This window comes from Bacillus methanolicus, assembly GCF_028888695.1.
Classification (GTDB): domain Bacteria; phylum Bacillota; class Bacilli; order Bacillales; family Cytobacillaceae; genus Bacillus_Z; species Bacillus_Z methanolicus_B.
On the sequence record NZ_PNFF01000001.1, the window covers coordinates 1,007,229 to 1,064,899 of the forward strand.

At 36.3% G+C, this 57,671-nt stretch carries 50 protein-coding genes, 1 pseudogene and 1 riboswitch (2 of these 52 cut by a window edge); of the genes and pseudogenes, 15 read left to right on the top strand and 36 right to left on the bottom strand.

Annotated features, from left to right (window positions below; genetic code table 11):
* The 18 genes from C0966_RS05100 to C0966_RS05185 all read right to left on the bottom strand — a co-directional run.
* Positions 1-201, bottom strand: the 5' portion of a protein-coding gene (locus C0966_RS05100) for a zinc-binding dehydrogenase (protein ID WP_274854102.1). It extends 831 nt beyond the left edge of the window; 201 of the gene's 1,032 nt are visible here — the first part of the coding sequence; its start codon is at positions 199-201; its stop codon lies beyond the left edge, outside the window.
* 42 nt (positions 202-243) lie between these two features.
* Positions 244-1,506, bottom strand: coding sequence for a PTS galactitol transporter subunit IIC (locus C0966_RS05105; protein WP_274854103.1), 1,263 nt, complete (start codon positions 1,504-1,506; stop codon positions 244-246).
* An 84-nt stretch (positions 1,507-1,590) separates the two neighbouring features.
* A complete protein-coding gene (locus tag C0966_RS05110; protein ID WP_274855717.1) occupies positions 1,591-1,875 on the bottom strand; it encodes a PTS sugar transporter subunit IIB in 285 nt (94 codons plus the stop codon).
* A 16-nt stretch (positions 1,876-1,891) separates the two neighbouring features.
* On the bottom strand, positions 1,892-2,359 hold the full coding sequence (locus C0966_RS05115) for a PTS sugar transporter subunit IIA (RefSeq protein WP_274854104.1): 468 nt from the start codon (positions 2,357-2,359) through the stop codon (positions 1,892-1,894).
* A 21-nt stretch (positions 2,360-2,380) separates the two neighbouring features.
* Positions 2,381-4,447, bottom strand: coding sequence for a BglG family transcription antiterminator (locus C0966_RS05120; RefSeq protein ID WP_274854105.1), 2,067 nt, complete (start codon positions 4,445-4,447; stop codon positions 2,381-2,383).
* A 371-nt stretch (positions 4,448-4,818) separates the two neighbouring features.
* Positions 4,819-5,978, bottom strand: a protein-coding gene (locus tag C0966_RS05125) for an IS3 family transposase (RefSeq protein ID WP_274854106.1) whose coding sequence is annotated in 2 segments (ribosomal slippage) — positions 4,819-5,720 and positions 5,720-5,978 — 1,161 coding nt in all. Because the reading frame shifts where the segments join, the coding sequence is not laid out codon by codon here.
* A 27-nt stretch (positions 5,979-6,005) separates the two neighbouring features.
* Positions 6,006-6,599 carry a 4'-phosphopantetheinyl transferase family protein gene (locus tag C0966_RS05130; protein ID WP_274854107.1) on the bottom strand — a complete coding sequence of 198 codons (594 nt, stop codon included), beginning with the start codon at positions 6,597-6,599 and terminating at the stop codon, positions 6,006-6,008.
* Positions 6,600-6,632: 33 nt separating this feature from the next.
* Complete coding sequence (locus C0966_RS05135) at positions 6,633-9,584, bottom strand: amino acid adenylation domain-containing protein (RefSeq protein WP_274854108.1); 2,952 nt, start codon at positions 9,582-9,584, stop codon at positions 6,633-6,635.
* A gap of 42 nt (positions 9,585-9,626) precedes the next feature.
* Positions 9,627-11,372, bottom strand: a complete 1,746-nt coding sequence (locus C0966_RS05140) for a methyl-accepting chemotaxis protein (protein ID WP_274854109.1) — start codon at positions 11,370-11,372, stop codon at positions 9,627-9,629.
* Positions 11,373-11,647: 275 nt separating this feature from the next.
* A riboswitch (cyclic di-GMP riboswitch) is annotated at positions 11,648-11,737 on the bottom strand.
* Positions 11,738-12,381: 644 nt separating this feature from the next.
* On the bottom strand, positions 12,382-13,233 hold the full coding sequence (locus C0966_RS05145; RefSeq protein ID WP_274854110.1) for a CPBP family intramembrane glutamic endopeptidase: 852 nt from the start codon (positions 13,231-13,233) through the stop codon (positions 12,382-12,384).
* A gap of 326 nt (positions 13,234-13,559) precedes the next feature.
* Entirely contained in the window at positions 13,560-14,753 is a 1,194-nt protein-coding gene (locus tag C0966_RS05150) for an ISL3 family transposase (protein ID WP_274854111.1), read from the bottom strand.
* A 249-nt stretch (positions 14,754-15,002) separates the two neighbouring features.
* Positions 15,003-15,971 (bottom strand): CBASS cGAMP-activated phospholipase, encoded by a 969-nt coding sequence (locus C0966_RS05155; RefSeq protein ID WP_274854112.1) that lies wholly within the window; start codon positions 15,969-15,971, stop codon positions 15,003-15,005.
* A 3-nt stretch (positions 15,972-15,974) separates the two neighbouring features.
* The gene (locus tag C0966_RS05160; protein ID WP_274854113.1) at positions 15,975-16,388 is read right to left on the bottom strand and encodes a hypothetical protein; all 414 of its coding nucleotides are present in this window, start codon (positions 16,386-16,388) and stop codon (positions 15,975-15,977) included.
* The gene (locus C0966_RS05165) at positions 16,375-17,394 is read right to left on the bottom strand and encodes an SMODS domain-containing nucleotidyltransferase (RefSeq protein WP_274854114.1); all 1,020 of its coding nucleotides are present in this window, start codon (positions 17,392-17,394) and stop codon (positions 16,375-16,377) included. Before C0966_RS05165 ends, C0966_RS05160 begins: the two co-directional genes overlap by 14 nt.
* Positions 17,395-17,677: 283 nt before the next feature.
* A protein-coding gene (locus C0966_RS05170) for an IS3 family transposase (protein ID WP_274853335.1) occupies positions 17,678-18,798 on the bottom strand; the annotation gives its coding sequence in 2 pieces (ribosomal slippage) (positions 17,678-18,552 and positions 18,552-18,798; 1,122 coding nt in all).
* 854 nt (positions 18,799-19,652) lie between these two features.
* Positions 19,653-20,294 (bottom strand): LlaJI family restriction endonuclease, encoded by a 642-nt coding sequence (locus tag C0966_RS05175; protein WP_274854115.1) that lies wholly within the window; start codon positions 20,292-20,294, stop codon positions 19,653-19,655.
* A gap of 13 nt (positions 20,295-20,307) precedes the next feature.
* A complete protein-coding gene (locus C0966_RS05180; RefSeq protein ID WP_274854116.1) occupies positions 20,308-20,922 on the bottom strand; it encodes an LlaJI family restriction endonuclease in 615 nt (204 codons plus the stop codon).
* Complete coding sequence (locus C0966_RS05185; RefSeq protein WP_274854117.1) at positions 20,915-22,456, bottom strand: AAA family ATPase; 1,542 nt, start codon at positions 22,454-22,456, stop codon at positions 20,915-20,917. Before C0966_RS05185 ends, C0966_RS05180 begins: the two co-directional genes overlap by 8 nt.
* A 253-nt stretch (positions 22,457-22,709) precedes the next feature.
* On the opposite strand from C0966_RS05185, the gene C0966_RS05190 reads away from it, so the two are divergent.
* Both C0966_RS05190 and C0966_RS05195 read left to right on the top strand, forming a co-directional pair.
* Positions 22,710-23,804, top strand: coding sequence for a DNA cytosine methyltransferase (locus tag C0966_RS05190; RefSeq protein ID WP_274854118.1), 1,095 nt, complete (start codon positions 22,710-22,712; stop codon positions 23,802-23,804).
* A gap of 40 nt (positions 23,805-23,844) precedes the next feature.
* Positions 23,845-24,948 carry a DNA cytosine methyltransferase gene (locus C0966_RS05195; RefSeq protein WP_274854119.1) on the top strand — a complete coding sequence of 368 codons (1,104 nt, stop codon included), beginning with the start codon at positions 23,845-23,847 and terminating at the stop codon, positions 24,946-24,948.
* A gap of 181 nt (positions 24,949-25,129) precedes the next feature.
* Here the strand turns inward: C0966_RS05195 and C0966_RS05200 are convergent.
* The 8 genes and pseudogenes from C0966_RS05200 to acnA all read right to left on the bottom strand — a co-directional run bounded on the left by C0966_RS05200 (position 25,130) and on the right by acnA (position 35,205).
* A pseudogene (locus C0966_RS05200) lies at positions 25,130-26,323 on the bottom strand (IS256 family transposase).
* A 196-nt stretch (positions 26,324-26,519) separates the two neighbouring features.
* Complete coding sequence (locus C0966_RS05205) at positions 26,520-28,466, bottom strand: DUF2075 domain-containing protein (protein ID WP_274854120.1); 1,947 nt, start codon at positions 28,464-28,466, stop codon at positions 26,520-26,522.
* A 70-nt stretch (positions 28,467-28,536) separates the two neighbouring features.
* A complete protein-coding gene (locus tag C0966_RS05210) occupies positions 28,537-28,869 on the bottom strand; it encodes a nucleotide pyrophosphohydrolase (protein WP_274854121.1) in 333 nt (110 codons plus the stop codon).
* A gap of 557 nt (positions 28,870-29,426) precedes the next feature.
* A complete protein-coding gene (locus C0966_RS05215; protein WP_274853404.1) occupies positions 29,427-30,710 on the bottom strand; it encodes an IS110 family transposase in 1,284 nt (427 codons plus the stop codon).
* A gap of 127 nt (positions 30,711-30,837) precedes the next feature.
* The gene (locus C0966_RS18645; protein ID WP_425535917.1) at positions 30,838-31,005 is read right to left on the bottom strand and encodes a hypothetical protein; all 168 of its coding nucleotides are present in this window, start codon (positions 31,003-31,005) and stop codon (positions 30,838-30,840) included.
* Between the two features lie 212 nt (positions 31,006-31,217).
* Entirely contained in the window at positions 31,218-32,099 is an 882-nt protein-coding gene (locus C0966_RS05220; RefSeq protein ID WP_274854122.1) for an IS3 family transposase, read from the bottom strand.
* An 8-nt stretch (positions 32,100-32,107) separates the two neighbouring features.
* On the bottom strand, positions 32,108-32,404 hold the full coding sequence (locus C0966_RS05225) for a transposase (RefSeq protein ID WP_274854123.1): 297 nt from the start codon (positions 32,402-32,404) through the stop codon (positions 32,108-32,110).
* Between the two features lie 92 nt (positions 32,405-32,496).
* Positions 32,497-35,205: an aconitate hydratase AcnA gene (gene acnA / locus C0966_RS05230; RefSeq protein WP_274854124.1), complete on the bottom strand. Its 2,709-nt coding sequence runs from the start codon at positions 35,203-35,205 to the stop codon at positions 32,497-32,499.
* Between the two features lie 333 nt (positions 35,206-35,538).
* Here acnA and sspO point away from each other — a divergent pair, with 333 nt between their 5' ends.
* Complete coding sequence (gene sspO / locus C0966_RS05235; RefSeq protein ID WP_274854125.1) at positions 35,539-35,688, top strand: small acid-soluble spore protein O; 150 nt, start codon at positions 35,539-35,541, stop codon at positions 35,686-35,688.
* Positions 35,689-35,846: 158 nt separating this feature from the next.
* Here the strand turns inward: sspO and C0966_RS05240 are convergent, their stop codons facing one another.
* The gene (locus tag C0966_RS05240) at positions 35,847-36,110 is read right to left on the bottom strand and encodes a hypothetical protein (RefSeq protein WP_274854126.1); all 264 of its coding nucleotides are present in this window, start codon (positions 36,108-36,110) and stop codon (positions 35,847-35,849) included.
* Positions 36,111-36,222: 112 nt separating this feature from the next.
* Here C0966_RS05240 and C0966_RS05245 point away from each other — a divergent pair, with 112 nt between their 5' ends.
* Complete coding sequence (locus tag C0966_RS05245) at positions 36,223-36,366, top strand: small acid-soluble spore protein P (RefSeq protein ID WP_274854127.1); 144 nt, start codon at positions 36,223-36,225, stop codon at positions 36,364-36,366.
* 231 nt (positions 36,367-36,597) lie between these two features.
* On the opposite strand, the gene selA is transcribed toward C0966_RS05245, so the two are convergent.
* Positions 36,598-38,004, bottom strand: a complete 1,407-nt coding sequence (gene selA / locus C0966_RS05250) for an L-seryl-tRNA(Sec) selenium transferase (protein ID WP_274854128.1) — start codon at positions 38,002-38,004, stop codon at positions 36,598-36,600.
* A 109-nt stretch (positions 38,005-38,113) separates the two neighbouring features.
* Here selA and C0966_RS05255 point away from each other — a divergent pair, with 109 nt between their 5' ends.
* Positions 38,114-38,500: an Hsp20/alpha crystallin family protein gene (locus C0966_RS05255; protein ID WP_274854129.1), complete on the top strand. Its 387-nt coding sequence runs from the start codon at positions 38,114-38,116 to the stop codon at positions 38,498-38,500.
* A 171-nt stretch (positions 38,501-38,671) separates the two neighbouring features.
* On the opposite strand, the gene C0966_RS18550 is transcribed toward C0966_RS05255, so the two are convergent.
* Positions 38,672-38,908, bottom strand: a complete 237-nt coding sequence (locus tag C0966_RS18550) for an Rdx family protein (protein ID WP_342456717.1) — start codon at positions 38,906-38,908, stop codon at positions 38,672-38,674.
* A gap of 162 nt (positions 38,909-39,070) precedes the next feature.
* Here C0966_RS18550 and selD point away from each other — a divergent pair, with 162 nt between their 5' ends.
* Complete coding sequence (gene selD, locus C0966_RS05260) at positions 39,071-40,123, top strand: selenide, water dikinase SelD (RefSeq protein ID WP_274854130.1); 1,053 nt, start codon at positions 39,071-39,073, stop codon at positions 40,121-40,123.
* A 164-nt stretch (positions 40,124-40,287) separates the two neighbouring features.
* Here the strand turns inward: selD and C0966_RS05265 are convergent, their stop codons facing one another.
* The 4 genes from C0966_RS05265 to C0966_RS05280 form a co-directional block, all read right to left on the bottom strand.
* Positions 40,288-41,253, bottom strand: coding sequence for an L-threonine 3-dehydrogenase (locus tag C0966_RS05265; RefSeq protein WP_274854131.1), 966 nt, complete (start codon positions 41,251-41,253; stop codon positions 40,288-40,290).
* 87 nt (positions 41,254-41,340) lie between these two features.
* Positions 41,341-42,528, bottom strand: a complete 1,188-nt coding sequence (locus C0966_RS05270; protein WP_425535918.1) for a glycine C-acetyltransferase — start codon at positions 42,526-42,528, stop codon at positions 41,341-41,343.
* A gap of 316 nt (positions 42,529-42,844) precedes the next feature.
* Positions 42,845-43,216, bottom strand: a complete 372-nt coding sequence (locus C0966_RS05275; RefSeq protein ID WP_274854133.1) for a hypothetical protein — start codon at positions 43,214-43,216, stop codon at positions 42,845-42,847.
* 5 nt (positions 43,217-43,221) lie between these two features.
* Positions 43,222-44,412: a ParM/StbA family protein gene (locus C0966_RS05280; protein WP_274854134.1), complete on the bottom strand. Its 1,191-nt coding sequence runs from the start codon at positions 44,410-44,412 to the stop codon at positions 43,222-43,224.
* Between the two features lie 217 nt (positions 44,413-44,629).
* Between C0966_RS05280 and C0966_RS05285 the strand changes: the two genes are divergently transcribed.
* The 3 genes from C0966_RS05285 (at position 44,630) to istB (ending at position 47,136) form a co-directional block, all read left to right on the top strand.
* Complete coding sequence (locus C0966_RS05285) at positions 44,630-44,812, top strand: hypothetical protein (protein WP_274854135.1); 183 nt, start codon at positions 44,630-44,632, stop codon at positions 44,810-44,812.
* A gap of 96 nt (positions 44,813-44,908) precedes the next feature.
* Positions 44,909-46,417 (top strand): IS21 family transposase, encoded by a 1,509-nt coding sequence (istA, locus tag C0966_RS05290; RefSeq protein ID WP_274854136.1) that lies wholly within the window; start codon positions 44,909-44,911, stop codon positions 46,415-46,417.
* Positions 46,414-47,136, top strand: coding sequence for an IS21-like element helper ATPase IstB (gene istB, locus C0966_RS05295; RefSeq protein WP_274854137.1), 723 nt, complete (start codon positions 46,414-46,416; stop codon positions 47,134-47,136). Before istA ends, istB begins: the two co-directional genes overlap by 4 nt.
* A gap of 471 nt (positions 47,137-47,607) precedes the next feature.
* On the opposite strand, the gene C0966_RS05300 is transcribed toward istB, so the two are convergent.
* Complete coding sequence (locus C0966_RS05300) at positions 47,608-47,772, bottom strand: hypothetical protein (RefSeq protein ID WP_274854138.1); 165 nt, start codon at positions 47,770-47,772, stop codon at positions 47,608-47,610.
* Between the two features lie 526 nt (positions 47,773-48,298).
* Between C0966_RS05300 and C0966_RS05305 the strand changes: the two genes are divergently transcribed.
* Together C0966_RS05305 and C0966_RS05310 are read left to right on the top strand one after the other, a co-directional pair.
* Positions 48,299-48,961, top strand: coding sequence for a hypothetical protein (locus C0966_RS05305; protein ID WP_274854139.1), 663 nt, complete (start codon positions 48,299-48,301; stop codon positions 48,959-48,961).
* A gap of 398 nt (positions 48,962-49,359) precedes the next feature.
* Positions 49,360-49,749 carry a M67 family metallopeptidase gene (locus C0966_RS05310; protein WP_274854140.1) on the top strand — a complete coding sequence of 130 codons (390 nt, stop codon included), beginning with the start codon at positions 49,360-49,362 and terminating at the stop codon, positions 49,747-49,749.
* A 177-nt stretch (positions 49,750-49,926) separates the two neighbouring features.
* Here C0966_RS05310 and C0966_RS05315 read toward each other — a convergent pair whose 3' ends face one another.
* Positions 49,927-50,946: a hypothetical protein gene (locus tag C0966_RS05315; protein ID WP_274854141.1), complete on the bottom strand. Its 1,020-nt coding sequence runs from the start codon at positions 50,944-50,946 to the stop codon at positions 49,927-49,929.
* 395 nt (positions 50,947-51,341) lie between these two features.
* On the opposite strand from C0966_RS05315, the gene C0966_RS05320 reads away from it, so the two are divergent.
* From C0966_RS05320 to C0966_RS05335, 4 genes are all read left to right on the top strand, one after another.
* Entirely contained in the window at positions 51,342-51,509 is a 168-nt protein-coding gene (locus C0966_RS05320) for a hypothetical protein (protein WP_274854142.1), read from the top strand.
* A gap of 295 nt (positions 51,510-51,804) precedes the next feature.
* On the top strand, positions 51,805-54,708 hold the full coding sequence (locus C0966_RS05325) for a hypothetical protein (protein ID WP_274854143.1): 2,904 nt from the start codon (positions 51,805-51,807) through the stop codon (positions 54,706-54,708).
* Positions 54,709-54,870: 162 nt separating this feature from the next.
* Entirely contained in the window at positions 54,871-55,749 is an 879-nt protein-coding gene (locus C0966_RS05330) for a glycosyltransferase family 2 protein (protein WP_274854144.1), read from the top strand.
* A gap of 54 nt (positions 55,750-55,803) precedes the next feature.
* On the top strand, positions 55,804-56,634 hold the full coding sequence (locus C0966_RS05335) for a glycosyltransferase family 2 protein (protein ID WP_274854145.1): 831 nt from the start codon (positions 55,804-55,806) through the stop codon (positions 56,632-56,634).
* Between the two features lie 170 nt (positions 56,635-56,804).
* On the opposite strand, the gene C0966_RS05340 is transcribed toward C0966_RS05335, so the two are convergent.
* A protein-coding gene (locus C0966_RS05340) for an IS1182 family transposase (RefSeq protein ID WP_274853653.1) crosses the window boundary here: on the bottom strand, positions 56,805-57,671 show its 3' portion. It continues 489 nt past the right edge of the window; 867 of the gene's 1,356 nt are visible here — the last part of the coding sequence; the start codon falls outside the window, past its right edge; its stop codon occupies positions 56,805-56,807.

Here is a 57,671-nt window from a genome sequence, read left to right on the forward strand (position 1 = left end):
TACTATTTCCCCAGAAAATTCATGCCCTAAAATAACAGGTGCCTTCACTTTATAATGTCCTTCATACGTATGGAGATCGGTACCACATATCCCACTATATTTCACTAGTATTTTTACTTGGTCTTTGCCTGGTTTCGGTTCTTCTACATCTACAATTTCCAGATTGCCAAATCCCAGCTCTTTTTTGACTAACGCTTTCATCTCTCAATCTACCTTCCATTTTTCGGATTTCAAATAGTAAGCTTAGTTAAATAAAGCAAAAATTCTATAGATTACATAGTTAATTAAGTTGCCGCCTTGGTCGATACTAGATATTTTGCTTGCCCCTTCAGGCATTTTAAATTTAGCATCGATCGCCATTTGTGTATGAAGATCTGCAAGATCTGTCGCCATGTAAAGTGATAAAGCGATCAAAACGGTACCAACAATCACAGAATGAATAATATTTCCTCGTGAAGCACCGACGATAAATGCGACAATAAAAGGAATCGTTGCTAAGTCACCAAATGGAAGAACATTATTACCCGGTAAGATGACAGCTAAAACGACTGTGATCGGAACAAGGATTAAAGCTGTTGAAATAACTGCCGGATGACCGATGGCTACAGCCGCATCAAGCCCGATATAAATGTTTTGAGCACCAAATTTCTTTTGAAGTAATTCACGTGCTGATTCCGAAATCGGCATAAGCCCTTCCATTAAAATTTTTACCATTCTAGGCATAAGAACCATAACTGCTGCCATTGACATCCCAATTTGAATTGTTTTGCCAGCAGGATAACCGGCAAGCAACCCTAATATAGAACCAAGAATCAGACCCATAAAAATCGGTTCTCCGAATATTCCAAATCTTTTTTGTATAGTTTCAGGATCTGCATTTAAGTTTTTAATAAAAGGAATTTTTTGCACCAATTTCACCAGTGGAATCCCAAGAACTGCATAAGAAACAGTACTTCCCGTAGCTACAGATATTCCCGGCAATCCAAAGTACTTTTCCAGCATTGGAGCTGTCCAATCGGCAATTTTTAAACATACGATTTGGAATAAAAGCGCTGCAATTAACCCTTGAATGATGCTGCCTGATAAAGCGTAAACAATTGCACCCATGAACGTAAAATGCCAGAAGTTCCAAATATCCACGTTCATCGTTTTAGTCGTTTTAGTGATAAGCATTAACACATTTAATAATAATCCGAGCGGTATCATAAATGCTGCGATTGGGGAAGCCCACGAAATCGAAGCTGCTGCCGGCCAACCAACATCAATGACATGCAAGTGAATTCCGAATCTCTCGACCATGCCCTGTGCCGCCGGACCAAGGTTGCTAACGAGTAAATCTACCACTAAGAAAATTCCAACGAATGCCACACCAATCGTTAATCCCGCTCTAAAAGCTTTTCCAGGTTTTTGGCCAAATAGTAAACCAAGCAAGAAAATCGCAATTGGCAGAATAACCGTTGCACCTAAATTTAAAAATGATTGCAATGCATCAACAAATTCCTTCATCGTTTTCAACCTCCCGTTTTTTTTCTAATGGATTCCACGAGGAAATCATGGAATCCAAATTTTTCTACAACAAAAGGCTATGGATTATTTTTTTAGCTGCTCCAATATTTCCTTTTTCACTTCATCTAATCCTAATCCCGTTAAAAATGCTCTTGCATTGATTACAGGGAATGGATATTCATTTTGAACAATGGTTGTAGTAACTAACAGATCAGCTGTATCAATATATGAACCTACTTCGGTAATCTTAATTTGAACAATGTCACATTCAATATTATTTTCTTTGCAAAGATCTTCTATCGCTTTATTCACAATTGTAGATGTCGCAATTCCTGTTCCGCAGGCTACTAATACTTGTTTTTTCTTCATGTTCATATCTCCCCTTTTATATGATTTGTAAATGTTTCATTAACCGTTTTTTTATGTTAGTCTTGTTTTCTTCTACTATTAGAAACTGCAATTCCTCATCGTTTTGAAAGATTTCCATTAGTTTTTGAAGAACAACGAGATGAGAATCTTTTTTATCTATGGCAAGCATAAATACGATTTGAACAGGTGTTTCTGCGCCCATCTCTCCCATAACACCAAATTTCACGGGTTCTTTTAATATCGCTACACTTATGGCTTTTTTATTTACATGCTCTGAATCAGTATGAGGGATGGCAACAGAAATGCCATTTGTAGGCAGACCAGTAGCAAACGTTTTTTCTCTCTCAATAACAGCGTCGATAAAGCTTTCTTTTACTAATCCTTTTCTAAACAGATTTGTGGCCATTGTTCTTAATAGTTCTTCTCTGCTATTTACATCGATATCTTTCAAAATTAGTGATTCATCAAAGTATATTTCACACACCTATTTTTCACCTCCATATTTTCAGACAAACAATGGTTCCTCTGCATATTTTTTTATGATTTCGTGAATCTCATAAACCGATTTTGCATTTATGATTTGCTGACGATCTTGATCATTTCTTACTAACCTCATTAACTGCGTAAGTGCACGAAGGTGACGATCTTTGTCAAGCGTAGCGATAATAAACACTAACTGTATCGAATAATCCTTCGCAAAGGTAACTCCTTTCCTTAACCGAAGCAAACTCATTGAAATCTCGTTTACTCCTTCTTCTGGTGCAGCATGAGGAATCGCTGTATTCGGACCAATGACAATATATGGATCATATTGACAGCGCTTAATCATAGAATCTATATAATATTCCGAAATTTTATTACACTTTAGTAACGGCTGTGATGCAAGTTCAATCGCTTCCTCCCATGAGTGAACCGAGTGGCGCAAAGTAATCATAGAAGGCGTTATTAATTCATATAAATTTGGATTATTATTGCTAAATCCGTAGCTAAAATCCGCTGTCCTGTCTTGGCCAATGTACTCCAATAACTGTTTTGACAAGTTTTTTCTATCCTTTATTACACAATGCTTTTCGACGATTTCCAAAATATCCTCTACGTTTAACTCTTTTGGCACATATCCATATAATTCGAGCATGACTTGTTTACGTAATCTTTTTTTCTCTTCATATCCGAGAAAAGAATTGACAAGAAAAAATTTTTTCTTTGTTTCTACAAACACCGGTGAAAAAACAATGTCGTAATCCATTGAATATTCTTGAAATTCCCTAATTGATAATGAGTCTAGAAAAATAAACTCTGGAAACAATTCTCTTAATGTACTGAACATCAATCTAGAAACGGAAACACCTTTTGGACAAACAACTACCGCTTTCAATCTTTTACTTATATTTTCCCCTTGTTGTGTTAGCCACCCCCCGATTAGCATCGTTAAGTAGGCGACTTCACTTTCTGGGATGTGACACCCAATTAAGTCGATCAACGGTTGAATAGACTTTTTCACTAAATAATGAAGCTCTTTAATGTCTCGGTTAACCATTTCATAGATTTCATTAGTTTCTGTTAAGTTATACTTAATCCGGTAATATGCTGGTTTCATATGAAGAAGCAGCTTATGCAGCAGCTGATCTCTATCTTTCAGAAAAATGCATGTATTTTTTTCAAAAAGGACAAGCATTTCATCCAAGGCTTGCACTAAATTTGGAATCGTTTCTTCGGTTAATCCTTCTGACCAATGTACATTCGCAGTAAGTAAATGCAGCGTGATAAAGAGACGCTCTTCTTCTGGAACATCATTCATATCATGAAGAATTTCTTCCGTAGCTAAATATTCTTTCGTATCAGAAATTTCTTTATAATTAATATAAAATGGGCCTATTTGCATCCCTTGTTTCACTCTTCTTAAAATAAGAATGAATATATAAGGCATTATTTCAATCTTTTCGTCAGTAAATTTCAAATTTAATGACTTTTCTACTTGTTCTATCTTTCTTCTAAATTCCACTATTTCTTCATTTGATAACTGAGCAATTCGCCTTACTATTTCGGTTCCTCGATCCATTTTCAAAATCTTGTCTAATGTGGATATCAAGAGCTTGCGAATGTTAAATTCCTTTCCTTCTATTAAATAACCATGTTTTCGCGAATACCGAAACTGAAGTCCATAATCATTCGCAATTTTCTTTACTTGCTGCAAGTCATCTAAGACGGTATTCTTGCTCACTTTTAATTCACTCGTAAAATGAGCTAATGAAAGTTCTTCCTTTTTACTTATTAACATGAGGAATATGATGTTAATTCGCTGCGTTTTAGATAATTCGCTTACACTCTCGTATCTAAATTCTTCATCGAGAGCAAGCTTAGATTTTAAACTTTTATCAATAAGGAAGTAACCATTATTTGTCCGTTCAATCGTCGGTATATTTTTACTTTCTAACCACATATTTATCTTTTTGAAGCTGTATCCAATCTGCCTGCGACTTAACTGATATTTCTTCTCTAATTCTTTACTGCTGATATTTGAATTTTCAGTCACCTCTCTTAACAGTTGGACACATCTGACATCAAGTATCATTGTATCCCTCCTATCTAGCTACATTGTAGCAAAAGAAAACAATTTTATGCATACGCTTTCATTCCTTTTTTTGAATTTGTGCGGTACAAAATTGGGATTTACTTAAACAAAGGACCAGGTTTCCCCAAAAAACCTAGTCCTCCTCCATTATCCTTAATATTTTCTTAAACACCATTGATGGCTGTTTATGTAGATCCTCAAGTTTCGAGGTTTTGTTTTGATATTAGGTCAATAAAGTAGACACAAAAATTTATAAATTTCTAGCAGCTACCGCGCTATCGCTTGGTGGCCTTTTAAAAATAATTACGACGCTGTCCTAATTATTTTTAAAAGGTAAATTTTCGGTTCTCACTTTTCTATTAATATGCTCATTAAGCTCCCTTTTTATAGTACATACGTTCGTATTCAGATGGTGAAAAATACTCTGTTGCTGAGTGAATACGTTTATTATTGTAAAATATTTCTATATACTCAAATATGCTCTTTTTTGCTTCTTCCCTTGTTTTATAACGAGTCTGATAGATTAGTTCTTTTTTTATGATCCCATGAAATGATTCAATACAAGCGTTGTCATAACAATTTCCTTTTCGGCTCATGCTGCATTTCATACCGTATTCAATTAGCTTAGCTTGATAGTCATTTGAAGCATATTGACTCCCTCGATCAGAGTGATGGAGGATAGATCCTTGTGGTTGTTGACGCTGATATGCTTCTTGCTTTAAAGCGCTCAACACTAGCTCCTTTTTCATTGAACAGTCTATATGCCAGCCGACTATTTTCCTTGAATACAAATCCATCATACTAGCTAGATAAAGCCAACCCTCATCCGTTGGAACATATGTGATATCAGCTACCCACACCTCATTTGGTTTTGTAACAGTAAAATTTTGGTTTAAGACATTTTCATGGACCGGATGGTTATGTTTTGAGTTAGTGGTTGCCTTATGCTTTTTCACGGTACGAGACTTCATTCCCTCTTCTTTCATTATGCGGGAAACCGTCTTCTGTGAAACCTTAATTCCTTCATGATTGAGCTTTTTGGTAACCTTTGGACTCCCATACAGTTGGCGGGATTCGATATACACACGACGCACTTCCTGCGTCAATTCTTCTCGACGTTCTTGTCTAGCACTTTTGGGACGATCACGCCATTTATAATAACCGCTTCGAGAAACTTTCAATACCTCGCACATCTTCTCCAATCGGTAATCGAAGCGATGTTCATGGATAAATGAATATTTTACCGATGGTCTTTCGCGAAGAAGTGCATCGCCTTTTTTAATATGGAGTTTTCCTCCTCCAGATCCCGAATACGTTTCTTCAATTCACGAACTTCGTGGTCTTCAGATCGAAAAGTTTGGGTTTCTGATATTTCAGGTTCTTGCTTATATTTTTTCACCCAGCCGTGAAGAGTATTTTCGTTTATTTTGAGCTCACGGGCAACTTGTGCAACGGATTTCGCTTCCTCCAAAATATAACGAACAGTTTGACGCTTAAAGTCTTCCTCGTACCGCCTTTGATTTTTTGTCATGTAGACACCTCATTTTTCAGTCTATTATTACAATAATAATCTGTGTCTACTTTTTAGTCTAACATCATACCCGTTTACATATACATTGATCTTGTCAATCTTTTCAGCGCATACACTAATAACGGCATTCTTAAATTTAAAAGACTTTATAAAATCCTTATCAAAAGAATTCCACTTATTCATATCTTCATCAATTCCCACCCCTAGATACTTTACATAAGCCTCTTTCCTTGTCCATATTTCAGAAAATTTCACCCCCTGTTTCATCCGTTCTTTTTCCTCATCATGTAAAATCCAACCATACGCCTCTTCTTGATAGTCTTTACCTAACGACTCAATATCCACACCAACAGGACCTTCTCTACTAACTGCTAATACCCAATACTCTTCATTATGAGACCAATTTACAAATCGTTCATCATTAACTAATAAAGGTTTTCCCCTTTCATCTCTCCAAATTTCCACTTCTCCTAAAACAGACTTTACTAAAAGTAAAGAAAGTATGGATTCTCTACCATTTCCATACTTCTTTATATACATCTGTTCTTTATCGGTGATGATGCTCTCATTTATTTCTTTTTTGCAATACTTCCAGTCTTGAAATATATATACATCCACCATCCCACATACCACCATAAAAAAGAAGTATCAGCATTACACTAATACTTCTTCTACTAATTTATTAACCTTAATAAATCCAACTTCGAAAGCATGATCTAATAACTTTTTCATATATTCTTTATTGATTTCAGGAATATTTTTTATTCCCAAAGAAGTCATCGTATCCCTGCTATCAAAGACCGCTTCTGAATCTTTCGCACCGTCACCGTCTAATTGTGCAACCAATAAATTTCTAGCTTCCTTAGAAGTTTCTAGATTTAATACAAATTCTTCATATTCTATCTTATCCATCAATTCTACCTTATAACCCACTTCATTCAATAAATCTATAAATTTACGATAATGAATAGGTTCTGGATGATTAACATGATAGACCCGTCTATCATGTTGAGTTTTCAGTACAGAAGTCGTTACAACTGCACTAGCAAAATCAATAGGTGTAAAATCAACCATCCAATTTACATCAGGAGCTTTTCCAACTAATATCATCAATTTCATCATCCGATAAAATGCATTACTTTCAATGTTCTCCTGAAATACTCCATCAGATGCTCTTCCCGTTAAATTTCCCATTCTATAAATAAATGTTTGATAGCCTTCTTTGACTTTATCTAAAACCAATCTCTCAGCTTTTAATTTCGTGTCTGTATACACATTATTTAATTGCAAATCCTCCGGAATATTGGTTTTTCCTTGTAACTCCATCCACTTTCCTTCTAATAGTAAATCTTCCACAGTTCCTACCGTTGAAATATGATGGAATACCAAATCAGGATTCACATCCAATAATTCTAACACATGTTTCGTACCTTCTACATTGACTTTCTCAAAATGCTCCCGCTCACCAAAATGTCGAACATCCGCAGCACTATGTATAACAGCATCAACTTTAAAAGCTAACTCCTTAAACTGGTCTACAGGCAACCCTAAAAATCTCTGTGTTAAGTTTCCATTCACCACGTGAATATACTCATTCATATCCATGTGAAAATATGTATTCAACTTTTCTTTCAATCGCTCTTCAGGTTGGTTTCCTCGCACAATCGCATACATATGAATTTTCTTATCGGCCAATCTTTTCAATAAGTGACTACCGAGGAATCCGGTTGCCCCTGTTAATACCACACTCTTTACTTTTGGTAAGATCTTATCTACTTTCAACACAGGATATTCTTTTAATTGTACAAATGTTGTTTCTTTCACTTGAACCTCTTTTTTGTGCTCTTCTATTGCTTTTGCGGCTAATTTTTCTACTGTACGCAATTCAAAGAAATCCTTGATGAATAGTCCTCTATACTTTTTCTTTATCTCCGCTAATACTTCAATAATTTTTAAAGAATGTCCACCAACTTCAAAGAAATCTTCTTTTACTCCAATTCCTTCAATGTTTAATACCCTTTTCCACGCATTTAAAATGTCTTCCTCTACCTGATTTCTAGGATTTACAATGTCATCGGTTACTAATACTACTCGATCAGCTTCAGTCATCGCTAATTTCTTTCTATCTACTTTTCCTGTAGGAGCAAAAGGCAACTCTTCAATTCTTTTCATTTTAGAAGGAATCATGTAACTCGGCAAATTCTTTTTTAACTCGTTGATAATAAAAGCATGACTCAACTCATCCGTAGAAATGTAAAAAGCTTTTAATATTTTCTCTGCGTTGTCTTCTTCTACGACTACTACAGCGTCAAGAATTCCTTCAATCTGACACATCCGATTCTCAATTTCAGCAATCTCAATACGATGTCCTCGAATTTTTACTTGAGTATCTTTTCTATCGATAAACACCAAGTTCCCATCTTCTAATTCTTTTACTAGATCTCCAGATTTGTATACCATTCCTTCAAAAATATCCTCAAAAGGATTCTTAATAAACACTTCTGCTGTTTTCTCTGGTTGATTCAAATAACCCAAAGATATACCTACAGATGCAATCCACAATTCACCAATCTCACCTACTTTACATCTCTCTCCTTTCTCATTCACTACATATAATTTAGTACCATCAATTGCTTTTCCAATTGGAACACTATACATATTTTCATCGATTTCATCAGGTACCTCATAATACGAAGCCGCTACCGTCGTTTCCGTTGGGCCATATAAATTAAATAATGTCGTTTCATTTCCAAACTGCTTTTTAAAGTTTCTTGCAACCTCACCTGTTAGCAATTCTCCTGCTACCCCTACAGCCCTTACCTTTCCAAATTTCCGTTTACCATGTGTTTTAGCATATTTCGATAACTGGTTACAAAATACAGTCGGTATAGCAGGAATGACAGTAATTCCTTCTCTATCGATTGTTTTAAGAAAATGTTCAACAGACATTCTTTCCTCATCATCAATTAAATACAAAATCGAACCATTGAATAAGGAAACAAATGTTTCAGGTATAGAAGCATCAAAACTAAACGTAGCAAACTGTAATACTCGATCTTCCGGTCTAATATTGAACACTCTCTGTTTCCAAGAAACTAAATTTAATACCCCGACATGTCTCAATAAAGTACCTTTAGGATTGCCGGTAGTACCTGATGTATAAATTACATAAGCTAAATCATTCTCTTGAATGTTTACCGATACATCTTCATCATTGTCATCTAAACGATCCAACAGTATATTTTTCGATCTTACATTTAGTTTTTTAATTTTTTCTAGCCAATCTGATTTCGTTATCAAAAATGGTGATTGAGTATCTTCGATAATATATCGATTTCTTTCTTCAGGATGAGCTGGATCTAATGGTACATACACTCCACCAGCTTTTAAGATGCCTAAAATGGACACTACGGTATCAACGCTTCTTTTAAGAAAAATGCTTACAAACTGTCCTTTTTTTAGTCCGTTTTTTACTAATTCCACTGCTACACGTGACGATTCTTTATCTAGTTCTTTATATGTTAAATATCGATTCTTATCTTTAACCGCTATATAATCCGGAAATTTTTTTACAGATAATTCAAATCCTTCTACAATATTTTTCATTTGATGCCCTCCATTCTTGTAGAATATCTTGTTGAATAACCATTATATGTTAAATTGATCACTAAGCTTTTTTAATTCTTTTGATGTTTCTGTTAAGTAACCCACTGTTTCTCTTATATTTTCAAACGAAGCTTCTTGTTCGTGGATATTTTCTACAATATCATCATATCTTTTAGTAATATTTTCAGCGTTACTTGACAATTCAACAATCATAGCAGTCGATTCTTCAACTCCTGCAGAAATTTGTTGAGAGGAAGAAGAGACTACTTGCAATTTTTTAGCTACTTCCAATATAGATTCATAAATTTTCCCAAATACTTCATTTGTACTTTCTGTAATTTCAATACCTTCACTCACATCATTTTTTATGATTTCCATAGAATCTACTACTTTATTTATTTGTTCTTTTACTTTATCAATCAGTTTTTGTATGCTCTCTACCGAGTTTGCAGATTGCTCCGATAATTTTTTCACTTCATTTGCTACTACAGCAAATCCTTTCCCATGCTCACCTGCTCTAGCAGCCTCAATCGAAGCATTTAATGCCAATAAATTTGTATTATTTGAAATACTGGTTATTACTTGTAATATTTCTTGAATTTCATCCGACACGGTAACAAGCTCGTTGATTGCTTTATCGGAGTTTTCTACATTATGATTAATCTTCTCCATCTGCTCTACAACTTTATCAGTAGACTTTTTCCCATTTTCAGAAAGCAGTGTTACCCCTTCAGAAAGCTCATAAACTTCATTCGTATAATTGGCAATGCTAATTACTTCTTTAGAAATCTGCTCCACCGCAACCGAAGACTCATTAATAGATTTAGCTTGTCGCTCTAATAATTCTTGTACCATTTCTACCGAGTTTGTAATATTGTTAGCTGCTTTATAACTTGTTTCAAACGATGCATAAAGCCTTTCTGAATTCTCGGCAATCTCTTTCGAAGTATGTCGTATTCTACTTACCGTACCTTTTATTACATTTATCATTCCATTAAACTTTTGATTAACTTGGCCTAACTCATCTTTCCCTTCTTTCACTGAAATATTCAAGTTTCCTTTACTTGCTTCTTCAATACCTTGCATTAAATTGGTTAACGGCTTTAATGAAACTTTTAATAATAAGTATTGCCCTACAATTAGTAACATTAAAATAACAACTAACGAGATTCCTGATTTGAACAATAAATCTTTTTGCCCTTCCTCTATGTTTGAAGCATCTATGTCAACTCCAAAATAAGCAAATACCTCACCTTTGCTATTTATAATCGGATGTAAAATTGTCATCCAAGTACCCAAATCATCTTTATAAATTTTAGTAAATTGAACTTTCTTTTCATTCTTTAATTTCTTAATTGCTTCCACTACCACATCAGGCTGAGCATACATATCCCCTACTTTTAATCCTGATTCTTGCAACATCTCCCATATTCCAGTAGGATTTGCCACTATAGATGTTTTATTTCCATTCTTCCCCGCCAATTCAGTACCAAATATGTATCCTTGAGCAATATTCGGGTTATATTCACTTAACTGATCTAATAAAGTCGTTAACTCTTGATGTTCTTTACTTTTTATATTTTCCGTTTTAGAAGCTTGTTCTACTTTATCGACATCTATCTTCTTCATCCAAGATTTTGTAATTTCTTCCGATTGCTGTTTTAACTGATTTTCTAACAAATTACCTTGGATAATATAACCCATCCCAACAAGTGATACTCCTACAATCACAACACTCACTATCGAAAACAGCATATTCTTGGTGAAAAAATTCATGTTTTTTAACACTTTTTATTCCTCCTCATAAGAAGTAGCAATTATTTATGTAAATGCTTGTTCACTACTTGAATTTATATAAATGCAGTTTGATTTTCAGACATATGTATAAAACATTTGGACTTTTCTTTTACTTCACTTGATCATCTTACTTATGTCTATTTTTCAATCTGAACTTATATAAAAAAATTGCCCTCTCTAGTCTAGTAAAACTAAAGAGGGCAGCTGCTTGAACGAGATCATCTTAATAAAAAACTTCGTAAAGAATCAAAACGAAACTTCAGACGAAGTGCAACTGGCTGGCATGTCTATTATAAATAGATGTAGCCCCTTTAGCTTTGCGTCCTACCCTTTCGAGTAGTTTGCCAAATAAATATGAAAATTTAAAACACCAAAAGAGAACCTTTTACCATATATATATCGGCAAAAGGTAGGCAATTTTTACCTTGTTCAAAAATATTCACAAACTTGTCACAAATCGTTCTTATTATTTGTGATATTTTATGAACGTATTGAACAATTAACCTCGTAATTTTTCTTCAGTAAAGAAATTCTGTTGAGTTCCCAGAGATAAAAGGTATTTTCCGATCCGAAATCCCTTCTATAATATTGAGATAAATACTCAATGACTTTTTTTTGAAATGTCTAACAGTATGGAATCTTATGTACAAAGAGTGCTGGCGGCAGGCGATCTCTGATCTCATTATTATTAGTCATTATCGCTATCATTGTGTTATTTGTTCATTCGTTGCTGTCTGTTGCTATTATCTTACTGTTCCTACTGTCGTTTTCTCTGTCATTCCATGTCCTGTGTGTTGGTTTATGACAATAAAAGACCGCCTATGTATTATTTTCTTTTTTCCTTTTTTATTAAAAAATTAATCTTAACTGATACAAATTATTAATATCATTAACATTTTCTAAAGGTATGTTTAATTGAAGTTTTAAAGCTGTTCCAATTAACAGCTGGTTTAGTTCAATGTGTGAAAAAATACGTGCAAAAATAATTGCTGTATTTTCCTTAAAAAGTGACAGTATTCCTTCTAACTTTTGTTTTGCGAAATCCAATCCAGCAGATAATGAGTACATATAGTACGATAACAGGAAGAGCAGCTTCGATCCCAAATGTACCGCCCGTAATCCAAACACTGTCCGATTTTAACCTGAGCATCACAAGGGAAGAATGACTTCTGTCGGGCACAGGAGCAAATTGCACCATTTGGGAATTAATAAAAAAGTTCCAAATGATATGCACCACGACTGCATTCCATACATTCCCCGCCATATAAACAATAAGCGAAAACATAATGCCAACCAAGCTGCCTGCGATAAGTACCAAGCACACATCAACCAACTGTAACCCATTCACAGTAAGTAAATGAAGAGCACCGAACAAGATGGAAGTGATGAAAACGGCGGTAATCGCATTCCATTTGTCTTCGATTAGCTTAAACAAATAACCGCGGAACAAAATCTCTTCAATCACCCCGGCAGAGCATGCCGTGAAGAACGAGCCAATGATAAACGCTAAAGCAGATTCAATATGAAGTTGTTCTTGCTTTTCAAAAACGACGAATTCTGTGAGCAGATAAAATGCTATAACTGTAAGTGGCATTGCCAAACCAACAAATACCCATATTTCACCAGTATCAAACAGTTTATGAATACGATAATATCCACTCGATTTTTTAAAGAACAGCCGCGCATACAACCATAGCAGTCCTACAGTAAATCCAATACGTATAAGTTCTTTGACCACAACCCGCATCGTACCGTTTTCAATCACATCCGTCAGGGGAATCACAAAAATGGCTGCTAACAAAAACAAAATAACCAACATCAAACAATGTATAACTACCTTTCCCCAGTGCATAACTAATAGCTCCTCCCTTTTTATGGTTCACGAAGCCATATCAAAGCTGGCAACCTTAAAACGAGTGCACAATGACCCTATCGTTCACAATGTACCGCTTTACAAATCTTATATTATGTTATTTGGGTTAGATATGTAGTCTCTTCACCATATTCTGTGATGTCCACACAATTCCTGAAATAAGTTAGCTAGATTGGTACTCAATCTAGAGTAGCCCCTTCGTCAGCTTGCAGACCACTAAGTTGGTAGAATGGAAGCGGTCAAGTGCTTTCCTTGACGGCTTCCATTCTACCAACTACAATGCGGAAAGCTGATGGAGGGCAAGGTTAAGCAACCTGATTTTTATAAGTTTTACCTGTACATTCCAAAAATACACGTAGCCGAAATCTTTCAAGGTTTCTGAAGCCAAAAGCACGTCTTTTGATGTTCTTAATCTTATGGTTTGTACCTTCAATCCGGCCATTCGTAAAAGGTGTAAGAAAATATTGTAAAATTTGTGCCTTCCAATTTTCTATCGTCTTGGCAACTTGATGAAATGAAGGAAATGGGCTGCTCCATGCGAGTTGAATCCATTCTTCTAAGAGTGAATCAGCTGTATCATAGTCATTCACTTGGTATATTTCTCTAAAGAGTTCTTTTAGAAAATAGGCATATGACAATTCTGAATGCTCTTTGAGCATCTCGTCTAATTGTTGTTTTTCATTAGCCGTTAACTTTTCAGAACCTTTCAAGAGTTTAAACCGTCCCTTTTTTAGTCCAGGAGTTTTCTTTCTAACTTGGTCAAGTGCATGTGTCACCTTTTGCACCACATGATATTTATCAATGACGATACAGGCCTCTGGGAATATAGATTTAACAGCTTTATGAAAGGGATCCCACATATCCATGACAACGGTTTGAACACACTTATTAGCCAGGATCTCCTTGGAGAGTAAGGTTAGAGTAGAATCATAACTACGTTGATGTTCCATACCAAGAACACTGCCGGATTGGGCATCCATTAGAACGGTTTCATATCGGTGACCCTTTCGAACAGCGATCTCATCAAGGCTAAGGACTAGTTCATTGTTTTCTAAAGCACTATCAAGATGTTCTAAATGCTCCATTTCTTTTTCTTTAGCGATGGAATAAAAAATTCTTTCTACTGTCGTATAAGGAACTTTTTCCTTTCGACTTACTTCTTGAATAGTGGATCCATTGCACATTTGATACAGATATTCTCTGTATCGATTGGTCTGATGCTTATTAGGACTGATAGATTCAAATGTTTGTGAAAATACCTCATTACAGTTGTGACAACGGTATCTATGCACTCTGACTAATAAGAAAAGGGGCTTACCTAATACGGACAAGTCACGAACCTTTCTTGTCCGCCAGTCGTGGACATTACTGGTAAAAAAGCCGCAAAAAGTACAACGTTCTTCCATCGTATTTTTCTCAACATGTAACAGATTGCAATCTTCAAGAAATACTTGTTTAACAACTTCAAATTCTGGCAAATCTAGTGATACGGAAAACACTTTTGAACCTCCTGTTATGTTAAGTCACGCTAACATTATTGCCAGGAATTCGTGAGTGTTTTCCTTATTTTTTGGGTTAAATCACAAAATGTGGTGATGAATCAAAACATCTAATTTCTCTTGATTGAACTCTTCTAAAATAGTGATAATATAACAAAAGAGGTGCGAATTGCACCCCATTTTAAATGATTGTTTACTATTTTACACTTTCAAATCCAAACCTGTTTATTAGAATTCAAACCATTATTACTATTGAAGTATTGCACTTCTTTCGAAAAACATATCTTTTATGCCTAGCGGAATAAAAGTCCTTTCAAACATGTGGTTTGCTTCCTGTATCATGATAGAAATATCTTCTTTGTTCGTGGTGTCTAATGGTATCGGTCGAGGAAGAGTTGGATTTAAACGGATTAAATTACTTCCGATTAGATACCTGGCAGTGTGTTCAGCACCTTTTGACTGTGCTTGCATCGTAAGTTCCACCAGCTTCTTCCTCCAGGACAACCATCCACCTGCTTCCGCAATCTTATTAGGGGCATTGTATAAACTGTCACCTGTTCCAATGGAAAGCACTTTTATTTGATCAAGTGTAAATCCTAACTTTTTGGCCTCAGCTATCCCTACTAATACTGGATTGTTTGCCCAAAGTCCACCATCTATTTTACATTCTCCGTCACCTATATTGGCAGCAGGGAAGTATGTAGGAGCGGCGGACGTTGCCAATCCTACCTCCCACATGTAACGCTCTCCGTCCCTAATATAATCTGAGCAGTGGGGAGTTTTATAAACTTTAGGTTCAGCTTTATGATGTTCAATGGAAGGAATACACAACAATGTCTTGGCATCATTAATCCTCTTATCAGTGAACTTCTCCATTAAAAGGGCTTTTAATGATGTGTTATCGTAAGATGTGTTAATAAAATATCCGCTTGCCTTTTTATTACCGAAAATACGCTTGCCTTCACTAATATATAGATTGGAGATTTCTTCAGCGCTCATTCCAGATGCCAATCCTAAGCATATGATTCCACCAGTTGATGTACCTGCTAATAAATCGAAGTGTAGGTAAATGGGCGTTCTGATAACTTCTTCAACAAGTTTTAAATATCGAGCAGGAATTATTCCCTTCATTCCTCCACCATCAATTGATAAAATTTTAAAGGCATTATGTTCTCTTGGCTGCCAGTTCCCCGTCTTTATGTGTTCCCAATTTAACATTTTTTACTTCCTCTCTGTAAAACTAATTGGGCTGTGGGGAGCTTCTTTACCCCACCAAACACCTTCTTCTAACCAAATATTATAAAAATATAACCATTCAGAAGCCCAAGGTATTAGGGTATCAGAAATTAACATGTCAGGTCTATAACTATTATCGTTTGGATGATATAAACATAAGGAGTTGTCGCCATAACGAAGGGGTGCGGATCTTAATATTTCTGGCTCCAAGACAAAAACCTTAGGTTGATATGGATCGTATTGGATTTTGACAGTGTAGATTGGTGATTTTTCTGAAGGTTGCAGTTTTCCTATCCAGTAAATATTTTGATGACTATCTTTAAATAGTCTAAATGAAGGGAATTTTTTTGATATGGCAAAATTTTGCAATCCCAAATTAATGGTTTTAATATTCTTCATCTTGTTTACCATAAAAACGATGGTCGCGGACTTTTGTCCCATGATCTTGGTTTAGGATGCCAGCAGAAGACACTTTTACTAAGCCTCTACTAATATTGTCAGCCATATCCTTTACTTCACCTAGACTGGATGGAAAGTAGGACTTACCGAAAATGTTTTGCCATTTTTCAATGCTGCTTTCCTTGTCCTTATCATCTAAAGCGTCTTGGCAATCGTCTTTTAGATTTTTTACCTTTTTGAGGAACCGTCCAGCTTTCGTATGATCCCAATTTCTTGCCAAATTTTCATCTTCAAGGGAAGGATTTTCAACGTATATCTCATCTTCTTCTAATAGACATTCCAATTGATCTACGAGAGAGATTAATGTTTCTACCAATGTTTCAGCAATGGAACTTTTTTTCACAAAACTGTTTCCGATTAAAGTGGTCATTAAGATAGATTTGGGTGCTGTATCTTTTCCGACATTATCGTCTCGCCAATGCTTCATGATTTTCACTATTTTTGCAAAATAACCGTCTGTCTTGCTGTTAATGGCATTGCACCAATTAGTAAATCCTACGGGATTAGTTTGGCACCATTCATTTTCCTTCTTGGAAGGAATCTTAATGACATTCTCAAATGGCAACGCGGGAACGATATCAACATGAAAGTCCCCAGCGTAATCAATTCTTACACAACGGTCTTTCACTTTTACTCTATCTTCAAATTCTTTATGACTTTTAATTCGGACGGAAATTTTTTTGAGGATATCTTTTGGTTCTTCCTTTTCGTCAATATTGAGAAGGAGAATGGCATCAACATCAAATTCGTCATTATTTTTAGGTTTAACTCCTGTGTCGGTACTGTAAGATCCTTGGGAATAAAAGTCCAAGAATAGGTCTTTTAATTCTTCGTCTTCTTTAAAATTGTTTTCCCAATGGTTTAGTGCACTTTCAACACGGCTTTTCCTTGTTGGATTCAATGAGATGTTCCCTACAAATTTTTTAAAATGGTCATTTAACTTCATAAATTCACTCCAGTATGGTTTAAGAGTATTTTTGGTTCATGTTAGGAGTATGTAAAATCCAGATGCAAAATCTTAACATGAACACTTATAATTTAATAATACTATTGAACTATTAAACTAATCAATAGTTAGTGGGAATATTTGTTCTGCACTACTATATATAGTATATATTTCATAAAAGTAATAACTACTTAAATATTGTATGACCAAAAGTATAAGGGTAGCTACCCCTCTCCCACTCCCTAATCCAATTGGGTTGATTATATGGTATGTCAACACTAAACTAGACAATTTTTTTAAGGTGTTCCTTTTTGTATTCAATAGGGCTTAAATACCCGAGTGTTCCGTGAATTCTTATATGATTAAACCAATGTACATAATCATCTAATTCCAATTTTAATTGCTCTAAACTTTCAAAATATTTACCTTTTACAAATTCTGTCTTGATAATTTTAAATGTGGCTTCGGCTACTGCGTTATCATATGGGCAACCTTTCATGCTTAACGACCGTTTAATCTCGAATGTTTCTAAAGCTTCATCGATTGTCTTGTTTTTAAACTCGTTTCCTCGGTCTGTGTGAAATAGTTGAATTTGTCTTAAATCAGCTTTAATCGTTGATAAGGCTTGGTAGACTAGTCCAGCATCTTTATTAGGACCGGCACTATGTCCAACAATTTCTCTATTGTAAAGATCAACAAATAGACATATGTAATGCCAATTTTTTTGGACCCTTACGTATGTTAAATCACTGACTACAACCGTTAATTCCTTTTGTTGATCAAATTCCCTATTCAACACATTTTCAACTTTAGATTCATTACATTTATCCACATGTGGCTTAAACTGGGCAACTGTATATTTTGATACTAGCCCATTTTCTTTCATGATTCGGCCAATACGTCTTCTGGATGCAATTTTACCGAGTTTTTTCAACTCATGTTTTATCTTACGAGTGCCATAGTTCTGGCGGCTTTTATGAAAAATATCGATTATGGTAACAGTAAGTTCATCATCTGATTTAGATTGCTCTTTTGCTTCATAATAATAGGTACTTCTTGGGAGTTGTAGGACGTCGCACATTGCTGATATCGAGTATTTGTGACGATTATTTTTAATCACATTTACTTTCGTCCTAGTATCAGCGCAGCTTGCTTTAAAATATCATTCTCCATCAGTAAACGCTGATTTTCTTTACGAAGCTTGATCAGTTCTTCTTTTTCAGGTGTTCGGTTGTCCTTCTCTTTAAATGAACCAGATGTTTGGCTCTGTTTCACCCATTTGTCTAATGCCGAAGGCGTTAAATTGTATTCACTTATAATGTCTTTTCTAGGCTTACCACTTTCATATAGTTTGACCATTTGAGCTTTAAATTCGGGAGTAAATGTTCTTCTAGCTCTCGTCATATCGGCGTACCTCCATTAACTGAATGAGATGAAGTAGACTTCCAAATTTAGAGGGTAAACACCGCAACTTGACAAGGAGCCTCTACGGGCATGCTTTCCCAGCCAGGAAACCAGATGATGAAAACATCTGGCTTGCCAAACAGGCTAGCATACCCGCCTCTCCTAGTAAAGTTGCTGGTATGGGATCTCTTATGCTTGATTAGCAGTATACCCAGATTGGATGGTTAGTCTACCTGACCTTAATTTTTTTGTCCAGTTAAGTGTAGCCGATTCAATACTTTCAATCACCTTATCTAGGAACACAATCGAATAGGAGTGGGTAACTAGCATCCGACTTCTCACACCCAGGTATGAAAATAAATCCCTACGGTCCATACTGGTATTGATACAAAAAGTATTAATATGCCACTCTTTATGGTGGTTTTACCTTGTATTGAGGCTTTGTATCGAATTTTTGAAGATAAATGCCTCAGCAGATTTCAATTTGAATCTTAATGAGGAAGCATACAAAGCAGTCTCAGAGTTTATTAAATTTTATAATGAACGCCGGATACATTTCAGTTTTTCTGTATCTATCACCAAAAGAACTCTATGCAATGCAAGAAAAAGAAACTTTTATCATAAAGGAAGTTCGGGTATAACATTACCATATCAATTGAAAAACTCAGCTTGATATGGTGTGGCGGGCATGATAGACTAATTCGGCGATGCCAACTAAGTAATGGTTGGCTACTTGGGAGAGGATGATGCTCTCAGAGACTCCATGTCAAGTTACAATGCCCCTTGTCTATAGTTCGGGATAGAAATCAAAAAATAATATAATAAGAAAAAATGAACCTTTTTCAACACAAAAACTATGAAGAGAACTGTAATTGAAGTTCTTTAATTTCATATATTATCTTATCTACAAACTCTATTCTCTTCTCACTATCCAGTTCCTTCACATAAAATTTCATCGCTGTGCCTATGTCTATTCCAAAAGCTAATACATTTCTAAATTCATCTTCCATTCCTTCAACACTTGCATATCCTAAATACTCAAATCCGTTGCCACATGTATCGGGAAACAAGAAAACATTATATAGTTGATTAAATCTATTTTTCATTGATAAAGAATAAAACAACTGTTTTACAATATCTCCCCAACCTGGTAACTTATCTAACCCAGCCTTAATCCGATAATACTTGGCATCAAATATAAAAATTGATTCACCCGTCTGTATCAAAATGTCTGGAATCTGCGATGTTTTAAGCTTGTTACCTTTAAACATCCAGTACGGATTGGGTACTATGATATGTAGTTCATCCATGTCCCCTAGTATTTCTGAACAAATCGATTCCCAAACATTATGAAAGAATGGCGTAGCATAAATATTAAAATTATCAGAATTTCTATTTCGTGATTTCATTTCTAAATAAGATAAAATTTTCTTAAAAAGTGTGATTTCACGATCGACATAGGTAGTCCTTAAAGCTTGTTGTAATCTATACTGCATGTACTTTATACTGTTACAGGGTGTTATCAATATAAAATTCAAAATTAAAATTAAAGAGCCATCCGAATCTTTCTTTAATTTCTTTAAGTACAAAAGCATGAATTAATGTTAGTTCGTGGTCATTAGCTATATCATTTTTAGATGTAATTAAATCTATGTAAAACATCTTATTTTTAATCAAAATCGGCGACATTTTAGTCAAAGTTTTTGACCAATTAATTCGTGCATTTCCATTTATTTGTTCTATTCTTCTTTGCATGTAAATTAAACCGTTCTGACGATAGTCTTCCACAAACCATTGCACTAATTCAAATACTTTGGTGGTCTCTTTGTCTCCTAACCAATCATTTTCCTCTTCATCCAACAAATTTGTTTTTGAATATTTATTTAATACCTTGTAAATTAAACGTGCAGCCAGCTGCTTTTCATAATCATTTGATGGGATTTCCATTCCTTTGGGTAAAACAACAAAGAGATTTTCTTGAAATTCTATGATTCCGGTTATCTTGAATCTAACTAAATCATTTCTTATCTTGTCGCATAAACCTCTTTCGTAAAATACTGAAGGGATTTTTACGTATTTACTGGTCTTATACTCATGTTCCGTGAAAAAATACAGATTATTCATCTATATCACTTATTCCTTCAGAAATAATTCGTTTGTCATACAACATTTGATCTAACTCTTCAACAAAAATTCTTTCCTGCCCTAAAATAAAAGCATTGGAAACTGCTGAAAAAGTACTATATATATCATTAAATAATTCATTACGTTGATGACGAACTACATCATCCCACAAGTAAATTAGTAATTTAAAAGCTATTTTTTTATTATCTAGTAGTTCGTTTTCTTTAATAAAATATGGTCCAATTAGTTTATCCTCATTTACTCTTAATACAGAAGAAAGGTACTCATTAATTGTATTTGCGAAGTTAGCCCAAGTAATTTTATATCCTGCATAAGTTAAATGCTTTTGAGAATGTGGTATTTCATTAAATGAAATACCCTTATATTCAAATTCCCACCGACGTTTAAAAGCTGAATCCATAACGAATACACCTTGGTCTGCACTATTCATCGTCGCATACAAGTTAAGATTACCTGGAATTTTAACTTCTTTAATTTTTTGATTTTCTTCCCTTCCACTGTTGAGATATTCTAGAATCTCCTTATTATCTATTGAGTATTCACTCCATCCATATTCATCTCTATCTAATAACTGAAATATATCTCCAAATACCGCAGCAGTATTTGCTCTGTTTATTTCCTCAATTACTAAAGTATGCATTTCATTTGGATGATCGTATGCTTTCTTTAGTATTCTTAAGAAAGGTCCTGGTACAAAATCATAAGAAATTTCTCCGCTTTCATTTTTACAAGGCTTTAACCCACCAACAAAATCATAATATGTGTATTCAGGGTGAAAAGTTACTCGCATACTTTCTTTACCTAAACTGTAGCTTTTTCCAACTCCAGGTGCACCATACACAATTTTGTTGGTTCCTACACGTGAAATATCATACTGATTCTCTCCTGGAGTTTCGTTAATGAGTTCTGAGGAGTAATTTACATTATTTATTACATGAGAAAAGTCTATTGTATGAAGCATTTTCAAATTAGAAATATAGAAGTTTAAGAATTCCTTTTTAAATGCACAAATTAAATTCCCATGATTATCTCTTGTTTGAATAAACCCATCTCTCATTGCTTGAGCAATACCTCTAATATCAATAAAACAGGATTTTGAAGAACCATGGTTACGATTTTTTTCCGTTTCCCACGCCACAATTATAGGATCTTCCCTATCTTTCTTATAAATCCCTAATAAAAGTCCTTTTTTAAATGGATCAGTGCTGTTATCAATCAAAAAGCCTTCCTCTCCAGCTTTCCCAATCTGTATTCTCTGTTCATATGGTCTCGATTGTCTTCCACCATTTGATACTCTCCAACAATAGATATAGACATCCATAAAACGATCATTAGCACTAATTTTAAATAAATAAGGTTGGCTATCAGTGTTTTCATAATCAATATTCCAACCATTACACGAAAGCGCTTCTTTTAGTATTTGAATTATTTCCGGTTTAAAAGGTCCCTCAGGTTGAGGACCGAGTTGTACCGATCCATCTGAATTAGCCTGAAAATAAATATATTCCTGCATCCTTCACTCACCTTACTATATAAGATTATCAAATTTCATTAAACAACCATACAATACTTAATTTTACAAACGAAAATATGCACATTCAACAACATTTCTAAAAATAGCAAAACTGCTTTTTTATCATCTATCCAAAAGTTCCATGTTATAATAAGAAATCCGAATATCAATACTTAACGCTTGAATAAGAGCTAATGTTTGATATCATATAATTTAGGACTTTAAAATTTTAAACGGGAGTCTGATGTACATTATGAAAGCTATAAGTTTATTCTCTGGGGCTGGTGGTTTTGATATTGCTAGCTTTATGGCGGGAGTTCCCGTAGTATTTAGTATTGATATAGATGAGGATTGTATTAAAACATTAAAAATGAATGCCGAATTTAATAATACAACGATTATTTGTGGTGACTTAAGTGAATATTCAAGCGAACAGATAAAAGATTTATCAGGTATTAAAGATGATGAGAAATTCATAATCATAGGCGGTGCACCATGTCAGCCATTTTCTAAAAATGGATATTGGGTAACGAATAAAATACGTAAAGGAATTAACGATCCGAGAGCAAGTTTAGTAAACGAATTTTTACGAGTAGTTACTGATTTATCTCCAGATGGATTTGTTTTTGAAAATGTAGAAAGTTTACTCCACCCTACCAATAAGGTGATTGTTGATACTTTCATCGAAATAATTCAAGAAGCAGGATATAAATATAAAATTATTCGTGCCAACGCTCTTAACTATGGAGTGCCTCAAAAAAGGAAACGTTTATTTATTATTGGTAGTAAAGGTACATTTAAATCTGATGAACCAAAAATCACACACGGTGATCCTGAAAATTTGCTTGAATCCCATTTGAAACCTTATGTAACTGCTGGTGAAGCAATAGAAGAATTCGATACTCCTGAGTACTTTGAAAAAGAAGAGGTTACAGAAGGCGGAAAATATTATAAAGAATTACTTGAGATTCCTCCTGGGATGAATTATAAAGCACTTACTGAATGGGCAGGTCATCCGAATCCAAAATTTGTTGCTGATAAACGATTTTGGAATTTTTTATTAAAATTATCGCCAGATAATCCATCATGGACTATTACAGCACAACCTGGTCCATGGATTGGTCCATTCCATTGGACATCAAGAAGATTAAGGGTACCTGAAATTGCGGCTCTTCAGTCGTTTCCTAAAGGATATAAGTTTTACGGAAGCAGAAGATCTATTCAACGCCAAATAGGAAATGCTGTCCCTCCTTTAATGGGTAAAGCTATGATCGAATTTTTAAAGGAAAGTCTAGAAGACTATGTCAAAGTAGATATAAATATTGCTAGAACTTCAACCTTAGTCTAAGAAACATACAATCAGAGGCAGCAAGGAGGAAGCGTAAAAAGTGAATGTAATAAGCATCTTTTCTGGTGGAGGAGGAATTGACCTAGGGTTTAAAAAGGCTGGCTTTGATATTTTATACTCAACTGATATCGAAGAAATTGCTTGTCAAACACTTAAACACAATAAAACAGGGAAAATTGTGGAGTGCAAAGATATCCGTGGAATTGATTTTAAGGATGTTATTCAACGTTTAGGAGTAGAGGAAATTGATTGTCTTGTAGGCGGTCCACCTTGTCCACCATACTCTAAATCTAGATTTTATCGTAAAGAAAAGAAAAGAGCTTTAGAGGATGAAAACGCCTTTACTTTAAATGAGTATTTTCGAGCTCTAGAAGAAATTCGTCCCAAAATATTCTTCTTTGAAAACGTTCATGGCTTTATATATAAGCCGCATCAAGCAGCTTTTGACTTACTAAAAGAACGTTCTAAAACATTAGGCTATCATATTACTTGGCAAGTTTGTAATACTGCGGAATATGGTGTTCCACAAACTAGGGAGCGATTTATTTGTATTGGTGTAAGAAAAGATTTTGGTGAACCATTTGTTTTTCCCGAACCAACGCACTATATTCCTGAAAAATATGACCCTGTGAAAGACAAAAACAAGAAACCATGGGTTACATGTGGACAAGCAATCGGTGATCTGGATTATGATTTACCAGAAGATGAGAAAATGCAAGCTGGTTCTAAACATAAAGATTTGTTAAAAGAAATTCCACCTGGGGATAATTATCTATATTTTACGGCTGAACGAGATCATCCAAATCCGAAATTCAAGTGGAGATCACGATATTGGTCATTCCTTTTAAAATTATCACCAGATCGTCCCTCATGGACGATACAAGCGAGTTTTTCTAATAATATGGGACCTTTTCATTGGAAAAATCGCTTTTTGAGAATTTCTGAAATAAAACGTATTCAATCTTTTGACGATGATTACGAATTTATGGGAGATTTTAAAGAACAATGGCGTCAAATAGGCAATGCTGTTCCACCCTTGTTTGTAAAAGTAATCGCCGAGGCAATTAAAGAACAGTATTTTACAGAAAAAAAGAAAAAATCCTCAAAGGAAGACCGATTTAAACAATTAGAATTTGATATTTAACAGGGAGTATAAATAATTTTGTGTAATTGGTTTTTAGAGCCAAATTAATATATAAAGGCTTTACATGGAGTGGCGGGTATGATAGGCTTGGCTGCCAGGCGATGCTTAAAGAAGGTATCGCCCAATCGCCAGAAATCATGCCCGTAGAGGCTCCCTGTCAAGCCGGCACTAACTTTCGGTTTTAAGATAAAAGTTCGGCTTCCAGTTTTTCCCCATAATATTTGGCTAATTGTGATATATATTCTTTCCATCATCTTACAGGCATATTCCACTTCTTTGATGTTTCAATGGTCGCCAAATATATAATTTTCCTGAGAGCATCATCGGTCGGGTAGGCCGTCTTTGTCTTCGTGACTATTCTGAACTGCCGGTGATAGCCTTCGATGGTGTTGGTGGTATAAATGAGCCTTCTTATTTCTGGAGGGTAACTGAAGAAGGTGGTCAGTACCAGCCAGTTCGCTTCCCATGATTTGATGATGATTGGATGCTTTTTACCCCATTTCTCCTTGAAGTCTGGGAACTCAAATTCAGCTTCTTCCAGAGTGAGTGCCTGGTAGATTTTCTTTAATTCTGCCATGATCGCTTTTTGTTCCTTGTACAAAGCGTATTTCATAGAGTTACGGATTTGATGGATAATACATAACTGGATATCAGTCTGAGGGAAAACCGTATTAACGGCATCAGATAAGCCGGAAAGCCCGTCCTTACAGGCAATCAGGATATCCTTCACTCCTCTGTGTTTCTGGTCATAACAGACTCCCATCCAGAAACTCGCACTCTCATTTTCTCCGATCCAAATCCCCAGAATCTCTTTATGGCCAAAAAGATTGATCCCTAAAACACTATATGTAACCTTACTCACAATGCGATTTCTTTTCTAACCTTGAAATGGATGGCATCCAAAAGACAATCGAATAGATCCGATCCAATGGCCGGGATTTCCACTCCACGATGAGGGGCATGATTTTATCAGTGACCTTACTGCCCATGGAATGGGATACTTCAATACCGTAGAGGTCCTGTATATGATCTTCAATGTCCCTGGTAGACATGCCTTTGGCATAAAGGCCTATGATTTGGTCTTCCAATCCATTAGAGCTCATTTCATATTTCTTAATTATCCGTGGTTCAAATTCGCCTTTTAGGTCTCTCAGTACTTTTATTCCGAGGTGCCAAACTTTGTTTTAATTGTTTTATGACTGTACCCATTTAGGCTATTGCCGGAATGGTCACCTTTGTTATTATGTTTCTTGTAGCCTAAATGATCGTCAATTTCAGCTTCAAATACCTGTTGGATTGTATCTTTGAACGCATCCCTTAACTTTTCCTGAATGTCTTCCACTGTGCGACAAACTTTCGCAAATTCTTTAGCCAATCAGTTTTTTTCGTTTTGCATAAATGAATATCTCCTTATTGGTAAGTATGACCAATTACACAAAACTTTCTACATTTTCAACGGTAACTTTTCAATACTGATTACATTTTCGTTTAAGTAGGCGATCAATTCTTCTTTTTGGAATAGTCTGGATTGCACATTATACGCATAGTTACCGATTTGGCAATATTTCGATTTAATACTCTCCTTTCTCCTCTGCCACAATGGAAAGTGGTTTAGAAAATTCATTTTCGTTATAAGAATGTTCGATGTCCTTTAACCGTTTTCTTAAATAATTCTCTAACTCTTTATTTGTACAATAAACGAAACAGCCTTTTTGTCCTCTTGTTAGTAATGTTCGATACGTATTTCGAATAATCTCGTCTGCGATTTTCAATGCTTCATCTGGTTTTTCCTTAAGCATCTTTTTCAAGCCTTTTAAGGATTGATCTGTTTTTGCTCGTTTCGTGTAGTCTGTTTGAACTTGTCCATCTTTGTAAATTAAATCGTCGCCAATAATAACACCGACATAATCGAATTCAAGACCTTGACACGTATGTATACAACCTGCTTCACGAACAGAATGTTCATCAATTGCCCATGTTTCAGAATTTCCAAGATTCCAACTCATACTGAAATTATGTTCAGGAATGACAATGTCATGAACATTCGAATTATTTTTCCCTTCTTTAATCCAATTCCAACAATACCCAGCTACAATACGAGATTTATTGTTTACTTTATTTAACTTTTCAATTTCGCTGCGCAACTCATTTGGATTTGAATAAACTCGAAAATCATAATTACTGTCAAAAAAGTTTGTATTTGCTGTTTCACGAATTTGCAAAACATCATCGATCCAAGCTAAATAACCATCTGACCCATTACAACGAAACTGAGACTCTAATTTTGCCTTTATTACTTTGGCTCCATATAAACTTGCAAATTTTTGGATCATCTGGACACTGCCAACATCCTTTAATGTTACCCGCTGTCGTTCATCAATGAAAAAGATCGATAATTTCGAGGCATTGATAATTTCTTTTATTTGATTTTCACCAAGATTTTGAAACATTCCTGATTTCTCATTAAGTCGATGGGCTTCATCAACAATAAGAGCATCGAACTCATTCGAAGGTGTGTTTACATAACTACCAGAACTAGTGAACAAATTGTCAATATGCCCCTTTCGGAAATCTTGTTTTAATTTTTGTGCGTATACTTTCCTTGGTGCAGCGTTTTTTGTGACGTATTGACAAACTAAACTTCGATTTGTCAATTCTACCAGTAAATTAATCGCTAACACTGATTTGCCCGTTCCCGGACCACCTTCAACAACCAACACTTGTTTCTGATTCGTTCTAATTGCTTCGTTCGCTAGCTGAAGAGCTGTCTCATATACCACTTTTTGATCATAAATCATTATAAATTCTCGATTACCTTTTAACATACTGTTCAATGTATCTTGAAGTGATTTAGATGGTCGAATGCGCCCTTTTTCGATTTTGTAAAGATTCTCTTTATTATCGCCATATTTGACATACCGTTTGATAAAAGAACGTAATTTAGCTGCATCTCCTTTTAAAAATAAAGGGGCTTTCTCTATGTAATATTGATACATGGAATCAACTAAAGGATCGTTTTCACCTAGGTTCATATAGTTGTGTAAATAAGCACATGGATAAAGTTGAATATGATCGCTTTGCGCATTTTCATTATAATCTTGAATCAACGAGGCATAAGACCAAGCTTGATACGAAGGGTGCGTCGTTTCAACCATATGACGATTTATTACCGTTTTTACAATCGCTTCTTTCCCTTCTACTTTTTCAACCTTATCCCATTGTTTTAATTCGACAATTACCACCGAATTGTTATAATTTTGATTCATACCAGAAATAAGAAAATCAACTCGTTTAGAGGTGTGAGGAATTTTGAACTCAATTGCCACCCCTGCGTTGCTTGGAATTTCGTTATCAATCAACACAAGATACATATATTTCATAGAGTTATCCCAGGCTCGAATTTCTTTCTCGTCGACACGCCCAATCTTAGCTTTGAAATTATTACAAATATTATGTACTAATTGATCATCAAACACATCTTTTAAAAATTCATCTTTCGTCGCTTCGTAAACTATCATTCTTCTCACCTTTATATTATGGAGATTGCGAGGACACGATATTGCAAATTATATTTCTTATCTTTGTCCTCTACTCTAATTCATAATATTTCTTTTTCGATCCAAATGATTTCTCTATTGGATATTTTTGTTCGTTTTTCTTTATTTTATTGACAATTGTCTCTTCTACGTTAATCCCTAATTCGTGAGAAAGCAGAAGCGCGTAGATGATTACATCTGCAATTTCATCTTTAATATTTTCAAAATTAGCTTGTATTGCTTCCTCACTACTTTTCCATTGGAAATTTTCTAGTAATTCTCCCGCTTCTAAGCTTAGTGATATAGCTAAATCTTTTGGATTGTGGAACTGTCGCCAGTTGCGAGCATCACGGAAGTCAATAATTTTTTGTTGTATATGTTTCAAAAAGCTCACCACCAAACTAGATTTCTTACAAAATTTACATAAATTATAGCAAAAAATTACTATTTTAATCTATTTTATTCCAACTTCTCAATTAATAATCTCATCCCTACCCTATCGGTTAAGAATGAGTTTTTAAAGTGAATTAATTCTTTGTAACGAAACATACCGATTCTCCTCCCTCTATAAACTTTAATTTTCTTCAAAATTCTCGCGTTTTCTTTAAATTTCGCTAACACATAATAGCTTCTTTACCTCAAATGAGTGGATATTACTTGTATTTATTCAATATATTTACATGGTAAGGTGCATCCTATAATACAGATTTACAATATCTGTAATATCATGTATGACCGTGCAAGAAGTCTCCACACTTCTCATGGTCGCTCACCCTCCCATGTATCACTGGATTATAAGATCCACACATTCCTTCGTCCTGCGTATCCATGAGGTGGAGGTTGGATATGCTCCTTTACAGGGTCTAATGCCCGAATGGTGTAAAATATACTCCAACTCTGCACTATTGGTGTTTGTCAGAATAACAAGTCGTTTGAAAGCTTTTATGCAGCCTGTAATGCTTTTATTTGAGGTAATCCCTTTAATAGCTTTAATCCATCAAACTCACACTGTTTCTTACCAATGGCAAATAACACACGTAATAATTTACAACACAAGGCAATCAGAGACTGTTGTTTTTTTAACGGCCTGTCTGGCCGATTGGTATAGTAATGATGCAAGGCTTTAAATACAGGATTATGGGCAACCAATGGTCGAATGGCCAGGTATAATGCTTTTCGTAAACGTCTTCGGCCCCTTTTGGTTATGCGTGTTTGCCCTTTATACTTTCCTGAACTGTGTTCTCTTAAAGAAAGCCCTGCCAGATTGACTAATTGTTGCGGATGATTGTACTTGGTTAAATCTCCTACTTCCGCAAAGAACAAAGCAATGGTAGTGTGACTAAGTCCCGGGATATTGGTCATTTGTTTCGCACCTGGTATGCTTTCAACAACACCTTCTAGTTCTTCATCTAGTTGTGCTAACTGTTTCTTGTAAAGCTCATATTGATCCAATAGGCAATCCAATTCTCTTTTTGCGAACTGGATTCCTGTCTCAATCCCAACGCTCTTTTTCGCTACTTCTACGAGTCGGGTTGCTCGTTTCAGCCCAACCCCACGCTGTACATACGGTTTCCATTTTTGCAGCACTTCTTCTGGTGACAACTTTTGAATATGAGAGGGAAATGGAAACATGCGCAAGGTATAAAAGGCTGCTTTACCTTTCCAATCTCCAAACACATCGAAAAACTCTGGGAAAAAGCGCTGAATGACGTTTTCAATCCGCCCTTCAATGATCATAAGCTGTTTGATGAGCTGATCTCGTAATTTGACGCCTTCCCTTAGTTCAGCGTATACGCCCTCTAATAGGTTCGGTACGGAGTATCGCCCATCTTTCATTAACTGTGCAATGACACGAGCATCTTTTGTATCGTTTTTTGTAGGCGAATTGTCATCAAGCTCTTTACTTTTTTTGACGTGCATGGGATTCACTAGCACTACATCATATCCTTTTGCCTTAAGAAAGTAGGCAAGATTTAGCCAATAATGACCTGTTGGCTCCATTCCAAAAATCACGTGGTCCTTATGATTTTCTTTTTGAATATGATTAACCCAATCTAATAAGGTTTGAAAGCCGTGTATACGATTTTCAAAGATCAATCTCTTGCCAAATTCTAAGCCTCGGTCATCTTGAAAACGGGCAACGTGCTTTTCTTTAGCTACATCAATACCTACAATGAGAGTTGATGGTGTAATTTGAGAGATTTTTTGATTTTGTGTATAATTCATTTTGAGTCCTCCTTGGTTTATTGAAATTCGGGGTCAACGCGCATTGACACCCTGTACTATACCAAGGGGACTTTTTTTTATCAAACCTCAAATTTCCTCATTACAGGAATGCTCCTTTATAGAGTTATTACTTTCCCTTCAAATTCACTGCAAATAAAATACTCCGGATGTTAGGGGTCGCGTAGATTAAAGCATTCCCATTATATTTACCCGCCCATGATAGAATCAATTTAAAGCGTTTACTTAAATGTTTTAGTAATCTAACAGGATGTTGTTGTAATTGTTTGTCAAACAAAATTTCAATATCTCATAGCCAAAAAATTGAGTCATGATATTCATTTAAAACTTCATTCAGCACTTCCCCAATTTGTAAAAGGATAATTAGATTTGGGAATTTTTCAATTTTTTTCTTATCTTCTAATTACATCCATACCGGGCGCACAAACATAAAAACACCATGCAAAGTGAAGTGACCCCTGTCAAGTAGACAGGAATAAAAAAGCACACTTAGGCAGCCTGAGTCCTATATTCATAAGGACTCAGGTTATTTAATTTCTTTTGGAAACGTTGGTGATTATAAAAACGAATATATTTGTGTACGGCATCCTTGATCTCTTCAGCTTTGCGAAATGAGTACAGATTGAAACACTCTGTCTTTAAATGGCTGAAGAAGTTTTCCATGCAGGCATTGTCTAAACAGTTTCCTTTTCTGGACATACTGGCCTTTATATTGTATCTTTTAAGTAAGTTGTTGTATTGGCGGGATGTATACTGGAACCCCTGATCGCTATGTAGGAGTAGTCCATTTACATTCCGTTTTTTTATGGCCTTTTTTAGAGTATCAAGCACCAGTTTGATGTCATTTCTTGGACTAATATGGTAGGCAACAATTTCATTATTGTATAGGTCTTTAATGGCGGACAAATAAAGCTTTTGCCCATTAAAAATCAAATATGTAATATCTGTCACCCACTTCTCGTTTGGCTTTGACGCGTGAAATTCCCTGTTTAGATGATTGTCCGAAATGACATAAGGCTCTTTCTTCCCGTAATAAGGCCGTTTCTTCCGAATCACCGCACAAATTCCCATCTCTCTCATCAACCTTTGTACTCGTTTATGGTTGATATTCAGTTTGTATTTTCTCTTAAGCCAGACTTTGACTCTCCGATACCCATAGATTCCTTTCAGTTTTTTATGGCACTCCTCGATTTTTTTCTTTAACTGTTCGTCTTCTAATTGCTTTTGAGAAGGGTGGTTCTGTCGTTTTACCCAATTGTAATATCCACTTCGAGACACGCCTGCAATCTTACATAATTCTTGAATAGATATGGGGTTACCAGCCATTTCATGAATGATGGCGAACTTCTTGTGAGTTGGTACGGTTTCCATTCCCCCTTTCACATTTTTAAGAGCTTTTTTAGCATCTCTACTTCCGCTTCAAGACGCTTGATTTTCGTTTCAGGATCTTCTGGACGAGTTCTCGGTCTTCCTTTGCCTGGTCCTTTTGCCTTCCCGCGTTTTTCCTCCAGCCCTTTCATTCCTTCCTTGTCATAGTGTTCTACCCATCGACGTACCATGGTATGATCAATCCCTAACTCTTTAGCCACCGATTTGTAGCCCATGCCCTCTTTTTTATATAAATCCACAGCTTTCTTTTTAAACTTTACATCATATGTTTTTCGTATTTTCCCCATAGAAAAATCCCCTCCATAGTAGACAGATTAATGGGCTTTCTTTTTTCTGTCTACTATAAGGGGATCATATCAAAGCGCATGGTGTTTTCTTATTAGCCTTTAAGTTTTTCACGAAGAACCATTTGAAGGATACCGCCGTGACGGTAATAGTCGATTTCCACTTCAGAATCAAAGCGGACAAGGACTTCAAATGTCTTTTTGTTGCCATTTTCATCAGTTGCAGTCACTTTTACTAGGTCGCGAGGTCTTACATTTTCATCGATATGAACGTCGATGACTTCTTTTCCTGTTAGGCCTAGTACATCAGCGTTTTCGCCTTCCTTGAATTGTAATGGAAGTACGCCCATTAACACAAGGTTAGAACGGTGGATACGCTCGAAGCTTTCTGCGATAACAGTTTTAATGCCTAAAAGGTTTGTACCTTTCGCAGCCCAGTCACGGGATGAACCCATTCCGTAATCTTTGCCGGCAAGAACGACAAGACCAGTGCCATCTTTTTTATAACGCATACAAGCATCATAAATAGTTGTCACTTCTCCAGTCGGCCAGTACGTTGTATATCCGCCTTCTGTACCAGGAGCAATTTGGTTGCGGATACGGATATTCGCGAACGTACCGCGCATCATGACTTCATGGTTTCCGCGGCGTGAACCGTAAGAGTTAAAGTCGCGCGGCTGGACGCCTTTTTCACGCAAGTATTTTCCTGCAGGCGTATCTTTTCCGATTGCACCGGCCGGAGAAATATGGTCTGTTGTCACAGAGTCGCCGAATTTACCTACAACGCGCAAGCCTGTTAATGGCTTCACTTCATCAGGATCCGGCTTCAAGCCTTCGAAGAATGGAGGATTTTGAATGTATGTTGAATCCTCATCCCAAGTGTATAGCGGCTCGTTGCTTGTTTGGATTTGGTTCCAGCGTTCGTTATCATCGAAGACACGCTCATATTCTTTACGGAACAATTCAGGTGTTACTGTCTGCTTCACAATTTTGTTTACTTCATCTGTTGTTGGCCAAATATCTTTAAAGAAGACGTCATTTCCGTCTTTATCTTTTCCGATTGGATCGTTTAGAAGATCGATATCCACTGTACCTGCTAAAGCGTATGCAACGACAAGCGGCGGTGAAGCCAGATAGTTCGCTTTTACAAGTGGATGAATACGCCCTTCAAAGTTGCGGTTACCGGAAAGGACCGATGTAACGAGCAGATCGTTTTCAGCAATCGCTTTTTCAATTTCGTCTTTTAACGGGCCAGAGTTACCGATACATGTTGTACAGCCATATCCGACAAGGTTAAAACCGAGCTGCTCAAGATATGGCAGCAATCCTGAATCACGAAGATATCCTGTAACAACTTTTGACCCCGGAGCTAAAGACGTTTTCACATATTTCGGTACTTGAAGACCGAGTTCAACCGCTTTTTTCGCTACTAATCCTGCGCCGACAAGAACATACGGATTTGATGTGTTTGTACAGCTTGTGATCGCAGCGATGGCAACTGCACCGGTTTTCATTGTCGTAGAATCGCCGTTATGGAAATTCACAGTAACTTCTTTGTTAATTTCAGATTGATCCAAACCAAAGCCCTGGTTGCCCACCGGCGCAGTCAAAGCTTCGCGGAAAGCTTTTTGCATTTCTGTCAGCGGGATTAAATCTTGCGGGCGTTTCGGACCGGAAAGATTTGCATGAATTTCTGAAAGATCAATTTCAACTACATCTGTATAGACTGGATCTAAATTTGGATCGAAGAATAGTCCATTTTCACGGCAATATGTTTCAACAACTTTGATGTGTTCTTCAGGACGGCCTGTTAAGCGCAAATAATCCAGAGATTCAGAATCAACAGGGAAGAATCCGCAAGTTGCTCCATATTCCGGCGCCATATTTGCAACCGTTGCACGGTCAGCAAGCGGCAAAGTTGAAACACCTGGTCCGAAGAACTCTACAAACTTGCCAACTACACCTTTCTGGCGTAAAACTTGAGTTACTTTTAATGCAAGGTCTGTAGCTGTTGAACCTTCCGGAAGTTTACCGACAAGTTTCACACCAACCACTTCTGGTACCGGGAAGTATGAAGGCTGCCCCAACATTCCCGCTTCTGCTTCGATACCGCCGACACCCCATCCAAGAACTCCAAGACCATTAATCATTGTTGTATGGGAATCGGTACCAACTAGTGTATCAGGGAATGTTTCGTAGTCTCCATTCGGAGTTTCGATCGCATGAACAACGCTTGCAAGGTATTCAAGGTTTACTTGGTGAACAATACCTGTTGCAGGCGGTACAGCACGATAGTTATCAAATGCCTTTTGCGCCCAGCTTAAGAATTTGTACCGTTCTGCATTTCGTTCAAATTCAAGCTCCATGTTTGCTTCCAATGCATCCGGAGTACCGAATTTGTCAACTTGTACTGAGTGGTCAATTACTAAGTCAACTGGCTTCTCAGGATTAATTTTGTAAGGGTCTCCGCCCATATCAGCCATCGCTTTCCGAAGTGAAGCAAGGTCAACGACTGCAGGAACTCCTGTAAAGTCTTGAAGGATAACACGTGAAGGTTTAAATGGAACATCAATTTCTTTTACTTCGCTAGTTCCCCATTTAGCAAGATTTTCAACGTGTTCTTTTGTGATCACACGGCCGTCAAGCTGGCGAAGAACAGATTCAAGCAAAACCTTGATCGAATATGGAAGTTTTGAAATTTTCCCTATACCTGCTTCTTCGAGTGCAGCTAAACGGTAGTAATGAAAGCGTTTTCCGTTGATTTCAAAACTCGAACGAGCTTGAAAAACATCGTTTTTAACCAAATGTAAAACCCCCTCTTTCGTATTCAACAAATACGAAAATCACTGTAAATGTCGAAAAGTTTGAATTTTGCAGCGCCTCTTCACTTTTCACACAATTCTATCTTAATACAACCATTTCTTTAAGTAAATAACAAGAAAGTTATTGTTTATGATAAGAAATTCTTATATTAAATTCAGATTTTAAGTATTTAGTGGTAATAACCCTATATTTATAAAGATATTTAGTTTGTCTTGTAAAAAAACGGAATGAAGTTGTCGTTATGGTACAAAAGTATTTTTTCATGTATGTCTGCATTTCAAATGTAAAAAATAAACAGCAATGGAGGTGATCATATGGTGCAAAGAAAAGCCAATCATATTCGTCCCGGAATGAACGATGCCGGAGGTCAAGGCAAAGGTGCAGGATACAATGAAGAATTTTTAAATGAACCGCTGACAGAAGCCCAAAGGCAAAACAACAAAAAACGCAAAAAGAACCAATAAAACCAATTTTCGGGAGACTGACTCAAAAGCAAAGCGTTAGATCCAATTTGCATGGCCAGACCCTCATCGCTTTAAAGCGATGAGGGTCTGGCCCTCGGTACTTTAAAGCGTTAAAAACCCAATGCCGATGACAGGCATTGGGTTCAGTATTACGTTATTTAAGATTTTGTGTTATTGACACCATTTACAATATTTTTCAAGTCCTGCTGGAATTTTCTTAACTGTGACTGCTGCTGTTCGGAAGCTACTTCGAGTGCATTTTCAATCTGCTGGTATGCTTCGTTCACTTCCTGTTTCAAATGTTTCAATTGGTGTCCGTAGTTTGCACTGTCTTTGACGATTTCATAATAAAGTTCTTGTGCATCTTCTACCCCTTGCTGGGCCGCCTGAAAGGCTTGTTGTTTGTTTTTATGATAAGGCATGATTTTCACTCCTGTTGTAAAAACTTTGTACCGTTAAAGTGTGCAGTTCTTTGAAAAATATTCGGAATAAAAAAAGCCGCTTTTCCTATCCTAATTATGAGGAGGGATGAATATGAATAAAAACAACGGCAAAGATATGAGAAAAAATGCCCCTAAAGGCGACCAGCCGGGCCAGCCTGCACCTTTAAGCGGATCACATAAAGTAAAAAACCGGAACCATACAGGACAAAAATCGAAATCACATCATGATATGTAGCAAGAATAGTGGGAATTTGGAAAGTGGTCGATAAACATCGATATATTTGAAAAGAGGTTTTAAGTGGTTCATAAACCCATGATTGACCGTTAAACCCGAAAACTGGTTGACAAACCACGAAAAATGGTTCATAAATACAAAACTGTATGTTCCCCTCAACACAAAGATCAAAAAAATTGAACAACATGAGAAGGCTGTTGACTTCAAAAGAGTCAACAGCCTTAAATCGCTTTAAATGTTAGCTAATGCATTAAGAATAACAGTTTCTTCTTCTTCGGTAACCGTTCTTAAATCCAAATGAATTTCATCCTTTTGAATTCTTACGATGATGGGCGGAGTACTTTCCATTCGAAGTTTTCTTGCGACCGATTCTGCTGAAAGTCGAGAATGTGTCAGCGTTATGACCTTTGTCGGCAGCTCAACATCCGGCATAGTTCCTCCCCCAACTTGACTCGTTGCATCGGAAATTTTCCCGAAAAAATCCTCAGATAAATCAGATAATCGGTCAAGGAAGCGTTTCGCTCTTTTTTCAAGAACATCAATCGGTACGAGCAAATCCCTTACAACAGGGATCTGTTTCAAACGGTCCTCACCCTTTAAATAATCCAACAACGTCCCTTCCAGTGCTGCTAATGTCATTTTATCCACACGAACGACACGGGCCAGTTGATGTTTTTTCAACCGGTCGATCAATTCTTTTTTTCCTGCAATAATGCCTGCTTGGGGGCCGCCGAGAAGCTTATCTCCGCTAAAAGAAACGAGATCTGCACCCTTTTTTAATACTTCGCTGACGACAGGTTCTTCCCCGATTCCATGCTTTTGAAAATCATATAGGGCACCGCTTCCTAAATCTTCATAAAAGATCACTCCGGGGTATTGTTTTTTTAAAGAGGCGAGCTCCTCTGTTTCCACCGATTTTGTAAAACCAATCACTTTAAAATTGCTTGTATGAACTTTTAAAATCATGGCGGTGTTTTCAGTAATGGCGTTTTCGTAATCATACAAATGGGTCTTATTCGTTGTTCCTACCTCAATCAGCTTTGCACCGCTTTCTTCCATTATTGAAGATATTCGGAACGAACCGCCGATTTCCACAAGCTGTCCGCGGGATACGATGACTTCTTTCTCGTTTGCAAGCGCCCTTAAAATTAAATAAACAGCTGCTGCATTATTATTTACAACCATTGCTGCCTCGGCACCGGTAATTTTTTTGATTAACGATTCAGCATGGCTGTGCCGTGAACCTCTTTCTCCCTTTTCAATACTGTACTCAAGATTGGAATAATTCATCGCGATTTCCAGAACATGCCTTGCTGCTTCGTCACTCAATCTGGCTCTTCCGAGATTTGTATGTAAAATGGTTCCCGTTGAGTTTATTACTCGGGCTAATGTATAGCTGTATTGCTTCTGAATCTTCTTTTCAAGAAGTTCAAACACAGAACTGGAGAATTCCGCAGTTCCCGGCAAATGACCCTCCCACGATTCATTCATTAGTTCTTCCCTGACCTCTTCAATGACTTCCTTTAAAAGGTTTGTTACATGATTCAAATCAATCCCGTTCTCGCTCATCATTTTGACAAAACGACCATCTCTTTGGAATTCATGAACGGGAGGTATGAAGCGCAGAAACTGTTTCACTTCCGTATCCCTCCACTACAAGATTGCTGGTTCATTATACCATTTTCTCTATTTCTTTCACAAAGAAGCTAAGTGTGAATATAATAATTGAAACAAGGGGGTAAGAACGATGGCTGATAAGAATGAGAAACAGCCTTTCGATTTAAAAGGAATTGAAAAATGGCTGGAAAACTTCTTTCTTGATCCATTAACGAGCTATTTGGACGAGATAGCGTTTCGTGTCGATATATTTGAAACAGAAACAGAAATTATTGTAGAAGCACTCCTCCCCGGTTATGAGCGATCCCATTTAAACGTGTATGTTGAGGACAAAATACTTACCATTTCTGCAAATCACCAACCCAATACCTATCGTACCCGTACCCGCAAAATGGATTTTCCTTGTTCAATCATTAACAAAAAGATCCATGCGGTTTTTCACAACGGAATCTTGGAAGTTTTTTTGTCAAAAACAACACCCGGTACAGGCAAAAATCGAAAAATAACCATTGTTTAAAAAAGGAAAAGGCTGGACGGCCTTTTCTTATTTTGTTTGTTTACATAAAATTGTTATTGTCCTCTCAAAAATAACTTGCGTAAAATTGTTTAGGTTGATTACATAATATATTTATTGTCCATATAGAAAAAACAAGACCCCTTTCCAACATGCAAAGAGGTCTCAAATGGTTTATTTCTTCATTTTTTCAATAATTTCATTGGCATTTGGGAAAACGCCGGTGTCAAGTTTGGAGTAAATTTTCTCACCGTTTACAGTTACTTCAAATGCCCCGCCTGAACTTGGAATTAGCTCCATTTTTTCAATATCTGAACGGAAATGGTTAAATAGTTCTTCCGCGAAACTCGCGGCTTTCGGTGCGTAATTTCATTTCATGCAAAACTCGACACTTACTTGATACTTTTTCATCAATAATCCTCCTCTTGAAAGATCGTTTTTTAAATTTCGTGAATTTTCCAATATGATTAGTTATATTTTATTACAAGCACTATTCATGTGCAAACCAAAAAGCGTTCTAATTAGGCTTTAAAGCGAGTGAAAAGCTATAATGATTATTGGAGGTGGAAAAAGTTGAGTGAACATGAAAAAATCCGGTTAACATCTCTTTCAACGAAAGCTGGCTGAGGCTGCAAAATTGGTCCTGAGGACCTGGCGCAAGTTTTGCGTCGTTTACCGGCACAGGAGCCTGTTCCTGAACTTTTAGTCGGCCATGAAACATCAGATGATGCAGGTGTTTATCGTTTGACTGATTCAATCGCTTTAATACAAACAATTGATTATTTTACCCCAATTGTCGATGATCCTTATATGTTCGGCCAAATCGCTGCTGCGAATGCACTCAGTGATGTATATGCGATGGGCGGAGAACCGAAAACCGTATTAAATTTAGTAGGTTATCCAATTAAAAAGCTCGGACCCGAAATGTTGTCCGAAATATTAAGAGGTGCTGCAGACAAGGTGAAAGAAGCGGGTGCGATCACTGTTGGAGGCCACTCCATTGATGACCAGGAGCCAAAATTCGGATTGTCTGTCACAGGAATTGCCCACCCGGATCATATTTGGAAAAACGTCGGGGCGAAGCCGGGAGATGTTCTTGTCTTAACGAAACCAATCGGAGTCGGGATTATCACGACCGGAATCAAACGGTCTGCCGTAACTGCTGAACAAGAAGAAGAAGTAACAAAATGGATGGCGATGTTGAACAAAGAAGCGGCAGCCGTATTAAAATCGTTTCATCCTCACTCCGTCACAGATGTAACTGGTTTCGGACTTCTCGGCCATGCAAGTGAAATGGCAAGAGGCAGCAATGCCAGTTTTGAGATTGCCCTTTCATCTGTGCCTGTTCTTAAAGGTACATATGAATTAGCTGAAAAAGGCGTTGTACCGGGCGGGTCAAAATCAAACCATAAATGGCTGCAAAATGATGTTCAATATGAGGATATTTCTCCAGAAGAACAAATTGTGTTATGTGATGCCATCACATCAGGCGGCCTCCTCGTTTCTCTTGAAAAAGAAGAGGCTGAAAAATATGTTGGAGAACTTCATAAACATGGCCTGACCTCAGCGAGCATTATTGGACAAGTAACAGAAAGAAAAGACAAACTTATTTACGTAAAAAGGTGAAATCGCTCTAGATTTCACCTTTTTTCATTTAACATATTAACGCTTTAAAGTAGTGCGGGCCAGGCCCTCAACGTATTAACGCTTTAAAGAAGCGCGGGGTTTATAAACCGTAAGCCCGATTAATAAGCCGTCATCCCTATATATGAACTAAAAAGAACCGGGCCTTAAGCCCGGACCTCTTCATCTACTAATTTTTCTTTTAATTTCTGAAGCATATCTTCCGTCATTTTTGCTAGATCATATTCTGCTTTAAAGCCCCATTCTTCCGCAGCGGCAGACGCATCCAAAGAGTTCGGCCAGCTGTCGGCAATACTTTGGCGAACAGGATCAACGTCGTATGTTAACTCAAATCCGGAAATATGCTTGCGAATTTCAGCAGCAATTTCTTCCGGATCAACGCTCATTGCTGTCACGTTAAATGAATTGCGGTGCTTTAGCTTTGACCCGTCTGCCTCCATTAAAGTGACAATCGCGTTTAGCGCATCAGGCATGTACATCATATCCATATATGTTCCTTTATTAATATAGGATGTATACTTGCCGTGCTTGATTGCTTCGTAATAAATTTCGACTGCATAATCCGTCGTTCCACCGCCCGGCGGCGTTACATAAGAGATGAGGCCGGGAAACCTCAAACCTCTTGTATCTACACCAAAACGATGGAAGTAATAATCCGCTAACAATTCCCCTGCAACTTTATTTATGCCGTACATCGTTGCCGGCCTCTGTACTGTATCCTGTGGGGTATTATTTTTAGGAGTAGACGGCCCGAAAGCCCCGATCGAACTCGGGGTAAAGAATTGACAGCCGAGTTCTCGTGCTGTTTCAAGCGCATTCATTAAGCCCCCCATATTCAAATTCCAGGCAAATACAGGGTTGGCCTCTGCTGTTGCCGATAATAAAGCAGCCATATGAATGATCGTGTCCGCTTTAAACTGTTTTGCCGTTTCAACCATTTTTCTTCCATCTGTAACATCAACGATCGCAAATGGACCGCTTTGTGCTGCCTCACTGTCATTCTTTCGAATATCGGTAGCCATTACATTATCTGTGCCGTAAATTTTTCTTAACATGACCGTTAACTCAGATCCGATCTGTCCTAAGGCACCGGTAATAAAAATTCGTTTCATGCTGTCTCCTCCGTCTATCTCCCGTTAAATCAACTCTGGAAAAAAAATAAGTTCGTACAGACTTCTAATTCTTTATCTTAGAAAAAACTAAATAATCCCCATTTCCTTGCCGACTTTTTCATAAACTGCAATCGCTCGGTCGAGCATTTCTTTCGTATGAGCAGCAGAAGGCATATTGCGCACTCTTCCCGTTCCTTTTGGCACTGTCGGGAATACGATTGATTTTGCATAAACACCCTCTTCATTCAGCCGCTTGCTGAATTCCTGTGTCTTCACTTCGTCTCCAATAATACAAGGGGTAATCGGTGTTTCACTGTTTCCGATATCAAACCCTAAATCTTTTAATCCTTTTTTCAAATAATTAGCATTTTCCCAAAGGCGCTCATTCAACTCTGTGCTATCCATCAAAATTTCAATCGAGCGGATGGATGCCGCAACATCGGCCGGTGTCAAAGAAGTAGAGAACAAGAACGGGCGGCTTCGAACTTTTAACCAGTCAATTAATTCTTTTTTGCCGGCAACATATCCGCCGACAACTCCGATTGCTTTTGAAAGAGTTCCAATTTGGAAATCAATTTTATCTTGCAGTCCTAAATGCTTGACCGTTCCGGCACCTTTTCCCAACACCCCTGAACCATGAGCATCATCTACATACGTAATCAAATCGAACTCTTCCGCAATTTCGACGATTTCCGGAAGCTTTGCAATGTCTCCGTCCATCGAGAAAACACCGTCTGTTATGACCATAATCTTATTATATTGCCCCGATTCCTTCGCCTCTTTTGCTTTTGCGCGCAAATCGTCCATATCCGAATGGTTAAATCGGATAATTTTCGCTTTTGACAAACGGCAGCCGTCGATGATTGAAGCATGGTTCAGTTCATCAGACAGGATCGCATCATTTTTATCCATCACAGCCGAAATAGCTGCCATATTACAATTAAATCCGGATTGATAGGCAATGGCCGCCTCTGTTCCTTTGAACTCAGCCAGCTTTTCTTCAAGCTTTACATGAAGTTCTAACGTTCCATTAATGGTCCGGACGGCTCCTGCCCCCACTCCATAGCGGTTAATGGCATCGATTGCCGCGCCTTTCAACCTTTCGTCTGTTGCCAAACCTAAGTAGTTATTTGAAGAAAGATTGACAAGTTCTTTCCCATTAATTGTAATCATCGGCCCGTTTGGACTTTCAAGCGGATCAATGACGTTGTATAGGCCTCTGGTTTTTAGATCTTCTAAATTTTCTTTCAAAAATTGTTCCAGTTTACTTGACACGCAATAATCCTCCTGTCTCATTGTCACCACAAAAAATACAACTGTATATTTAGAGTGGACAATTTTTTGTTATGTAACACTTGATCAGTAAAGCTTTCTGTCATATTACTATATCATATTTTTTTCTTTGTGCATATATAGAGGACACAATTCGGAAAGTTCGTTCTTTTTTAGCGTATCCAAGAAATATAAAATTAGAAGCCCAGCGGCAACGACTGGGCTTTTCTATATTCATATGAAAGTCTATCGGACAATTTACATGTTTTTAATGGGTGACTTACAAAAATGCAAACCTTAGCCTTTTTGACTCATATCGTTATCCCCCAAATGCTTCAAGAATGTCTTCCACTTCTTTTAAATCAACAGATTTAGGTGTCAAATCTTTGTTTTTCGAAACAAAAGATTGTGGTGAATGATTCAAAGGAATGTAACCATTCTCGATCATCCTCTTAATTTCCGATAGTTCAAGTAAAATTTCCTCAGTCACTCCATTGGCCGCTTTTGGTTTTAAATATTGATCTAATGCCGAAAAAACAAGATGAATAAGTGTACTGTTATTTGCATGGTATTCAATTTGTTCCTGAAGTTTTTGGGAAACAGCATGTGTCTCACCTGTTTTTACATCAATGAATTTATCAGGAATTGATATTGCAATTTTATTGATATAATCGGTATAAGTTTTCACCATATCGATCATCCTTTAGTGGTAACTAACTCGGATAATGTTCCATGTTGTTTCTTTAGATAATTCATTTTTGCTAGAATCATGAGTCCAAGTACATTTAATTTTTCTAAGTCTTCAGGGAACATTAATTCAATCGGGCGTCCTCTTTCAGCCCATTTTACTGCCGCTTCCTGTATTTGTCTTTTTGCAAGTTTAGCGGCTCCCCCAACAGCTATATATTTAACTGCACCCTTAATTTCATTTGAACTGCTGCGTACCCGATCGAAATGTTCAAGGTATTTGATGGCCATTAATTTTAGCTGGGGAATGATATACTTGCTAATATCCTTTCTGACACCGGCAAAAGGTTCAACGTACCATTCCGAAGGGCCCGCAGTTAATTTTTCCTCCAGTTCTGATCGTGAGTCAAATTTATACAATTCATTTTTACTCACTTTTTGAATGATATTATCAAGAAATTGGTTGATCCCGAATGGTTCTCCTTCTACTGAGGCAACAGGTTTATTATTTTTAATTCCTACAAAATCAACGGAGTCTCCACCCAAGTCGCCAATGATGATACCTTTCCGTGAATCTTTAATGAGGGAATCGTCTTTAATTCCTAATGTTTCCTGGTCACGAGTTAGCCCTAAATAGGCACATGCTCCTTCTGCACCGACGATCACATCATTTACATCGATTATTACAACTACTTCTTTTGGGTCAGGGACTCCCGGCACCTTATGAAAGATAATCGTATGTGTCCCAATTAAGCGCTTTTTTAACAGATCTTTTTTCTCTTTATATTGGGTGGTGGGCAATGAAACAGCCAATTGATCGATTTCATAAGATATCTCAGTTTCATCGGGATTTGCCAAAAGCGCATGGTAGGCTGCAATCCCAAAAAGAAGAATAAAGGTTCGATCCTCTTCTGCTTTTTGATTATTAAAAGATGTCAGACTTACGTTCCGCTGCCTCGTTGCAGCTTTTCCTATATAATAGATTTCTCTTTTATCTTTGAAAGCCTGACTCTTAACTTCAACAATTAAATTTTCCTCAAGAACCACGTCTTCCTCATCATATGGTTTTTCATAAAATTCATCATCAAACAAAGCGATTGCATTAGGCATTTGGTATTCATATACTGTTCCATGATCAGAGGCTAGTACTTTGTACCAGCTGTTACCTATATCAACGGCAAAAAAATTATGTCTCTCCATGTTATCCTCCTCCTTCTGAATCCTATGCACGAAGTGAGATTCAGTGTGCTAGTACCTATACATTTTTCTTAAAACTATATATATTTTCCTCATTTTTTTTATTGTTTTTTATATAAAAACCCAAAAATTCCACGATTATACTGCTTCATTCATCTATGCTTAAAATCCCCAATCGCATACGATAAATTGAACCATTAATTATAAGGAGGAATTAAAAATGAGAAAAGATAAAGATTGCATAGATTTTAACGATTCTGCAACCGTTGGTGATTGTGCCAGTGTTGAAGTAGATCCGATCACTACTCCCGGAGGAGATCATCGTACAGTCACTATGAGAGTTCCCGTTACACTCGCGGAAAGTGTTTATTGCAAAATAGAAATGGCGCAAATTGCAAAATAAAAATCCTACAGTAAGAAAAAAAAATCATTGCCAGCACCCCTCTTCTCTACTAACCTTCTAATTGGCGTGAAATGTCAGTTAGAGGAGGAAGAAAGGATGCTTTCAATGATTCAACAACATCATATCAAGTATTTGCATCAATATAAAGGGCTCTCTTTACGAGCCATAGCCAGAGAGACTAATCATGATTTTAAAACTGTTAAGAAATATGCCTATAAAGAGGATGATAATTCCCTTCCTTCGGAACGGAAAAAAATTAAAGGATCAAAATTAGATCCTTATAAACCTCTTATCGATCAGTGGCTTCAAGAGGACATGAAAGCTCCAAAGAAACAACGCCATACTGGAGCCCGTGTTTTTCATCGCCTAAAAGCCATGTTTGGGGATGACTTTAATGTTTCATACCGGACCGTTCAATATTATGTATCCACAAAAAAGAAAGAGCTTTATGACGCTAATGAAGGATACTTGCCACTTGAACATTCTCCTGGAACAGCGCAAGTAGACTTTGGGAGCTATACTTATCAAGACGAGTCAGCAGGAGTTGAAAAAGAAGGTTACTATTTAAATTTATCATTTCCTTACAGTAATGCTGGCTTTATGCAAGCGATGCCAGCCCAAAATCAAGAATGTCTTCTTCAGGGGTTAAAACAGATATTTGAATATATTGGGGGCGTTCCAAAAAAGATTTGGTTTGATAATTTATCGGCAGCTGTCATTAGTATTTACAAAAATGGGGAACGCAAGCTAGTACCGCAGTTCGAGAAATTTGCCCTCCATTATAACTTTCAGCCTATTTTCTGTAATCCTAACAGCGGCCACGAAAAGGGGCATGTCGAAAATAAAGTGGGCTATCATCGACGTAATTTCCTGGTTCCCATCCCAATCATTAAAGATATGAACGCCTTTAATCAATCCTTACTTATTCGCTGTGAGGAGGATATGAAACGACCACATTACCGAAAAGAAAAGCAAATCGCAACATTGTTTGAGGAAGACAAGAAACCCATTTGGGAATTACCTAAAACATCATTTGATGTTCACAGGTTGATAAAAGCAAGAGCAGATAAATATGGCAAGGTTCGCTTTGAAAAAAACCGGTATTCTACCTCACCTTCCCTCGCATCCCAGGAAGTGTGGTTAAAAATTACATACGAAACAATTATCGTATTAGATGATGAATACCATATGGTGGTCGAACACCAAAGGTTGTACGGAGAGAACTTAGAATCCATGAAATGGATACCTTATTTGGATTTGATGGCCAGAAGACCTAAATCTTTTGAACAGATGCCGTTTTTTCGCGAATTGCCGGACCCATGGCAAGATTATTTATCATATACAAGCAAAAAGAAAGAAGCCTTACGGCTCCTGTCCCAAATCATTAAGGAAGAAGGAGATATTGAAACTGCAACACAGGCATTGGTCGAGAGTATAAAACTGGGGCAAACAGATACAGACAGCATTTTGACCACCTGGTATCGAATAACTGGGAAATTAGAGGATTTACCAGAAATTCAGATTTCGGAACATTTAAAACAAGAAGAGGTTTTTGAAGCAAATTGGACCAGTTATGATCAACTTTTAGGCGGTGGTGTCAAATGAGAAGCCAAATAGAAGCATACTGTAAAGAACTGAAACTCGGAAACCGAATAGCAGAACATTATTCGAGCATACAAGCAGAAACTCATGAAGAGTTTCTGGCAGAGCTCCTTGCATTGGAGGTAAAGCATCGAAAAATCACTAGAAAAAACCGGTTATTAAAACAGGCCAACTTTGATACCTTTAAGACATTTGAAGGATATGAATTCGGAGGAATAGAACTGCCTGCAAAGCTTTCGATAGACGAATTAAAAACGGCAGCATTCATTGATAGAAAAGAAAATCTAATAATGTATGGAGGTGTTGGAACGGGCAAAACTCATCTGGCGACGGCTCTTGGAGTGGAAGCGTGTAATCAAGGAAAAGTCGTAAAGTTTTATCGAACTGCAGCATTGGTGAATGAATTAATCGAATCAAAACAGGCAGGTACCTTGCATAAAACAATCAGTCAGCTAGAAAAGGCGGATCTCTTAATTTGTGATGAATGGGGCTATATTCCAGTTAGCCGGGAAGGAGCGCAGCTTCTTTTCCAGGTGGTTGCCTCGTGTTATGAGAGGAGAAGTATTATCATTACAACAAATCTTGAATTTAGCAAATGGAACAGTATTTTTCATGATGAGAGAATGACAACTGCAATAATTGACAGACTCGTACATCACAGTTATTTACTTACATTTACCGGACCAAGTTATCGATTAAAAAATTCCTATATGAACCTATAAAATGAAGAGCAAGGTGCTGGAAAAAAATCTTGCAAAACGCTGGATTTTTAAATTGCAAAACACAGTGCACCTCCATTAACTGAATGAGATGAAGTAGACTTCCAAATGTAGTGGGTAACCACCGCAACTTGACAAGGAGCCTCTACGGGCATGCTTTCCCAGCCAGGAAACCAGATGATGAAAATATCTGGCTTGCCATACCAGGCTAGCATACCCGCCTCTCCTAGTAAAGTTGCTGGTATGGGATCTCTTATGCTTGATTAGCAGTATACCCAGATTGGATGGTTAGTCTACCTGACCTTAATTTTTTTGTCCAGTTAAGTGTAGCCGATTCAAATTGTAAGTACAAAAGGAGCAAGCGCTCTGTTTAGAGGAGCCGGGCTGAGTGCTCCTCTTCCGTTTCTTCAGCGTTTCTTGTAGAGGCAGAATACCACAAACTCAATTCAAAGTTATAGACAACGAATGAAATTCTTAATTTCCTTCAAAACAAGCATTTGTCCCTTCCAAAATAATTGCTTCATTATATAGTGTTTTTTTATCTAAAACCAAAACTCCAATGTCCTTAATAAATTCATAAGCTTGTACTTCTGCGTATTTTAAAGAGCCTATTTTTGTAAGATTTGTGTACGCAACCATGGGTACTTCCATACTATATTAATGCATTAGTAATAAGAACTAAACAAACGAAAGGAAAGATGACTATATGAAAAAGGACCTTAAATCCATTCAAGGTCGCCAATTAGCGCCGAATCCCTTCGGACCTGAATGTATTCGTGTTACAAAAGTTTATGACTGGGTCGTCCTTACAAATCACGATAAAAACAAAGTTCCAATTCCTGATGAGTGCTTTGCACAAATCGAAAACTGCCGTGATCAAGGCAGAATTGTAACTGCTCAATGTTTTGAAGTACCGAACACTAGAAGCTGCGATTTTGTTGGTGCAACTCCAGCACCAAACTCACCGATTCCAGGAGCTCAAGTTGTTACACTTGCCTTCCATGTCCATATTCGCGTTCAATTCTTTTGCGATGGCTCCCCTCTTCCAGGCTGTAATTTCGTAGTACCGATCAGCTTTGTGGACGATGTACTCCTCTGTTTCCCAGAAGGAACAGAAATTAACTGTAACATATTTGATGTAAGGTGTCAGGTGCTTTTAAATCAAATGCTAGGTAACATGGTTTTTATTGATGTTGTAATGTGTAAAGATGTTCAAGTAGAGGCAGAAGTAAAACTCGAAGTCGAAGCGAAGTTCTGCGGACCGCGTCCTGTTATACCGATCGGACCGGATGAAATTGATTGCCCGCCGTTTCCAAACTTCCCGCAGCAATGTCCGACACTCTTCCCTGAAGAGAATTGTCTCTGCCAGGGAGCAGCTGACTTTAGTGGTACAGCAACCATCACATATATAGAGACTCTTCCTACTACTGACTCTACACTTACACCGACAGGACAACTGGATCTTACAGCCTTAATTTGTGACCAATGTACGCTTGCTAAAAGCAGCTTGAGAGTAAGATTTGTTGACACGCCAGCACCTACTCCTGTGGGCACTCCTGACGATGACCTTGATCAAAGCTTTACGTTTAGAGCCACTGAATTTAGGCAGCCGGTATGTACAGCTGTTGGTACACTGATTGTTTCAGGTGAGGGTATATTTACGCCGGACGGCGGAGTAGAAGAAAATGCCACCTTCTCAGTGACATTAATAAATAATACAAGTTTAACACTCATCATTACTAGCCCTTCCGCAACTGTTACTATTCCTCTAACAACAGTTGCCTCTGATTTAGATGTTGAAGTTGGGCCTTGTGAACGTATTGTTTGACAGACCTTCAGGAAGAGATCCAATACAAAAAACCGGGAGAAAAATTTCTCTTCCGGTTTTTCTCTTCAAATTGATATGTTAAAAGATAATTAGTATAATCTCGATTGATTGAAATAAATAGATAATATTCCTCTTTTTTGGGCAACCCATTTATCATTATTTACGTTCCTATAAATATGAAAAAAACATATTTATATGATAGATCTGATAAAGGAGAGATAAAGAAATGACATCTGATAACCTCAGAAGAAAAGTCCGAAAAAAATTGGGATTGTCAAACCCAACACCAATACGTCAACTAAAACGTCCCGCTCTGCCACTCCAGCCTCAGCCTGCACGAACAAAAGGCTGCTGCGGGAGAAGCAGCTAATCTTCGATCATTATCTGGTACTTTTTTCATGACCAAAAATGTTTGGCAGAGGATAATCTTCCACTGCAAAGAGGAATTTCCTTTAGAAGCCTGCGGTTTGCTTTCAGGGAAAAACGGTATAGCAGAGACGATTTGGCCTATGGAAAACGTAAACCGGAGTCCGATTTCCTTCTCGATGGATCTGGATCAAATTCGCCGCGTCTTTGAACTAATTGACAAGAAACATGAATCATTAATAGGCATTTACCATTCCCATCCAACAGCCGAAGCCTATCCATCCTTACAAGATATTGAATACAACAACTATCCAGAGGCAGGATATCTTATTGTCTCACTTGCAAAGCAAACTCCAATCGTAAAATGCTTTCAAATGAAGGCTAATTATGTAAAACAATTATCCATCAAAATCGTACATTGACAAGTAGAAAATAGATTTTGGTATATCATTTTCGAGTCTGCCAAAAAACAATAACTACTCGCATTTTCTTTCTGTATTTGAATCAGGTCGAAGTTGCGAGTTTTTTTATCTTCCAAAATTTTAATCTTATTCCATATACAACTAACAAACATTTCATCAATTTCTTATAAAATATAGTTATTCTTTCTTTACAGTAAATGAAAGTAATATTTTGTTGTTAGAAGCAATTTCAAGTTCTTGCTCCTTAAAAAATACAAAAGCTTCCACGCGGAAATGATCATATTTTTCTAAATTATGAAGACTTATTTGAAAATTAGATAAAGACTCTGTTTTTCCAGGATTAATAATTAATGGATGAATAGGACTTATCCATGTTTCTCCTTTCTTTTCAGCTTCTTCAAACCAATCATTGTTCATATATTTCCAACCTTTTGTTCCTTCATTGTTCATCATTCCCAGAGTTTCAGCTACATTTGGAGGGAGTATCTGTCCGGAAATTTTTATGCTTTCTGATGGAGTGGAACGCAAACAGATGGCAGGATTCCGTAATATTTCTGTTCCTATATTTTTTATATGCAAATTTCCTAAAACCTTAAGTTTTAGGCCTTCATTCTCATCAATAAGAAAATGATAATCAAAAAATACTTCTGCTTCTAGTCTCTTATCAATCATTAATTTCCCTGAATCAAGTTTTTGATCGTCTAAAAGTCGAATTTCATCTTGTTTTTTAGGAATCGCATTTTTCTTATTAGTTTTAGAAAAGTTAGTCATGAGAATGTCTAAAGGAACGATAGAAAAAACAGATGAAGAAGAACTTTCTAGAATTCTAGAAAGAATCCCTAATGTTATCGTAATTGCACAGTTTTCACCGAACTGGTTCCAAAAAGAACGATCTTCTATTTCAGGATACATAACATGTACCTTTATAAAATGAGAATTTTCGTTATTGACTAACTCATTCGTTTTAAATTTCGTACCCGATATTTTACATTCATGTTGAAAAAGGCTTAGCCACTTCTGATTGGTGGATTTTAAATTATGAGTTAATTCCATTACAGGTTCTTTAATTGTTGGAATTTCAAATAATGCCAGCTTAAAATGAAAATTCGTATTTTCTTCTGCCAGCGCTTCATTGTTTAAAATGACATCCGCTCCGCATGCAGAAAGAAATTTTTGAACATGATTTAGAATTTCCAATTCTAACTTCTCTTTTCTAAATGAATATAGATACGAATCATCATCAGACGATATGTAAATCTTTTTTCCATACAAACCTGAGTTCAATAGGACTTTCCGATTTTGAGTATCCATTTTCACATGAAACCCTAATTCTCGATAAAGATAATAAAAAGCCGGCAGTGTATCATATGGGATGACTGCCAACTCCTGATCCCCCATTATGATTCTCAAATCCATTTTGTTCTCACCTTCTTATATTATTATTCGAAGCTTTTAATTAAATTGTTTTACCAGCCTGTTCTATTTCAAGTAATCACGATTTATTTTTTCCACCAATCCTTTTAGAGCTAGTTACCTGATTTCACAAGATTACATATAAATATATAAATATGCTTAAAGGAGGGCAATTAGAAATGAGTTTTGAAAATATTCGAAGGATCGTTCAAAAAAAATTAAATGAATCCAAACAAATCAGCAAACAAACAAAAAGCAAAATACTTTTTCAGCCCGTACCAACCATACTTCCGAAAAATCAGACGAAGACAAAAGGATGCTGCGGAAGAAAAAGCAATCCAACTTAGACCATTTAATCCTAATCATATTAATGATGGTTTGTAACCCGTTTACTTAACATTATGATAATCCATTGTAAAAAATACTCGCATTTACTTACTTGAACATGATCAAGATTTGGATTTGCGAGTATTTTGTCCATAAAATCAAGAAGTTCTTTCAGTTTTCACAAATATCAGATTGGTACATATAACTATTATGGAACCATTTTTTAATATGAATTAATGTTATAAAATCTTTAACATAAAAATTACAATTTTATAAGCTTTCATTGGAATGTTTTAATGAAAAGGAAGTGGTTATATGTATTCGAACACACAAGATGAAGAGAACCATAATAAAAAGGTCCAAAAGGAGGATAGAAATAAGGAAAAATTAAATACTATACAGCTTCAACAAATCATTATTCATCTTAAGTCTGAAGTTGCTAAATATAAATCGAAACTCAAGGAATATGAAAAAAATTACAATAATAATCAAATAAAAAACCTGAAAACTGCAAATGCAAAGTTACTAAAAGAAATAGACGAATTTCAAGAGTTGATTAAAAAGAAAGAAAAAGAAAATTCAAATATACAAAAGAAGATTTCAAAATTAGAAGAAGAATTACATTCATATAAAACACAATTAAAAGATGCTAATAATAAATACAAAACGGATCTACAAAAGAAACTCGAAATGAATAAGCTGCTTGAACAGAAAAACATGGCATTACGATCAGAAATTGATGAATTTCAAAGAAAAATTGCTATTTACGAATCTACTCAAAAAAATCTTCAAAACAAATACAGCAAATTGGAAAATGAAATACAAACTTACAAGTCAGAAGCTGAAAAACAAAAAGAATATTTTGTAACAAAGCTTGAAAATGAGCATTTAAACAAAATTCAAAACCTCGAAAGTAAAATTTTCGAAATAATATCCCTTTTATCTCCTATAAATAAATCAATTACCAGTAATCAAGAAAAGGAAACAATCTATGCTGAACTTCAAAAACTAAATGAAACAATAGAACTTTTTATCGAAAAAGAAAATAATTATAAACAAGAAATTGCCGAATTGAATTCAACTATTGCCATTCTTAACGATAAAGAAAAAAATTATAAAGAAGAAATTGAGAATTTCAATAAAACAATTATTCAGTTTTATGACATTGAAAGCAAGTATAAACATGAAATAGAGGAATTTAAGAATACGGTTACCGAGCTTTCTGAAAAGGCTGCACAGTTCGATGAAGAGAAAAACAATTATATTAAAGAAATTGAAAATCTAAATAACACAATCAATGAACTTACTGAAAAAGAAATTAATTTAAAAACTGAGCTGGATCAGTTAAATGAATCTGCTACTCTGTTCCATGAAAAGGAAAATGATTATAAACAAAAAATCGAACAGCTGAATAAAACAATCACTGAACTTTCCGAAAAAGAAATTAGTTTAATAGCAGAGATGGAAAACTCTGCAGCTCTTTTCGATGAAGAAAGAAACAATTATAAACAAGAAATCGAACAGCTGAATAAAACAATCGCTGAACTTACTGAAAAAGAAATTAATTTAAAAACTAAGCTGGATCAGTTAAATGAATCTGCTACTCTGTTCCATGAAAAGGAAAATGATTATAAACAAAAAATCGAACAGCTGAATAACACTATCACTGAACTTACTGAAAAAGAAATTAATTTAAAAACCGCGCTGGATCAGTTAAATGAATCTGCCGCTCTGTTCCATGAAAAGGAAAATGAATATAATCAAAAAATCGAACAGCTGAATAACACTATCACTGAACTTACTGAAAAAGAAATTAATTTAAAAACTAAGCTGGATCAGTTAAATGAATCTGCCGCTTTTTTCGATGAAGAAAGAAACAATTATAAGCAAGAAATCGAATATCTAAATAACACAATCACTGAACTTACTGAAAAAGAAATTAATTTAAAAACCGCGCTGGATCAGTTAAATGAATCTGCCGCTCTGTTCCATGAAAAGGAAAATGATTATAAACAAAAAATCGAACAGCTGAATAACACTATCACTGAACTTTCCGAAAAAGAAATTAGTTTAATAGCAGAGATGGAAAACTCTGCCGCTTTTTTCGATGAAGAAAGAAAAAATTATAAGCAAGAAATCGAACATCTAAATAACACAATCACCGAACTTACTAAAAAAGAAAATAATTTAATAGCAGAGCTGGAAAACTTTAATCAATCTGCCGCTCTGTTCGATGAAGAAAGAAACAATTATAAACAAGAAATTGAACAGCTGAATAACACAATCGCCGAACTTACTGAAAAAGAGATTAATTTAAAAACTGAGATGGAAAACTTAAATCAATCTGCTGCTCTGTTCCATGAAAAGGAAAATGATTATAAACAAAAAATCGAACAGCTGAATAACACTATCACCGAACTTACTGAGAAAGAAATTAATTTAAAAACTGAGCTGGATCAGTTTCATGAATCAACAGCTATTTTCCATGAAAAAGAAAATCAATACAAACAAGAAATCGAGACTCTAAAAAAAACAGTATCTGATCTTACTGAAAAGGATTTTCATAATACACAAAAAATAGAAGAATTAAATCACACTATATCCAAGTATAGCGATAATGAAAATAAACTCAAAAATGAAATTGATAATTTAAACAAAACAATATCTGAATTTACTGAAAAAAAAGAGCATTATAAGTTTGAAATAGATAAATTAAACAAAAAAATCGAAGAAATTCAAAACAAGGAAAATAATTTTCAAAAGAAAACAAAAAACGAAGAAAACTTTCCGAATAAGACAATACAGCAAAAGGACTTGAATAAAAACTCTCAAAATATAGAACAAAAAATTAATCATCAAATCTCACTAAAACAACCGAAGGACCAAACAACCCAATTCCGTTTCACTTGTGAGCAAATTAAAGAAAAGACTCAATTTCACACCTCCCTTAATCAAATGAAACAATTTACCCAGTCTCCTCTACAACAAAACCATCTTCCGGATCGTCAGAGGGATTTCACTTCCTTATCGAAACATGTAAATATCGGAATAGTTTCGATCAAAACCAAAGATGATTACATGCCAACAAAAAATGACTCAATTCAAAAGAATTCTCTTGATTTATTTTATGAAAAACATCCATTATATAAAAATCAATCCGGAACAATTAATACAGCTATTAATCCTTTTAAAAATCTTAGAAACGAAAATAAGCGATGATTCAAATGAATAATTGATATGTTCAAAGAATTCCCCTCTCCTCTTGCAAAAAGAAACATTGTCTTAAAACGAGAGGGGCATTCCTGTTATTAGATTTAGATTCTCTTTCAGATATATCATCCAAACAGTAAGAATTTAATTTTAAAAGGAGCGACATATTTAATGGCAGCTCAACCTTTCTTGTCTATTATTTTTCCGGCTAAAAATGAAGGCGAAAATGTAAAAACAACGCTTAATTCATTATTTTCAGTAAAAACCAATTATCCTTTTGAAGTGATTATCGTAAATGATGGATCAGAAGACAACTGCTGTGACTTTCTCAAAACTTATTATAAAAAGGATCAAGTTAAACTCATCCATTCAGAGGGAATTGGTGCCGCAAACGCAAGAAATTTAGGGGCAAAAAACGCATCTGGAGAATACCTGATTTTTTGTGATGCACATTTACAATTTGAAAATTGGTGGATTGACCTTTTAATTGAACCGTTGCTTACCGGACAATCAGATGCAGTCACACCTGCAATTGGTTCGATGGGGAATACCAAATTCATCGGTTACGGCCAAACCTTAAAACCGAATCTTAGAATTAAATGGAATTCTAAACAAAACGGTCTATTTGAAACAGCTGTATTACCCGGAGGATGCTTCATCATTCGAAGAGAGGTTTTTGAAGATGTTGGCGGTTTTGAAACAGGTTTTAAAACTTGGGGACACGAAGATGTAGAGCTATCCATCAAGCTGTGGCTTTTCGGATATCACTGCCACGTTCAGCCTGAGGTGAAAATAATTCATTTATTTAGAAAAGCTCATCCATATAAAGTCAGCTATGATGATGTTTATTATAATTTACTTAGAATGGCTTATTCTCACTTTAACGCTGTACGCATACAAAAATGCAGAAAATTGATCGTACATGCAAAAGTTAAAGCTATTGAAGCACAAGTGCTTCAAGATGGAGTTAACGAACAAAGAGAAGCTTATTTTCAAAAACGAAAATATAATGACGACTGGTATTTTAACAAGTTTGATATAGATTTTTAATTCGTACATTTAAAGAGCTCTCCGAAAGAGTTTTATTTTAAAGGATGGTAGGAAATGGAGGATAAAAATCTAATCCAATCAGAAAAATCACAACTAACTTCAATTATCATTGTTACTCGAAACGGTCTTTCTTTTACTAAGGAATGTATAACCAGCGTTTTTCAGCATACATTAGAAAACTTTGAATTAATTCTTGTAGACAATGGATCCTTAGATGATACCCTTGAATATCTTAAATCCCTTCCAAACGCCACTGTTATTGCGAATAAAAAAAACAAAGGTTTTTCAGGCGGCTGCAATCAGGGGCTATCAATTGCAAGAGGAGAAACTATTGTTCTTCTCAACAATGATACAGTTGTTACAAAAGAATGGTTAACCCGGTTGCTGTGGTGGCTTTATAATAATGCTGAAATCGGCATAGTAGGTCCTAGATCAAATTATGTCATCCCCCAACAAGCGATCAAACCCGTTCCCTATAAAAAAATGGACCAAATGCAGAAATTTGCTTATGAATGGACAAAAAAACACGATCGGCAAGGGTATGAAGTTGAAAATCTGAGCGGTCTTTGTATGGTCTTTAAAAGAAACCTGATTGATATGATTGGCGGGCTTGATGAACGATTTTACCCTGGCTATTTTGAAGACACAGATTTTAGTATTAGAGCTCAAATATGCGAAAAAAAATTGTGGGTGGCGAATGATGTTTTTATTCATCACTATGGCAGCGGCAGCTTTAAAGTAAACAGATCGCTCCAAATAAAAATCATTCAAGAAAGTAAAAGAAAATTTTTTCATAAATGGAAGATTAATGATTTGAAGAATATTAGAGAATTAGTTAAACGAGAAAAGCCTTTCAACAAGGAGCGTCATTACATTTCCTTTTGAAAGGTCACGAAAAAGCTTATTTCTTAATTAAATAAGACGCTTTTAAAAAATAAAGAAAATCCATATCTTCGGTATGGATTCAGACTGTCGACAAACCGCAACTCAAATGCTTCATTTGAGTTGCGGTTTGTCTTTTTTTTGCTCATCATTTTCTAAGATTCTTATCTTATTTAGGCTGGACATGGTCTTTTCCATGTCCAGTTTGCCATTTTCTTTAAGTTCATGGCAGCGAAAGTAAGCATCGCCTGCATGGACAATTTTTCCAGTCCCCGAAGGGTTGTCCATCGCATGCCATGCTTCTCTTTTCCATCGGCAAAGACTCGTTCAATCGTTTCTTTGCGCTTCTCATATATGTTTTTATTGATCTCTGTATGCCTTAAATGATCGGCTTCTTCCACATAATGTTCCCAAATGTGGCGATGAATGAATTTGGTATGATCTTTATTTTGGGTACACTTTTCTAAGAACGGGCACGTTTTACATATTTCCGGATTAGAAGCGTACTGTCGATATCCTTCTCTTGTCGTGGTTCGGTATTCAAGAATTTGGTTGTTTGGGCAGATATAACAATCATAATGTTCATCGTATACATACTCATACTTTTTAAAGAAACCGTCTTTTGTTCTTGGTCTTGTATATGGCATAACGGGACGAATCTCTTTGTCCAATAGACTTTTCGCATTCGCTGGGGTTTTGTATCCGGCATCTACGGCTACTGCAGTTGGTTTGCCTACTTTTTCGATGACTTGTTCGAGTAATTGACCAAACACCTGACTATCATGAATATTCGCTCCCGTTACCTTGGTAGCTAAGACAAAGCCTTTTGCGTCACATGCGGTATGAAATGAATAGGCAAACATCTTTTCCCGTTCATCTTTTACGTAATAGCCACTATCAGGATCTGTTTTACTGACCTTTATTTCCTTGGTTTCTTCCTTCTCTTTCGGGGGAAAGGGCTTTTTTCCATGGTTTTCGCGGTCTTGGTTAATCTCTAACTCTAATTGCGCTTGATAGCTTTTTGTTTCTGCCCGGACAAT

Bases quoted from the DNA above. Each gene is read 5' to 3' on its own strand.
- C0966_RS05145 (WP_274854110.1), bottom strand. From the start codon at position 13,233: ATGCACTGGGGAAAGGTAGTTATACATTGTTTGATGTTGGTTATTTTG.
- C0966_RS05190 (WP_274854118.1), top strand. From the start codon at position 22,710: ATGAAAGCTATAAGTTTATTCTCTGGGGCTGGTGGTTTTGATATTGCT.
- C0966_RS05130 (WP_274854107.1), bottom strand. From the start codon at position 6,599: ATGGTGGATGTATATATATTTCAAGACTGGAAGTATTGCAAAAAAGAA.
- C0966_RS05155 (WP_274854112.1), bottom strand. From the start codon at position 15,971: ATGTTAAATTGGGAACACATAAAGACGGGGAACTGGCAGCCAAGAGAA.
- istB (WP_274854137.1), top strand. From the start codon at position 46,414: ATGAGAAGCCAAATAGAAGCATACTGTAAAGAACTGAAACTCGGAAAC.
- C0966_RS05135 (WP_274854108.1), bottom strand. From the start codon at position 9,584: ATGAAAAATATTGTAGAAGGATTTGAATTATCTGTAAAAAAATTTCCG.
- C0966_RS05105 (WP_274854103.1), bottom strand. From the start codon at position 1,506: ATGAAGGAATTTGTTGATGCATTGCAATCATTTTTAAATTTAGGTGCA.
- C0966_RS05220 (WP_274854122.1), bottom strand. From the start codon at position 32,099: ATGGAAACCGTACCAACTCACAAGAAGTTCGCCATCATTCATGAAATG.
- C0966_RS05280 (WP_274854134.1), bottom strand. From the start codon at position 44,412: ATGGAGAGACATAATTTTTTTGCCGTTGATATAGGTAACAGCTGGTAC.
- istA (WP_274854136.1), top strand. From the start codon at position 44,909: ATGCTTTCAATGATTCAACAACATCATATCAAGTATTTGCATCAATAT.
- C0966_RS05215 (WP_274853404.1), bottom strand. From the start codon at position 30,710: ATGAATTATACACAAAATCAAAAAATCTCTCAAATTACACCATCAACT.
- sspO (WP_274854125.1), top strand. From the start codon at position 35,539: ATGGTGCAAAGAAAAGCCAATCATATTCGTCCCGGAATGAACGATGCC.
- C0966_RS05165 (WP_274854114.1), bottom strand. From the start codon at position 17,394: ATGAAGTTAAATGACCATTTTAAAAAATTTGTAGGGAACATCTCATTG.
- C0966_RS05300 (WP_274854138.1), bottom strand. From the start codon at position 47,772: ATGGTTGCGTACACAAATCTTACAAAAATAGGCTCTTTAAAATACGCA.
- C0966_RS05320 (WP_274854142.1), top strand. From the start codon at position 51,342: ATGAGTTTTGAAAATATTCGAAGGATCGTTCAAAAAAAATTAAATGAA.
- C0966_RS05240 (WP_274854126.1), bottom strand. From the start codon at position 36,110: ATGCCTTATCATAAAAACAAACAACAAGCCTTTCAGGCGGCCCAGCAA.
- C0966_RS05325 (WP_274854143.1), top strand. From the start codon at position 51,805: ATGTATTCGAACACACAAGATGAAGAGAACCATAATAAAAAGGTCCAA.
- C0966_RS05310 (WP_274854140.1), top strand. From the start codon at position 49,360: ATGACCAAAAATGTTTGGCAGAGGATAATCTTCCACTGCAAAGAGGAA.
- C0966_RS05185 (WP_274854117.1), bottom strand. From the start codon at position 22,456: ATGCAGGAATATATTTATTTTCAGGCTAATTCAGATGGATCGGTACAA.
- C0966_RS05160 (WP_274854113.1), bottom strand. From the start codon at position 16,388: ATGAAGAATATTAAAACCATTAATTTGGGATTGCAAAATTTTGCCATA.
- C0966_RS05330 (WP_274854144.1), top strand. From the start codon at position 54,871: ATGGCAGCTCAACCTTTCTTGTCTATTATTTTTCCGGCTAAAAATGAA.
- C0966_RS05245 (WP_274854127.1), top strand. From the start codon at position 36,223: ATGAATAAAAACAACGGCAAAGATATGAGAAAAAATGCCCCTAAAGGC.
- C0966_RS05275 (WP_274854133.1), bottom strand. From the start codon at position 43,216: ATGGTGAAAACTTATACCGATTATATCAATAAAATTGCAATATCAATT.
- C0966_RS05175 (WP_274854115.1), bottom strand. From the start codon at position 20,294: ATGCAGTATAGATTACAACAAGCTTTAAGGACTACCTATGTCGATCGT.
- C0966_RS05205 (WP_274854120.1), bottom strand. From the start codon at position 28,466: ATGATAGTTTACGAAGCGACGAAAGATGAATTTTTAAAAGATGTGTTT.
- C0966_RS05180 (WP_274854116.1), bottom strand. From the start codon at position 20,922: ATGAATAATCTGTATTTTTTCACGGAACATGAGTATAAGACCAGTAAA.
- C0966_RS05255 (WP_274854129.1), top strand. From the start codon at position 38,114: ATGGCTGATAAGAATGAGAAACAGCCTTTCGATTTAAAAGGAATTGAA.
- C0966_RS05305 (WP_274854139.1), top strand. From the start codon at position 48,299: ATGCTAGGTAACATGGTTTTTATTGATGTTGTAATGTGTAAAGATGTT.
- C0966_RS05225 (WP_274854123.1), bottom strand. From the start codon at position 32,404: ATGGGGAAAATACGAAAAACATATGATGTAAAGTTTAAAAAGAAAGCT.
- C0966_RS05265 (WP_274854131.1), bottom strand. From the start codon at position 41,253: ATGAAACGAATTTTTATTACCGGTGCCTTAGGACAGATCGGATCTGAG.
- C0966_RS05110 (WP_274855717.1), bottom strand. From the start codon at position 1,875: ATGAAGAAAAAACAAGTATTAGTAGCCTGCGGAACAGGAATTGCGACA.
- C0966_RS05335 (WP_274854145.1), top strand. From the start codon at position 55,804: ATGGAGGATAAAAATCTAATCCAATCAGAAAAATCACAACTAACTTCA.
- C0966_RS05285 (WP_274854135.1), top strand. From the start codon at position 44,630: ATGAGAAAAGATAAAGATTGCATAGATTTTAACGATTCTGCAACCGTT.
- C0966_RS05120 (WP_274854105.1), bottom strand. From the start codon at position 4,447: ATGATACTTGATGTCAGATGTGTCCAACTGTTAAGAGAGGTGACTGAA.